At 40.4% G+C, this 57,671-nt stretch carries 45 protein-coding genes and 2 pseudogenes (2 of these 47 cut by a window edge); 17 read left to right on the top strand and 30 right to left on the bottom strand.

Features of this window, described 5'->3' with window-relative positions; genetic code table 11:
* The 23 genes and pseudogenes from V7L12_RS14590 to V7L12_RS14490 form a co-directional block, all read right to left on the bottom strand.
* Positions 1 to 1,611, bottom strand: partial view of an S-layer family protein gene (locus tag V7L12_RS14590; RefSeq protein ID WP_335085099.1) — the 5' portion only. The gene continues 861 nt to the left of window position 1, outside the view; 1,611 of the gene's 2,472 nt are visible here — the first part of the coding sequence; its start codon is at positions 1,609 to 1,611; its stop codon lies beyond the left edge, outside the window.
* Between the two features lie 86 nt (positions 1,612 to 1,697).
* Positions 1,698 to 2,097 (bottom strand): annotated as a pseudogene (locus tag V7L12_RS14585) (BamA/TamA family outer membrane protein); the annotation flags it as partial.
* A gap of 363 nt (positions 2,098 to 2,460) precedes the next feature.
* Positions 2,461 to 2,628, bottom strand: a complete 168-nt coding sequence (locus V7L12_RS33205; RefSeq protein ID WP_094348841.1) for a CopG family transcriptional regulator — start codon at positions 2,626 to 2,628, stop codon at positions 2,461 to 2,463.
* Between the two features lie 426 nt (positions 2,629 to 3,054).
* Entirely contained in the window at positions 3,055 to 4,395 is a 1,341-nt protein-coding gene (locus tag V7L12_RS14580; protein ID WP_335085095.1) for a DUF4910 domain-containing protein, read from the bottom strand.
* Positions 4,396 to 4,409: 14 nt separating this feature from the next.
* Positions 4,410 to 5,348, bottom strand: a complete 939-nt coding sequence (locus tag V7L12_RS14575; protein WP_335085093.1) for an NAD-dependent epimerase/dehydratase family protein — start codon at positions 5,346 to 5,348, stop codon at positions 4,410 to 4,412.
* Between the two features lie 40 nt (positions 5,349 to 5,388).
* Positions 5,389 to 6,273, bottom strand: a complete 885-nt coding sequence (locus V7L12_RS14570; RefSeq protein ID WP_335085091.1) for a hypothetical protein — start codon at positions 6,271 to 6,273, stop codon at positions 5,389 to 5,391.
* A 161-nt stretch (positions 6,274 to 6,434) separates the two neighbouring features.
* On the bottom strand, positions 6,435 to 6,992 hold the full coding sequence (gene rfbC, locus V7L12_RS14565; RefSeq protein ID WP_335085088.1) for a dTDP-4-dehydrorhamnose 3,5-epimerase: 558 nt from the start codon (positions 6,990 to 6,992) through the stop codon (positions 6,435 to 6,437).
* A gap of 38 nt (positions 6,993 to 7,030) precedes the next feature.
* Positions 7,031 to 7,684 (bottom strand): PIG-L deacetylase family protein, encoded by a 654-nt coding sequence (locus V7L12_RS14560; protein ID WP_335085086.1) that lies wholly within the window; start codon positions 7,682 to 7,684, stop codon positions 7,031 to 7,033.
* Positions 7,681 to 8,478 carry a sugar phosphate nucleotidyltransferase gene (locus V7L12_RS14555; protein ID WP_335085084.1) on the bottom strand — a complete coding sequence of 266 codons (798 nt, stop codon included), beginning with the start codon at positions 8,476 to 8,478 and terminating at the stop codon, positions 7,681 to 7,683. Before V7L12_RS14555 ends, V7L12_RS14560 begins: the two co-directional genes overlap by 4 nt.
* Before the next feature lie 39 nt (positions 8,479 to 8,517).
* A complete protein-coding gene (locus V7L12_RS14550; protein ID WP_335085082.1) occupies positions 8,518 to 9,783 on the bottom strand; it encodes a class I SAM-dependent methyltransferase in 1,266 nt (421 codons plus the stop codon).
* A 265-nt stretch (positions 9,784 to 10,048) separates the two neighbouring features.
* Complete coding sequence (locus V7L12_RS14545) at positions 10,049 to 11,077, bottom strand: NAD-dependent epimerase/dehydratase family protein (protein WP_335085080.1); 1,029 nt, start codon at positions 11,075 to 11,077, stop codon at positions 10,049 to 10,051.
* Positions 11,078 to 11,079: 2 nt separating this feature from the next.
* Complete coding sequence (locus V7L12_RS14540) at positions 11,080 to 13,065, bottom strand: tetratricopeptide repeat protein (RefSeq protein ID WP_335085078.1); 1,986 nt, start codon at positions 13,063 to 13,065, stop codon at positions 11,080 to 11,082.
* A gap of 266 nt (positions 13,066 to 13,331) precedes the next feature.
* Entirely contained in the window at positions 13,332 to 15,341 is a 2,010-nt protein-coding gene (locus V7L12_RS14535) for a tetratricopeptide repeat protein (protein WP_335085076.1), read from the bottom strand.
* Positions 15,342 to 15,907: 566 nt separating this feature from the next.
* Positions 15,908 to 17,170, bottom strand: coding sequence for a calcium-binding protein (locus V7L12_RS14530; protein ID WP_335085075.1), 1,263 nt, complete (start codon positions 17,168 to 17,170; stop codon positions 15,908 to 15,910).
* 108 nt (positions 17,171 to 17,278) lie between these two features.
* The gene (locus tag V7L12_RS14525) at positions 17,279 to 17,449 is read right to left on the bottom strand and encodes a hypothetical protein (RefSeq protein WP_335085073.1); all 171 of its coding nucleotides are present in this window, start codon (positions 17,447 to 17,449) and stop codon (positions 17,279 to 17,281) included.
* Positions 17,450 to 17,519: 70 nt separating this feature from the next.
* A pseudogene (locus tag V7L12_RS33200) lies at positions 17,520 to 17,651 on the bottom strand (heme biosynthesis protein); the annotation flags it as partial.
* Between the two features lie 93 nt (positions 17,652 to 17,744).
* Complete coding sequence (locus V7L12_RS14520) at positions 17,745 to 18,083, bottom strand: hypothetical protein (protein ID WP_335085071.1); 339 nt, start codon at positions 18,081 to 18,083, stop codon at positions 17,745 to 17,747.
* Between the two features lie 140 nt (positions 18,084 to 18,223).
* Entirely contained in the window at positions 18,224 to 18,391 is a 168-nt protein-coding gene (locus V7L12_RS14515) for a hypothetical protein (protein ID WP_335085069.1), read from the bottom strand.
* Between the two features lie 63 nt (positions 18,392 to 18,454).
* A complete protein-coding gene (locus V7L12_RS14510; protein ID WP_335085067.1) occupies positions 18,455 to 21,547 on the bottom strand; it encodes a tetratricopeptide repeat protein in 3,093 nt (1,030 codons plus the stop codon).
* A 633-nt stretch (positions 21,548 to 22,180) separates the two neighbouring features.
* The gene (locus V7L12_RS14505) at positions 22,181 to 22,417 is read right to left on the bottom strand and encodes a hypothetical protein (RefSeq protein ID WP_104905523.1); all 237 of its coding nucleotides are present in this window, start codon (positions 22,415 to 22,417) and stop codon (positions 22,181 to 22,183) included.
* A 436-nt stretch (positions 22,418 to 22,853) separates the two neighbouring features.
* Positions 22,854 to 23,642, bottom strand: coding sequence for a peptidylprolyl isomerase (locus tag V7L12_RS14500; protein WP_335085065.1), 789 nt, complete (start codon positions 23,640 to 23,642; stop codon positions 22,854 to 22,856).
* Between the two features lie 114 nt (positions 23,643 to 23,756).
* A complete protein-coding gene (locus V7L12_RS14495) occupies positions 23,757 to 25,304 on the bottom strand; it encodes an HlyD family efflux transporter periplasmic adaptor subunit (RefSeq protein WP_335085063.1) in 1,548 nt (515 codons plus the stop codon).
* A 122-nt stretch (positions 25,305 to 25,426) separates the two neighbouring features.
* Positions 25,427 to 28,537 carry a peptidase domain-containing ABC transporter gene (locus V7L12_RS14490; RefSeq protein WP_335085061.1) on the bottom strand — a complete coding sequence of 1,037 codons (3,111 nt, stop codon included), beginning with the start codon at positions 28,535 to 28,537 and terminating at the stop codon, positions 25,427 to 25,429.
* Positions 28,538 to 30,213: 1,676 nt separating this feature from the next.
* Here V7L12_RS14490 and V7L12_RS14485 point away from each other — a divergent pair.
* Positions 30,214 to 30,384 (top strand): hypothetical protein, encoded by a 171-nt coding sequence (locus V7L12_RS14485; protein ID WP_335085059.1) that lies wholly within the window; start codon positions 30,214 to 30,216, stop codon positions 30,382 to 30,384.
* A 705-nt stretch (positions 30,385 to 31,089) separates the two neighbouring features.
* A complete protein-coding gene (locus tag V7L12_RS14480; RefSeq protein ID WP_335085057.1) occupies positions 31,090 to 32,289 on the top strand; it encodes an acyl-CoA dehydrogenase family protein in 1,200 nt (399 codons plus the stop codon).
* Positions 32,290 to 32,705: 416 nt separating this feature from the next.
* Here V7L12_RS14480 and V7L12_RS14475 read toward each other — a convergent pair whose 3' ends face one another.
* The 6 genes from V7L12_RS14475 to ssuD form a co-directional block, all read right to left on the bottom strand.
* On the bottom strand, positions 32,706 to 32,900 hold the full coding sequence (locus V7L12_RS14475; protein ID WP_298905490.1) for a hypothetical protein: 195 nt from the start codon (positions 32,898 to 32,900) through the stop codon (positions 32,706 to 32,708).
* Positions 32,901 to 33,161: 261 nt separating this feature from the next.
* Positions 33,162 to 34,112 (bottom strand): D-2-hydroxyacid dehydrogenase, encoded by a 951-nt coding sequence (locus tag V7L12_RS14470; RefSeq protein WP_335085193.1) that lies wholly within the window; start codon positions 34,110 to 34,112, stop codon positions 33,162 to 33,164.
* Between the two features lie 160 nt (positions 34,113 to 34,272).
* Entirely contained in the window at positions 34,273 to 34,641 is a 369-nt protein-coding gene (locus tag V7L12_RS14465) for a GNAT family N-acetyltransferase (RefSeq protein ID WP_335085055.1), read from the bottom strand.
* Between the two features lie 276 nt (positions 34,642 to 34,917).
* Positions 34,918 to 35,688 (bottom strand): ATP-binding cassette domain-containing protein, encoded by a 771-nt coding sequence (locus V7L12_RS14460; protein ID WP_335085053.1) that lies wholly within the window; start codon positions 35,686 to 35,688, stop codon positions 34,918 to 34,920.
* A 139-nt stretch (positions 35,689 to 35,827) separates the two neighbouring features.
* Positions 35,828 to 36,655, bottom strand: coding sequence for an aliphatic sulfonate ABC transporter permease SsuC (gene ssuC, locus V7L12_RS14455; RefSeq protein WP_335085048.1), 828 nt, complete (start codon positions 36,653 to 36,655; stop codon positions 35,828 to 35,830).
* A gap of 98 nt (positions 36,656 to 36,753) precedes the next feature.
* Positions 36,754 to 37,902, bottom strand: coding sequence for an FMNH2-dependent alkanesulfonate monooxygenase (ssuD, locus tag V7L12_RS14450; protein WP_335085046.1), 1,149 nt, complete (start codon positions 37,900 to 37,902; stop codon positions 36,754 to 36,756).
* Positions 37,903 to 38,487: 585 nt separating this feature from the next.
* On the opposite strand from ssuD, the gene V7L12_RS14445 reads away from it, so the two are divergent.
* The 6 genes from V7L12_RS14445 to V7L12_RS14420 all read left to right on the top strand — a co-directional run bounded on the left by V7L12_RS14445 (position 38,488) and on the right by V7L12_RS14420 (position 46,943).
* Positions 38,488 to 39,198: a TVP38/TMEM64 family protein gene (locus V7L12_RS14445; RefSeq protein ID WP_335085044.1), complete on the top strand. Its 711-nt coding sequence runs from the start codon at positions 38,488 to 38,490 to the stop codon at positions 39,196 to 39,198.
* A 107-nt stretch (positions 39,199 to 39,305) separates the two neighbouring features.
* A complete protein-coding gene (locus V7L12_RS14440) occupies positions 39,306 to 40,313 on the top strand; it encodes a glycosyltransferase family 2 protein (RefSeq protein WP_335085042.1) in 1,008 nt (335 codons plus the stop codon).
* A gap of 817 nt (positions 40,314 to 41,130) precedes the next feature.
* Positions 41,131 to 42,945 carry an iron uptake porin gene (locus V7L12_RS14435; protein WP_335085040.1) on the top strand — a complete coding sequence of 605 codons (1,815 nt, stop codon included), beginning with the start codon at positions 41,131 to 41,133 and terminating at the stop codon, positions 42,943 to 42,945.
* 671 nt (positions 42,946 to 43,616) lie between these two features.
* Entirely contained in the window at positions 43,617 to 45,239 is a 1,623-nt protein-coding gene (locus V7L12_RS14430; RefSeq protein WP_335085039.1) for an FAD-binding protein, read from the top strand.
* A complete protein-coding gene (locus V7L12_RS14425) occupies positions 45,236 to 45,565 on the top strand; it encodes a ferredoxin family protein (RefSeq protein WP_335085037.1) in 330 nt (109 codons plus the stop codon). Before V7L12_RS14430 ends, V7L12_RS14425 begins: the two co-directional genes overlap by 4 nt.
* Positions 45,566 to 45,884: 319 nt before the next feature.
* Entirely contained in the window at positions 45,885 to 46,943 is a 1,059-nt protein-coding gene (locus V7L12_RS14420; protein WP_335085035.1) for an ABC transporter substrate-binding protein, read from the top strand.
* Here V7L12_RS14420 and V7L12_RS14415 read toward each other — a convergent pair.
* On the bottom strand, positions 46,940 to 47,323 hold the full coding sequence (locus tag V7L12_RS14415; protein ID WP_335085033.1) for a hypothetical protein: 384 nt from the start codon (positions 47,321 to 47,323) through the stop codon (positions 46,940 to 46,942). The two genes, V7L12_RS14420 and V7L12_RS14415, sit on opposite strands and share 4 nt — an antisense overlap.
* 74 nt (positions 47,324 to 47,397) lie before the next feature.
* Here V7L12_RS14415 and V7L12_RS14410 point away from each other — a divergent pair, with 74 nt between their 5' ends.
* From V7L12_RS14410 to V7L12_RS14370, 9 genes are all read left to right on the top strand, one after another.
* Entirely contained in the window at positions 47,398 to 48,888 is a 1,491-nt protein-coding gene (locus V7L12_RS14410; RefSeq protein WP_335085031.1) for an amidohydrolase family protein, read from the top strand.
* Between the two features lie 80 nt (positions 48,889 to 48,968).
* Complete coding sequence (locus tag V7L12_RS14405; protein ID WP_335085029.1) at positions 48,969 to 50,447, top strand: amidohydrolase family protein; 1,479 nt, start codon at positions 48,969 to 48,971, stop codon at positions 50,445 to 50,447.
* Between the two features lie 63 nt (positions 50,448 to 50,510).
* Positions 50,511 to 50,690 carry a hypothetical protein gene (locus V7L12_RS33195; protein ID WP_442947889.1) on the top strand — a complete coding sequence of 60 codons (180 nt, stop codon included), beginning with the start codon at positions 50,511 to 50,513 and terminating at the stop codon, positions 50,688 to 50,690.
* 87 nt (positions 50,691 to 50,777) lie between these two features.
* Entirely contained in the window at positions 50,778 to 51,599 is an 822-nt protein-coding gene (locus V7L12_RS14395) for a class I SAM-dependent methyltransferase (RefSeq protein WP_335085025.1), read from the top strand.
* Positions 51,600 to 51,911: 312 nt separating this feature from the next.
* Complete coding sequence (locus V7L12_RS14390; RefSeq protein WP_335085023.1) at positions 51,912 to 53,018, top strand: aliphatic sulfonate ABC transporter substrate-binding protein; 1,107 nt, start codon at positions 51,912 to 51,914, stop codon at positions 53,016 to 53,018.
* Positions 53,019 to 53,055: 37 nt separating this feature from the next.
* Positions 53,056 to 53,919 carry a TauD/TfdA dioxygenase family protein gene (locus V7L12_RS14385; protein ID WP_335085021.1) on the top strand — a complete coding sequence of 288 codons (864 nt, stop codon included), beginning with the start codon at positions 53,056 to 53,058 and terminating at the stop codon, positions 53,917 to 53,919.
* Between the two features lie 283 nt (positions 53,920 to 54,202).
* Positions 54,203 to 55,390 carry an aliphatic sulfonate ABC transporter substrate-binding protein gene (locus V7L12_RS14380; protein ID WP_335085019.1) on the top strand — a complete coding sequence of 396 codons (1,188 nt, stop codon included), beginning with the start codon at positions 54,203 to 54,205 and terminating at the stop codon, positions 55,388 to 55,390.
* Positions 55,391 to 55,480: 90 nt separating this feature from the next.
* A complete protein-coding gene (locus V7L12_RS14375; protein WP_335085017.1) occupies positions 55,481 to 56,569 on the top strand; it encodes a sulfonate ABC transporter substrate-binding protein in 1,089 nt (362 codons plus the stop codon).
* A 212-nt stretch (positions 56,570 to 56,781) separates the two neighbouring features.
* Positions 56,782 to 57,671 carry the 5' portion of an aliphatic sulfonate ABC transporter substrate-binding protein gene (locus V7L12_RS14370; protein WP_335085015.1) on the top strand. 148 nt of this gene lie beyond the right edge of the window, so 890 of the gene's 1,038 nt are visible here — the first part of the coding sequence; it begins with the start codon at positions 56,782 to 56,784; its stop codon lies beyond the right edge, outside the window.

The following is a 57,671-nucleotide window of genomic DNA, read 5'->3' as shown; positions in this document are numbered from 1 at the left end:
GGAGACTGGATCAAGGCGGAGTGCATAAGCCCCAATTCCAGTAGTCAACGTACTATTTGATGCCGCGCCGCTCACCTCAATAAAGTCTGAAGCGGTGATTTTTAGGCTTCCAGCATTCCCTATTCCCCCAGTTGAGGAGGTAACATTGGCTCCATCGCGTACGGTTAGCCGTGAAGTTTTAATAGTCACATTACCTGCATTGCCAGTACCAATCGTTGATGAACTCACATTACTCGGCAAAAGGTTGATATTATTGATCCCAGCAACATCAATGGAATCGGAGGCATTAATCTGAACATTGCTACTGTTGCCTTTTTGGAAGCTGGATGACGCAATGCCAGCACCATTAGTAACACTTAGTTTTTGGGTGGATAGCGTGATATTACCTGTATTTCCCGAACCATAAGAGAGCGTTAAAATCGCTGTATTTCCCCCCGAATTGGCAGGGTTAAACCCACTCATTTGAATGGACTCTAACGCATTCACTGTAATGTTACCACTTGCTGCTGGACCTAAAGTTTGAGTCAGAATATCTCCCCCATCCTGAAGCAAAAGTTGTCTTGCCGATATGACAATATCTCCACCCTGACCCAGATTGCTCGTGTTGCTGATCAATAGGCTGCTTCTGGTTCCATCCTGAGTTGTTCCGATAAGTTGAAATGTTTCAGTGGCATTGACTGCGATCCGATCCGATGACATGGCACCAAAATTATTAGTCGAAACAGTGGAACCATTTAAAAGACGAATATTTTTACCTTGCAATTGAATCGCACTGTTGCCAAACCCGCTTACATTTATCAGTGCTTGCTGACTCAACTGAATATCACTCAGTCTCTGAACATTGGAATAATCAAACGCCCAACCTTGATTTGTTGGACTGAGGCTAACTTGTCCTGACTGGATACTACCGAGTTCGATGGAGCCATTCACAGTTTTGAGAACGCCCCCTGCTATATCAATCCCATTTCCCAACAAGGCAAGGGTCTTTCCTGAACTCACTTGTAAACCTAGTGGATTTTGGGAGATGCCATTGATCGAGTTTTGTACTGCGATGCCTACGGCGGGCTGCGCCAACGCGCCTGAGTTTTGCCCAAACTGCAAGCCAACTGGCACATTGATCGTTAAGAGAGGGGGTGCTGTAGTGTTGCTAGCATTAAACTCCACCCCATCAGCAAACTTAATGCTATTTGCAGTTGTACTGACAAACGATCCACCAATATTCAGTTGGGCATTGGGGCCAAAGACAATGCCACTAGGATTGATCAAAAATAAGCTAACGGGGTTGTTGCTGTTGATGGTTTGAATCACGCCATCAATGTGAGAAATATTACCTCCTGTAACACGACTGAATATAGAGGATATATTAGGCGTGTTGATTAAATCAAAGATGGCTGAAGTGCCTGTGGGAACAGTAAACTGCCGGAAACTGTGAAAAAGGTTACTATTTGCAGCACTACCGTTAGTGATGATAAAGTTATTACTATTTTGGGAGACAGTGGTATTAACAGTGCCATCTGCGGTGATCTGGGCGTTGGCAAAGCCACACCAGAGGAACATTCCACCTGTCAACATTACATTGATCAAACCCCAGTAAACAGAGGCTGCTTTCATCGCTCGGTTTCCTTCAATACTTATAATACATAGGGTTCCCTAAATGGATTATCGCTTTAACACCATCAACTAGGCGATCGCTTCCCTCAAAACGGTGAATAGCGCACCGATAAGTACAGCCCATTTTCCTGGAGCGATCGCCTTTCACCGTCCACTAAGATCAGAGGAATGCCCCAATCTAGACGGGCCAAGAAGTCATCACTCTGTTTCCATAACAGCCCTAGCCCAGTACTAACAAGCTTACTCGGTGATGGATTTTCGCCCTTAGTATTCCAGCCTTTGCCCACATCAATGAAGGGTGTCAGTTGCAACACCCCGCCAATTTTGGCAGCGCAGACAATTGGTACTCGAAATTCCGCCGAAAATAACAGTCCATTATCTGTGAGTAATGCGTCTTGACGTCCGTACACTTAGCTGTCCACCAAGACCAAATTTCTCCAAAGGCACTAAGGAATCTGCTGCCAATTGGAAATCGCCCCTAGCTAAACATACTGGTTAAAGACAAGACACCCACAAAACTTGAAATTTGGTGGTTTACAAAACGCTTGCGGACTCGCTAACACTACGGGGAAGCAAGCTAGCAAGAGCATCTTGATGCTGAATTCTACCTTTTGTTCAATTAATTTGATATTTTTCATTATGCAAGTGTATCAAGATGATTGCACCATATTCAAAGCAAAAGTCAGAGCGAAGATTTCCTCGGCTCTGAACTTTGTAAGAGAGTATTCTTATTTAAATTCCCTAACTTTAGTTATGGGGATTCACTGTTAGCTGATAACTGTTAAGCAGCATATTTCACTGACAAATTAAGATGTACTTATCCTGATTTGATTTTTTTTGCAGTCTGATTCACGAGGTTTCAGAGGCTTTTTCATCTTTAGGATAAAGAGAGCGAATTAACTCCCGAATTACATCAGTTGCTGGTCTCCCCGTTGTTGAACAGTATTGTTCAAGCTTCTGTGCCTCACCTGATGTGAGATTGATTGTAAGTCGTTTAACAGCCCATTTTTTATTCATGTACTAGACAAGGTATGTTTTTAAACTACTTCTCTAATATCAATCATCTAAACTGCTCTTACAATGGTATAAGTAATGACATTTATTTCAAGTAATCATGAAGTTAAATAGGATATTTTTCCAAGCAATAGTGAAGAGGTGAAGTATATTCTAGATTATAAAGTTAAGCTACTTTCCGAGCAGTAATTATAAATAGAATGTAAAAATTACATTAAATTATCAATACAAAATAAGTATTCTCACAGAACCGTTGAGAATAATAATATAGAAAAAGTTAGCAGCCCTAACAAATAGAATTCGCGGCTACACACATCAAACCCGCCTCCAGGGGTTTAAAACCCCTGATTTTCTTTTAGATTACCTGGTGGGAAAGACTTGCCTACGTTTGTGTCGTAGCGAATTTTATTTTCCCAATATTTTCCAAACTTAGTTGGTTTTAATTGTTAATAAGTCATGTGTTGATAATATATCAGCAGCAGATTTAATCACATCAAATGACATTCCCGACCTTTCTGCAATATCTAATAGAGTATGCTGACCGTCAGATAAATTTAAAACCCACAGGATTGCCATTTCATTTAGCCCGCTATCTTTGTTACCACCAGCTGTCCGATATATTCCTCTTTTACCTAACTGTGGCTCACATTTGGGATTTTTGTTGTAGTAGGTTTCGTTATTGTTGAGGATATACAACATCGAATGACATTGAAAGAATGACTCGGCAAGATATTGGGGTTGAACGAAATTTAAATCATCTGCTGAGGTATGGTATTCAGGAAAACTACCATGAGGCGATCGCATGAAGCAACCTACAGCTAAATTAAATCCAGGTGAGCAATATTGTCGCTCATCATAGCCATAGGGAAAGAAATCTATAATTTTGTGATCTTGTTTTGAGTTTTTGAGTACATAAGCAGCAACTTTATCGATTTTAGTGTCACCTATACGGCTTTTTTTGTAGGTAAAGTTGCCTGAATCTCCTAAACAAGTTAATACCAAGCCATGTTTAATGTTATTGACTTTAGCTTCATTGAGAGCCAACCATGTAATTGAGCCAATGGTTCCGGGAATCCAGAGAAATCTATAGGAATATCTTGGTGTAGTTTGACTTAAATATTTAGCGATAAAAGTAGCGATCGCAATTCCCGAAAGATTATCATTACACAGTGAAGGATGACAGGCATGGCAAGAAATCAAGACTTCATCAGTACTGTCTCCTGGAATATAATACTCACCATAGCTCAGATGACCAGGTTCGAGGGAAGAATCAATAAATACTTCATATTCTTCATCATTTAGTTGCAAATATTGATTGTGACTTAGACAAAAACCCCAACTTTCCTTGTAATATGAAGTTCGGTAAGGAATCCAATTAGGGGATTCTGGAAGTGTAAATAGATGTGATTTAAGTTCTTGGAGAGATAATTTTTGATGTATGGGAATACTATAGTTAACAACGTGCAAATTTGAATTAGCAAAATCTACAATCTTTTCACCTTGAGAGTTTTTAATATAGGCATCTTTAATATTCCATTCATTAGGGACTGTCCAATCAAATACCTCTGTTCCTGTTGGCACTTCATGAACTGACAAAGGAATATACTGCTGGATAATTTTTAAAGTTTCTCTAAAACCATCACCTGTAATACTACGGCAAATGGGATATAAATCAGAAATTAGTTGGTAAATTTCTAGACTGATATCCTTGAGATTCAAAGAATTTTTTAGATCAACTAAATTAATATTCTGAAATCTATCTGCAACCATAAGTAGAATCCTTGTTAACTGGTGTATCCAATCTTTTGTTGATGTTTTGTATACCAATTTACAGTCAATTCCAAGCCTTTCTTTAGAGGAATTGAAGGTTGCCAACCCAGTTTATCGTATGTATAAGCCGTATCAGCTACTCTTATTCTTTCCATCGGTCGCTCAGGTAAAGCACCAAATAGAGGCTGGATTTGAGGGTTGACCAGATTAACAAGCTGGGACACAACTGCATGAATAGGTACTAGTTCTCCCGAACCTAAGTCGAATGTACAGCCCTCTACACTAGGAACTTGTGTTGCAGCGAGAAGTCCTGCAATCACGTCATCGATATAAATCCAATCAACTTGACGCTTTCCACTACTAAGTTTTGGAGCTTGCCCTTGCAACAAGGAAAGAATAACAGAAGGAACGATCTTATACACATTTTGCCCTGGCCCATAGGTCATAAAGGGTCTAACAAGAACAACAGGTGTCTGATAGAGTCGATGGAACATCCGACCATAAGTACTACTAGCAAATTTAGCAATAGCGTAAGGAGAAGAAGGAACTACTTCAGGACGATCTTGTTCTGGTTCCTCTAAAGAAGCTATTAACACAATGCGACTACAGCCAATTTCGGCAGCTATCGTCAATAAGTTAATAGTACTGGTCAGTAAACTGTGAAAGGTAGGCAATATGAATTCTAGATTAGGAACTGCTGTCACAAGACCGGATAAATGGAAGATTACGTCAGGTTTAATGCTGTGGAAAACATTTTGAACAAACTTAATGTCTTCCATGTCACCGTGCCACCATCGCAAGCAGCTGATATCAGAAGTATGAAAATTGCGAGAAACAGCATGTACTTCTGCACCATTGTGGCATAAATGACGGACTAAATGAGATCCTAGAAATCCGCTAGCACCTGTAATCAGTATTGTTTGTCCAGACAATTTTTCAACATAGTTCACCATTTATTGCTCACAGACTGGAGTTTGAAAAACAAAAGTTATTCTACAAGAGATTGTTTGTTGTAGACAATAACAATGTGTCAGTAATCGGGTAGAAGTCAGTGCCTCGTAAGAAGTCGCCTAAAGAAGTTCCTGTACAAGCTGAATCAATATTTGGCGCACCCTTTTGAGCTATGACATCATCAAAATGTACGGTTCTAAAGTCAATACTGAAACGGGTATAGCCTGATGTGTTGGGAATAGTGGAGTGCATCTGCGCTCCTGAAAAGAGAATCATGCCACCGACTTGTGTAATTAACTGCAATTGCGGCTCCATTTCTAAAGTTTCTTCCGCATGGGGTTGCTTGCGCGTATCTGTTTTAATGTGCTGTGCCGCATTTTTGCGACTTTCTTTAATCCACTGAGCGTAGTTATAATCTCTTGAGCTATTCTTAACTGGTTGACTCCAGTAGCGCGGATGGAATGCCATCGCATTCTCTGGGGTAATATCGTAGACAGGAATCCACCAGTTGATCTGGCACTGAGGAGCAGAGTACCAAGTGTCACGATGAGGATGGAAAGCGTAAGCAATACCAGCAGTCAGATAGCGATCGCTGGTTGCTGTTCTCAGGCGAGGTACATCGAAATAAGTTTTGCTCAAGTCACATCCACTTTCTTTCAAGATGCCTTGAATGAGTTGTTTAGATTCAGGATGATGGATAAAAGCTGGCTTGAGTTGTGCTAATATCTCAACGTATTTCTCTACAGGCAAACTATGTTGTGCTTCTCTCGGATCTAAAGGGGCAAATGCTTCTTCAACCATGCCACGAGCAAAATCACATAGAGCGATCGCACTGGCGCAAGGAGAAAAGACAAACACTTGTCCATTATAAAGATGCTTGCGTCTGATTTCATCACTAAAAATCGAATCAAAATAAATTGTATTCACTTCGCCCCTCATCTGCTGTAACAAAGCTTGAACACAGTGTTAAGTATGAAAATCAAAATTTAATTTTTCAAATTTTGATTTTCCGTGTCTCTGCGCCTCTGTGCGATCCTAATCCTATATTTACTCAGCAACTATATATTTTTAAATTGATCTTAAAAGTCTTACATCACCGTAGGCGTTACAATTTTTTTCGATTTAAATAAACTCCAAGCCCGATCTTTATCCGAAATTTCAGTCACAGATAGAGGCCATTCAATACCAAAAGCTGGGTCATCATAGCGATACCCGCCAGCATATTCTGGTGCATAAAAGTCACCCATTTGATACATCACCTCCGTCTCATCGTTCAGAGTTTGAAAACCGTGAGCACACCTATCTGGGATATAGAGAGCAAGACGATTTTCAGCAGTTAACTCTATACCAATATGAGATAAATAGCTAGGAGAATCTGGACGCAAATCGATGATTACATCATAAATAGCTCCTTTGATGCAACGCACCAATTTTGTTTCCTGAGAAGGAGGCATTTGATAATGCATACCCCGCAATGTTCCTTTTTTATAGTTAAAAGATAAATTGCATTGGGCAATAGTAGGTTTTAAACCATGATCTTGAAATTCCTGAGTACAGAAACTCCGAGCAAAAAAGCCGCGAATATCTCGGTGCAGTTCTAAATCAACAATAAATGCTTCTTTTATTTTAGTTTCAGTGAATATCATAAATTTACAAACCTGAGATTAAATTCAAATTCTAATTTTTAGAAAAATATTTTTCGACAGTAAAATGCTTCCGCATATTTACTCGGTGAATTTGATTCAATCCCTCGAATTCTGAGAATTGAACGAAAAGTCTCTTCTGTGAACCACTGCTTATTATTTTGGCTAGTAAATGCATCCAAAATATATTGAATTTTTCGACGGCAGAGTGTTTCATTTAAATGGACAAAGAAATTAGGAATACCCAAATCACCATCATATTTGGGTATTTCATATTCTAAAATTAAATGATTTCTAAAGGTATTCCAAGTCAAGTCAGAAATTAAGCGATGATCTTGATGGCGATCGTCTCGATGATGAGTAAAGATTATATCTGGTGAAAATTCTTGCTTCAACTGTTCAAAGCATTCCTTCACCTCTATCCCTTGAAAAGGTAGAAAGCCATCTCGAAAATTTTTAATGATAATTTTCTTGACTGGGATTTCTTTTAAGAAGAGACTAGCGCTTGTGGTTGCTTCCTCTGCTCTTTGCTCATTGGAAGAAAAAACAACCCAATAGATAACAACATGTTGGTAATTTTCTATCAGCTTTAAGATTGTGCCTCCACAACCAATCTCGATATCATCGCAATGAGAACCTAGACAAAGAATTTTGTACTCAGATTCTTCTGTCTTGTTCAAGCTAAGTTGGATCATATATGGCTGACTTCTAGTTGTTCATCTCCCCATACTTCCCAAGGTCTGTCGCCTTGAGCATACATATCATCTAACTGTTGCTTCTCTTTAAAGGTATCCATTACCCCGAAAAAGCCAGTATATTTATAGGCAAAAAGTTCTTTTTTGGTAATCAGTCTTTGAAAAGGCTCAAGAACAAGTTCTTCGCCACGATTAATATAGTTAAAAACCTCTTTTTTAAAGATAAAATATCCTCCATTAATCCAAATATCACGTTGTTTGACATCTTTGATATCTTTCACCAAGCCATCCTCATCCATGTCAACTAGGTGAAAACTTTGGCTAGGTCTAACACACAAAAAACTACCGATTTTATCACGCTGATAAAAATTATTAATATAGGTTGGTAAATGTAAGTCGGTCAAACCATCACTGTAATTAGCTAAAAATACTTCTTCTCCTTCTAGATATTTTTCTACCGCCTTGAATCTTTGACCAATGTTGGCAGTTAACCCTGTATCTACAAATGTGATATTCCAATCTTGAATATCTCGATTAAATAACTGAATTTGGCTACCGTTGGAAAGGCTAAAGTTATTAGAAAGCCATTCATTGTAATTCAAAAAATAGCTTTTAATTAGGTCAGCTTTGTAACCAAGACATAAGATAAAATCTTTGTGACCATAATGAGCATAGTATTTCATTACGTGCCATAATATTGGTCTATAACCAATATTCACCATTGGTTTAGGAATACTTTCTGAATACTCTCTCATTCTGGCTCCTAAACCACCGCAAAATAAAACTACTTTCACGTCACTTACCCCTTTTTGATTATAAAAAATATTAAATACTTAAGAGTAGATATTAACTTCCGGAATTGGTACAACAAATTGACCTCCCCAATCCCGAATGTAAGCTATTTGCGTCATAATTTCATTTTTCAGATTCCAGGGCAAAATTAGTATATAGTCAGGCTTGGTTTCGGCAATTTTGTCTGGATGAAAAATCGGAATATGAGTGCCTGGTAAAAATTGGCCCTGTTTGTAAGGGTTACGGTCTACTGTATAGTCAAGAAAATCTGTGCGGATACCACAATAGTTTAAGAGAGTATTTCCCTTACCTGGAGCACCGTAACCAACAATCGATTTTCCCTCCCGCTTAACTTTGATCAAGAAATCTAATAACTTACGTTTACTTTCTTTAACTTGTTCTCCAAAGGAAAAATAGTATTCTAATTGCGTAAAACCAGCCGCTTCTTCTCTATTTTTCAGTTCTGATACTCGGTCGCTAATAGGTTTAGAAGAGTCTTCATTGTGGCGCGCATAAATTCTCAAAGAACCACCATGAGTAGTTAATTCTTCTACATCAAAAATTGTCAAACCGTGAGCAGCAAAAATCTTGTCTACGGTAATAAAGGAAAAATAAGAGAAATGCTCATGGTAAATAGTATCAAATTGATTTTCCTCGATTAACCGCATCAAGTGGGGAAATTCCATAGTAATTACACCATGCGGTTTGAGGATAATTTTCATTCCTTTGACAAAATCATTGAGATATGGTGTGTGAGCAAGGACATTATTTCCGAGTAATAAATCTGCCTGTTTGCCCTTAGCAACCTGTTCTTTTGCTGTCTCCTGTCCAAAAAATTTGACAACTGTAGGAATATCTTTTTGAATTGCTACCTCAGCAACATTTGCTGCTGGCTCTATTCCCAGCGCCGGGATGTTTTTGGCAACAAAGTATTGCAGCAAGTAGCCATCATTACTAGCAATTTCTATTACCTGACTTTCCTGGTTTAATTGGAAACGTTCTACTACCAAATCAACATATTTTTTGGCGTGTTGTAACCAGCTATCAGAGTATGAAGAAAAATAAGCATAGTCACTAAAAATATTTTCTGGACTAATGTATTCTTGGAGTTGAACTAAAAAACACTCCTCACAAACATAGACATGCAGAGGATAAAATGGCTCTACTTCATTGAGTTGTTTGAGACTGCGATAACTTTCGCAGGGAGGAGACATACCTAAATCTACGAAGGTATGGTGTAAGCCTGTTCCACAGAATAGACAGTTACCAGTTATTAGCTGATTATCTGTTGGTTTTAGTAAATTCATAACTTATTCAATACCTTCGCCAATTTACGAGGCTGAGTTGATGTATTAACGTCCTGTTCTCAAAGGTTTGGCAAAAACAATAAGTTCTAAAAATTCCTTCAAGGTTTCTCGCAAGCATTTTTTAAGGTATTGCCAGCAGTATCAAGGGTTTGATCTGACAAGCTACCTTGTTAGCTAAACTCTTATATATGAGTCATTTTGCCGTTTTTGCCAAAAATTTTATAGGCTCTTATTTTGGCAAAGGTATTGTTATTATATGAAATTTTTAAACAGTCTGCCAGAAGAAATATTGATTGATTTGCTGAGTGCGAATGAGGTATTCTAGTTGTTTCAGGCGAGTAAAGCCTCTAGACTCAAATATTCCTCTATCCATATCAATTTGCTGGAAGACATTATATAGTTGTTGGGCACCACGCTGGGCATCCCATTCACATTTGAATCCTGGTAAATTTTGGTTAATTTTATGAAATAAAACTCGATAGCTACGGTTGTCAGGATCGTGTTTACCAAAGCTCAATTTACAATCTGTAAAAACTTCTGCAACTATTTGAGCAATTTGTTTGACTTGATAGTTGCTATTTGTATCGCCGACATTGAAAATTTGGTTGTGAATTACATCACGCGGAGCTTCTAAGGTACAGATAATTGCTTTGCAAATATCCAATAAATGCACTAGGGGACGCCAAGGTGTACCGTCGCTGTTCATCTTGATTTCTTTAGTTGTCCATGCCCAACCTGCTAGATTGTTTAAGACAATATCAAAGCGCATTCTCCCAGAAGCGCCATAGGCTGTAGCATTTCGGAGAAAGGTGGGAGAAAAGCTATCATCAGCAAGGAGTTTCACATCCTGTTCGACAAGTGCTTTGCATTTGGCATAAGCTGTTTGGGGATTGATGGTAGACTCTTCGCTAACGTAGTCTTCAGTGGCAAAACCATAGACGCTACATGACGAAGTGTAGACAAAGCGTTGGATTCCAGCTGCTTTCGCCAGTTTCGCTATATGTACTGAGCCTTTGTGGTTGATATCGTAGGTGATATCAGGGGCTAACTGACCTAAAGGGTCGTTAGAGAGTTCTGCCATATGAACTATTGCTTCCACGCCTTGCAGGTCTTCTGTTGTAATGTGGCGGATGTCTTTGTTGAGGGTTTTGGCAGTTAGCTTGGTGCCGTTATATAGCCAACCTACTTTATAAAAGCCAGTATCCAAACCAATAACTTCATGACCTTGTTGGATCAAGAGGGGAGCTAATAACGAGCCGATATAACCTTCAGTTCCAGTTACAAGTATTTTCATTTCTAGCGTGCGATCGCACTTTGTGGGGATTTTAATTCAATAGGAATATTGTCTGGAATATTTTCTCCAGGAATAGCAAGCAACTTGGCAGCAATCTCATTTCGTAAGGGAGCTGCTTCATCTTTAGTCAACCAAGCAAATAACTTTGCTACCGCTTCCGGAGACCGATCGATTTTTAAAGCCTCTTGGAGAATACGCAAAGCACCAGTCATATTACCAGACATCAGAGGAAAGATTACCCTGTTTTCTAGAAGATATTCAAAGTTATAGCTACGGGCGTTTGTTGTAATCTCTGTACAAAGATCGGCAGGAAGATAGCTCTCTGTAATCTCGATGGCACGGCGGAGAAATACTGCGTGATTTCCTGTCGCAAAAAGCTCATTCGACATTTTCTGAGCGTACAAACTTGTATCTAGGCGATAACAAGCCAAAATTTTCGGTTCATACCAACAATCATAAAAAGTAGCAATACGTTTACACAGTTCCCACCCGTTAAGATCGCTCAACTCAGAGCAATATCCCCCTATTTTTTCATAGGTTTGCCGATGAATAACTATTGCCGAGGGTCTCAACGGATTTGTCACTCCAATTTGCAACAGCCAATTTTGAATAATACCTCTGTCCTCTCCATACCAGTAAAAAATATCACCTTTGGAAAGAAACACCCCTTTTTCGTTAATATTATCAAAACCTGTGAAAGCTGCTCCAACAGAATCCGAACAATTCTCCAAACTCTCCTTGAGTTGGGAATAAAAACCAGGGAGAACATAATCATCATCGTGAAGTATGTGAATCCATTGCCCTCGACTGAGGATAATACCTGTATTATGGTTTCCCGCTAACCCAATATTTTGCGAATTGCGGTAGTAGCTGACTATACCTCTGCCAATAGCATTCACTAGATCGAAAAGTGGTGGCGTACTGGCATTGTCCATTACCAGAATTTCCATCTCCTCTTCTCCAGTCCATTGTGCCAAAACACTAGCCAGACATTCGAGAAGATAGTCAGTACGTTTATATGCAGGAATCACCACACTCCAAAATGGCCTCTTCTTTTCACTAGCCGCAACAGCTGGAATTTTGGGAAACTTATAGTTTCTCACAATTACTTCCTCTTGAGGAAGCTCTGGTGTAATCGGCACTTCCTCAGCTTTTTCGATTCCCGCATCAGCTACAAATGCTTTGAGATAGTGGGGATTGATGAGCTTTAACCCTTGTTGATAGGCAGATATTGCCTCTGATAATTTTTTTTGATCTTGGTAAATTTTGCCTAATTTGAGGTAAATTTCTCCGTTGTCAGGATTCAGTTGCAATACTTTTTGATAAGAGGCTAGTGCCTCTTCCAAATCACCTTGTTCTTGAAGTGCAACTCCCAAGTTATAGTGAGCATCGAGCAAATCAGGCTGTAAAGCGATCGCAGTTCGATAGCAAGCTACAGCATTCTTTAAATCTTTTGCTTGTTGCCGACTTCTGCCCAACTGATTGTTTAACGCTGCGTATTGAGCCTGTTGTTGGGAAGAGAGCTTTCCTTGGGCGTGCAATGCGTTACCCAAATTTGCGTCAGCTTCAGTACAGTTGGGCTGTAACTCTAAGGCTTTTTGATAGCAAGCAACTGCCTCTTCCCATTTGCCTTGTAGTTGCAAGGTATAACCAAGGTTATTATAAAGTGGCGCTGAATCTGTCTGTAGCGCTATAGCTTGCTGATATGCTTCCACCGCTGCTGGTAACTGACTTTGGGCTTGATGTAAGTTACCTAAACTGAACCAACCCTTGACGGAGTTAGGCTGAATTTGGAGGAGTGCATTCAACAACTGTTCAGCATTTTGAAACTTACCAACCTGCTGTGACAGTATGCCTAACCTATATAAAGCTTCTGGATGGTTAGGCTGTTTTTCCAGAATCTGACGGTACACTTGTTCAGCTTTGGTTAAATCATTGGCTCTATGATGTTTCGATGCTATTTGGAGAGATTCTGTAATTGTTGCCATTTTAATTATTTTATTATTAGTATTTACTCCCGGTTCGCTCATTTTCTAGGCAGTTATAAAAAAGACGTAACGCAAAAATAAGGGTTATAGCATTTGTCCCAGATTGCGATCGCTATTCTAGAGAATTAATCTTGGGTATTGGTTCACCACTCACCACCACCCAAAAACTTGATTTTTTCCAAACCCTTATTCCTACCTGATTTACCAATTTCTCTAACTTCAAAAAAATGGGCGAACCCCCAGGACTTAGTTAAGGTTTTGACTATCTAATTGTTTAGAGGCAAAGAGATCAACCTGAAGGCAATCTCATCCCTCAGAGGAGTGGCAATATCTGTTCTCAGCCAAGCAAATAACTGCGCTAGTGACTCAGCAGACCGATCGATTTTGAGAATCTCTTCAAGGGTACGAAAAGCGCCAGTCAAATGACCAGCCTCAAGAGGAATTTCTGTATCTGCTAAACAATTAATGAAGTAATGTTTACGTGATTGTGCTGTAATTTTTACACAAAGATCGGCTGGAAGATAGCTCTCAGAAATCTCAATAGAACGACAGATAGATGCTACCCGATCTCCAGATAAGGAAAGTTCAGTTCTCATACTTTGGGAATGCACGCGATAATGAACCAAAATTTCTGGCTCGTACCACCAATCATAGAAGGTGGCGATCCGTTTGTAGAGTTCCCAGTCGAGAGTAGAGGTTAATTCTGGATGATATCCACCTAGCCGTTCATAGGTTGTTCGACGAATCACAACGGCAGGTGGATTCAATGGGTTTGCGACACCAACATATAGCAATAAGTCTGAAACTATACCTTTATATGTGCCGTATAATTGTTGGCGGAAAGTAATTTCTCTTGTTTCACTGATATTTTCATAACCTGTAAAAGCTGCTCCAACGGAATCTGGACAACCTTCTAGACTCTGCTTGAGGCGAGTATAAAAACCTGGCAACACATAGTCATCATCATGAAGTAAATGAATCCACAATCCTCGACTATTACTAACTCCTGCATTCCAAGTTCCTTGCTGTCTGAGATTTTGCGGATTGCGGTAATAGCGTACTATTCCTCGCCCAATCGCATTTACTAGTTGATATAGAGGTGGTGTACTTGCATCATCAATCACAAGTATTTCCATTTCTTCAGTTCCTGACCATTGAGCTAGGACGCTGACCAAACACTCTAGCAGATAGTCAGTACGTTGATATGCAGGAATAACCACACTCCAAAAAGGTCGCTTGTCTCCTGTTTCGGATACTGGAGGGATTAGTGGGAAGTAATACTTACCTATTTGCACCTCCCCTTGAGGATACAGGTGAGTTACTGGTATTTCATCTGTGTTCTCAAGTGCTTGGGTAGCTGCTAATGCTTTGGCATAGTGGGGATTAATCAGCTTTAACCCTTGTTGATAAGCAGAAATCGCCTCTGTGAAATTGTTCTGCTGTTGGTAAATTTTGCCTAAGTTGAGGTAAGCTTCTCCATAGTTGGGATTAAGTTCTAAGGTTCGTTGATAGGATGCGATCGCCTCTTCTAATTCTCCTTGTTCTTGCAACGCCAACCCCAAGTTATAATGAGCTTCTAACAAATCTGGCTGTAGTGCGATCGCTTGCTTGTGACAAGTAATAGCATTTTTCAAATCAAGAGCTTTTTTCCGGGCAATACCCAATTGATTATTTAATTGTGCATAGTGCATTTTTTGATTGCTGGAGAGCTTACCTTGAGCGTGTAACGCATTGCCTAAACTAACCTCTGCTTCTATAAAGTCTGGCTTTAACTCTAGAGCTTTTTGATAATAGTTAATTGCTTCTTCAAATAATCCTTGTTGTTGCAGAGTATAGCCCAAGTTATTGTAAATTGGCAGTGAGTTAGGTAATAAAACTAAAGCTTGCCGATAAGCTTTCTCTGCTTCTGAAAACTGTTCCTGAGCTAAACGCAAATTACCTAAACTGAACCAAGTCTTAACAGAATCTGGTTGAACTTGCGAAGCTGCACTTAGCCACTGTTCAGCTGTTTGGGGTTGTCCCATCTGCTGCGCCAACATCCCTAAACCATATAAAGCTTCGGGGTTGTCAGGTTGTTTTTCCAGAATTTGAATATATAACAGTTCTGCTTCCACTAAAAGATTGTCTCGTTGCTGTTGAACTGCTAGTTCGAGGATTTCAGCTACTTCTGTTTTATCTAGCAATTCAGCTTCATCCTTTTGACCTGACTGATGCTTCTGTACTGCAATTTCAATAAGAGATTTAACTTTAGATTCGGAAATGTTTGTATTATCCATAATTATTTATTATCTATAACTATATTTAATTTGATATTAGATTCTTATAGATTACTATAACTTCAGAATGATAGGTGATAACTATTAATAATATATCTTACCTATTTTTGCCTGTAGAAGAAAACAAAATTATTAAATTAAGATAAAAGAAAGATTTTGTCAACACTATGGGCGAGAAATAGGGAGCATCTCAAATGTGCAAGTTTATTTTTATACGGTATTTGGACTTAGGCAGAGAATGAAATAACGAACCGCATTCGCGCAGCGTCTCGTTAGAAGGACGCAAATAAAAGAGGTTTGTACAGGTTTTTTGTACTAATCCTGTGTCTTTTGGCTTGCATTGGGATGCTCTTGAGAAATAAGCCTTAAATTAGTAATCAAAAATTACCAACTCAAGTAATTTCAATGCGTACACTATAGGGGTTACTGTTGGCAAAACCTCTCCCAGAAAAGGGATCGACATTTTTTTGTGCAATCAGATTTTTTACTCACCTAATTTTTTTTACTCAGATGCTTGGAAATCAGAGTCTGTTAGGGAATGAAACGAGCAATTAGCCTTAAGCAAATTATATTACCGAGCTGAGGTCACTGGCACTCAGGTTTGAAAATAGTATGCTTTGTTGAGGATTATTAATGAGAGACAAAGAATTAACGAGAGACAAAGAATTTAAGGTGAGAAGAGCGCCATCTTTGGTATCTTTTATATTATCTTGACTTCCCCAGCCATCTAATACAAGTTTATCAACACCAACCTGGAAATCTTGAATAACATCAAAGTCATTTTTCAACAAGGTATCGGTACGTTTGAAAGTAAATGTGTCATTACCATCGCCACCAACCAAGACATCATTACCACTACCACCGTTCAGAAGATCATTGCCTAAACCGCCATAGAGTGTATCATTGCCATCGCCACCATTTAGCGAATCATTACCTTGGCCTGCATCGAGGACATCATTACCTCTGTTTCCAAATAGCTTATCATTTCCCAAGCTGGCATAAAGTTTGTCCGCCCCGTTGGTTCCCGTCAGATTATCCTTGCGAATCGTGCCATAGATAACATCTTTACCCAGGTTGCCGATTAAAGTATCTCCTGCCAATTCAACAGAACTAGTATTAATTTTGACTATAGTTAGGTTAGTATTACGATTAAAATTCCGCTCATAAGTACCAACAGCACTACCATTCAAGAAGTCAGTACCATTGTCGTTATCAATATCAGAATCTTTATCACGACTGTCGATTGCGACATTGCGACTACGACCAAATGTTAGATTGCCGATTTGCTCGGAGGAGACTAATTTACCCTGGATGCCAAAATAATCTAAAACTTTAGCCTTGTTAGGATTTGTGGTATCTAACACCAAAAAAGTGCTTGTTGACTGACCCTTGTTATATTCAACATCAGGATTTTCAATTTCTTTGGCTGCCAGTTCTAAATCTGCTGAAAAATCAAAAGAGAAATCTTCATTACGGCCAACCGCAAAACTAGCAAGTACCTTTGCTTCGCTGTTGGAAGTACCTTCAAACTGACCATCTAATCCAACAACAGCAGCCTGAGTGAAAAGTGATGAAAAAGTTGGGTCAAAACTTGCTTGAGCCTCAGCAATAGCAGCACTAACGCCACCTGAAACTAATGCATCCGTCTGGGTAGCAGTTAAAACTCCTGAAGCACCTTCACTGTAGTTGGAAAAAGTAGCATCCCCTTCAGCGGTAACAAAATTAGGATTAGGATCGGGCTTGGGATCGGGCCTGTTATTGAGATTAACTCTACCATTGAAAGAAAGTAACTTTTGAGGTGTCAGTCTTAGACTTACTCTTGATGCCATAAAAAACCTGTGTTGATTTTGTTAGTTAACAAATTTGCGCGTAAATATTCGGGGAGTAATTCTCTCCTAATTTACGAGCTAAATCTCTCGATATCCCTAATGAACTTATCAGCTTTTATCTAGGACTTGCTTTGCTTTTAACAGCACTTTTAAATAGCTTAATTGACTATTCCAAACTGAACGTGGAAGCAGGGGGATTTTTTCTAATTCTGGAGATGGTAATGACTTAAGGTCAGTTTTGTTTTCTGAAATTGTGGTAATTTCTGAATTTTCTGCCAATAGATGCGCGGAAACTCTAGGGCTGACAGACGGTTAATTTGGGTCTTGCAACCAAAGGAAATACCTACTTCAGATCCAAAGCTTCCTCTGTAGAGAGTTCTTTGGTGCGCTCATGTCCGGCGCGGGAACCACAGTGACTACAAGCTAGATTGCACTTTCAGGTAATTTCCCAAACTGCATAGCTTTTGCGGTGATATGTCATGTTAACTCTCAATCTCGGTTTTAGAAATAAGTTTACTTTACTCAGTGGTGAACGCTGAGTAAAGTAGAAAATACTCGTGCAAAATGTCTGGTTTTAGAACCAATTAGTTGCAATTACAAAACCACTTGCAGTAGCACTGTTTTTAGAGAATTTGGATTTAATTCTCTTAATTACTAAAGAAGCATTACCCTTGGCTGTTACTTTAGCCGTAGTATGAGCGCCTACTGCCCTAGCGAATCCTGTACCCTTTGCTGTCAAACCATCACTTGTTGCTGTGGAACTACTACTTGCACTAGCATATTTTGACCCTGAAGCGAATGCCTTAGATGTCATGGTGACTCTAGCAGAACCTAAAATCGACTCGTCTTTCGTAACACTCTCTAAATAAGATAAATCACGGATATCCATAGTTAAATAAGCCTTTTTCAACATTACTAGGATCTTTGGAAAGTTATGAAATTAATTAGAAAACCTCTTTATTATGGCAGAGAAGTTTTTACTATGTGGGTTTCATAACTTATCACTATTGTAGGGTGCATTAGGGACGTAATGCATTCTACGTCTTCATCGTTTTATCGGGTTATTGTACTTCTGGTTGGACAACTGCTCCGTATAACGCCTTCTTCCATAACTTTGATCACTTCGTCGATTTGATCGCTGATTAATTGAGTGCGAAAAGCTTCGTCTTTGACGAGTCTGATAATGAATCTTTTGACTTTTTCTAAAATTTCTAGAGACATATTCTTGTTTTATCCTTAAAGATGATTCTTTTTGTCCATCATAAAAAGTTTTGAGACGACCATTTAACCACAAATTTTTAGTGAGTCAAATTGTGTAACTTCTTGGTGCTGGATTTGGTAAATCTGTACTAAATTAATGTTGGCTTCCTGGTGTTGAGCATTGAACTTCAAAGCTTTTTGATAGCAAGCGATCGCTTCTTCTATCTCTCCTTGTTGTTGCAGTACCACCCCCAAGTTATAATGAGCTTCTACTAAATCAGGCTTGAGTGCGATCGCAGTTCGATAGTAAACAACAGCAGTTTGCCAATCAGCTGCTTGTTTGCGGGTCATGCCCATTTGATGATTCAATTCTGCATAATAGGCTTGTTTCTCTGTTGAAAGCCTCCCTTGAGCAAAAAGCGCATTTCCTAAATTGATTTCCGCTTCTGTGCAGTTGGGCTGAAATTCCAGAGCTTTTTGATAAGATGCGATCGCTTCTTCCCACTTACCTTGTTGTTGCAAGGTGTAGCCCAAATTGTTGTAAATTGTCCCTGCATCTGGTCGCAAAACAATAGCTTTTTGGTAAGCTGCTTCAGCTTCTGGTAACTGTCCTTGGGCTTGCAGCAAATTGCCTAAACTAAACCAAATTTTCACAGAGTTAGGCTGAACTTGCGAAGCTGCACTCAAATGCTTTTGGGCTTCCTGTAACGCACCTTTCTGCTGTGCCAACATTCCTAAACCGTATAATGCTTCTGAATAGTCTGGTTGTTTTTCTATCACCTGACGATATAGCTGTTCGGCTACATCTAGGCGATTAGCTCGATGATGTTGAAGTGCAAGTTGAAAGAGTTCAACAACATCTTTAGCGTCAAATTGCCTTGGTTTATTAACCAGTTGCAAAAGAAAATCTTCCAGCGCTTTGACTGGCTTTAAATCGCCATATAATTTATGTTTATTTTCTGCAACTTGTTGGGAGATATGTTGCCGATATTTAGCATCTTTCCCCAGACGGATAGCGATTTGTACGTATTCTGCTTGATTTGAAGCGATCGTCTCTTCTATACCCATCATCTGCAAAATTGCCAAAGAATGCCGTCCCCGCATCAGCTCTCCTGGTAAAGTGACAACCGGAATATTATGAGCAATAGATTCGAGGGTGGAGTTACATCCAGACCAACCAATACTATCTAAGAAAACATCTGCTAAGGCTGTAGTCCCAGCAAACTTCCTATTATTTAGTGTAGACAAAAATAAACAATGATTTTGATAATCCAACCCTAATGCTGCAAAAGCATGGTTTAAGCGCTGGCGAAATACTTCTGTAGTCTCTTCACTTGAGTTTTTAATAAATACAAACTTAGCATTTTTTAACTCTTTAGCAATAGAGGGAAAAACATCATCATGATTAGGCAAATATTTATATAATGACTGACAACACCAAAAGAAAATATCATCCTCTTTTAAACCTATATCTGGTTTCTTAATTCCCTCGGGTTGAATTGCTAAAGGTATGTAATAAATAGATAGATTGGGTAATCTAACTAATTTTTCTGTATAATGTTCTTGAGCATTTTCTGGTTCCATTAAGTCACTGCTCAAGTAATAATCAATTGTCGGGAGTCCACTCGTTTCAGGGTGTCCCCAAGATGTCATTTGAATTGGCGCTAATCTCAGACAACCCAGTTGTAATGCCATTGGATCCATCCCAAATTCTGGGAAAATCAAGATATGTAATTTATCTTTTGTTATTACCTCACACCATTCTTCAACTGAACGATCACCTTGAACCAATTTATCAAAAGCCTTGGCGGCACTAACTGTTGAATTATCTGTTTTGTCCCCAGTGTAATAACCAAATAATTCAAACTCACTTCGATCTATATTTTCTACCCAACCTTTAATAGGGATTTTCCAATTAGAATGACTAGATAAAAACCCAGAGACAATACCAATACGAACCTTTTGATTTTTATCTAAATTAGGCAGAACAAGTGGCTGGCAATTTTGGGGATAGCGACTCGACATAATCTGGAAAATCATTTCTCCATAAGTTCGCTGTAAATCTCGGTCATTTAAGCCTTGATATGCCAAATAAAAAGGCTGAAATGTTCCCACAGCTTCAGATGCTTTTGCCCGTTCTTCCTGATTAGTTAATTCATAATATTTAGCTAAATTTTGTAAATGCTGTTGATACTGATTTCGCCTGAATGAAATTTCCTCAACACTAGAATAGATAATTGGCAGTTGGCTCATACAAACACCAAATTTAGCCATATCATAGTTTGGCGTTAACTTGACGGCTTGCTCGAATGCCTGGACTGCCGCTTCTGTTTTGTTAATATCTCTAAATACTAGTCCTAGGTTGCAATAGATGTAATCAATATCAGGTTTAATTTTAATAGCTTGTTGAAAGGATTCTATGGCAGCATCAAATCTATTCTGTTGCCTCAGAATATATCCCAAATTGTTATAGGTGATTGCAAAATCAGGTTGAATGCTTAAAGCTTTTTCGTAAGCTTCTATTGCTTCTTCAAATTTTCCTTTTTCCTCGAAAAGACACCCTAAGTTGTGATAGACTTGATGATAGTCTGGTTTAATTTTTATTGCTTGTTGGTAAGAATTGATGGCATCATTTAATCGCCCTTGCTTTTGGAGTACTTCTCCTAAATGAGTATGAGATGATACAAAATCTGGCTGTAATACAATAGCTTGCCGATAATATAACTCTGCTATCTTGAAATCGCCTGCCTGTTGCCTACTTAAAGCAAACTGCTCATTCAACTCTGCGTAGTGGACTTGTTCTTCTGGTGACAGGTTTCCTTGAATGTGGAGAATATTATTAATATTGATTTGCACTTCTATGCTGTCAGGGAGAATTTCCAGTGCTTTTTTATAACAGGCGATCGCTTCTTCTATTTTACCCTGTTGTTGCAGAGTAAACCCCAAGCTGTTATGTATTTCCCCTACTTCTGGCTGTAATTGCAGAGCTGCTTGAAAAAATTGTTCTGCATTTTGATATTGTCCCCGCTGCTGTGCCAGCAGACCTAATCCATATAATGCCTCTGACTGCTTGGGATCTACGTCTATAATTTGATGATAAATCTCTTCAGCTTGGGTGAAGCGCTTGGCTTGGTGATATTGACCAGCGAGTTGGAGAGCCTCAGGAATTGTGGTCACGTCGCTTTGCTCCAAATTCAAAATTAACAATCCCCATAAATAAACTTAGGAGCTTGCCTCCTTTTATTTACGGGTCATAATTTATACAATTATTTTTATTTAATATGTCTTTTGTTCCTATATTTGCAAGGAACTCAAGTTTTGAAACTTATAACTGAATTTGCTTAAAATCGATTCATATAATGTCTGCTTGATTACTTACTAAACTCTTTACCTTTCGAGGAGCTATGAAAAGCTTAAAATCTACGGTAAAGTGTCTCACTTATGACTATTAGGCATCATGTAAAAATAAGTTGTACAACAAAGTTTATTTGAAATAGCTTGCTAAATCTAGCTTTCACATACTTTCACATAAAAATTGTTTAGGTTATTTTTACAAAAATCCTTAGCCCAGAGTTTTAATTCAGGGGGGGCAAACAGAACAGACTGTAAAATAGGTTGAGGACTAAAATATTGTAAAATTTTATTGCGAAAACAGTTTTTTGAGATCAATCAAAGGATGTATTTTTGGTAAAAACCGAAGGCTCAAATGAGCTAAGAGCCTTCGGCGATTTATCAATATACCAGGCTTGTGAGGCTAACTCTACTTGCAGAAGTTAATACTTATTGTGAGTAGAGTTTAATTATTACTACTTATGAAGAAGTTTGAGCAGCACTGGCAGATGAAGAAGTAGCACTATTCTTAGTGGTGGTTGTTTCAGTAACGGTTGAAGTTAGATTGACGAGGCCGCCCGATGCAGAAGAATCTGCAAATGCTTCTGCAAAGTTGAAGTACTTCTTGGGTTTAGGTGGTTTGTTGGGGACTGTGTTACCACCACCAATAATTTCTTCTGAGGTATTTTCTAAGTAGTTAAGATCAGAAATGATCATTTGAGTTCTCCTAAATTTTGTAACTGTTGTTGGGAATATTTGGTCTAACCAACTTGTTTCGTTTGGCTATACATCTAATATACTTTATTCCTCAAAAAAGTCAATCCTTTTTTGAGGAACTTATGATTAAAAAAACTGATGTATTTATGTTTAAAAATCATTATATGTAGTCATATTTAAAGTTAAAAAAAGTTGTATGACAAATTTAAGCAAAAATTGCAATTATTGCTGCATAGCAAGAGTTATAACGATTAAATTTAATTTTTAAACAACACAAAATAGCACTTTGTCGATATATTCACAAAACACTAAAAAAGAAAAGCTATTAAGTTTTGAAGTAAATAAAACCTGTATCTGCAACATTTTTGAAGACTAGAGAAATCTCCCCTAATTTAAGGTAGATATTTAGCAACAAAAACATTTGAAAATTCCTAAATTATTTAGTCTTGGTGAATAACATATCTATTAATTCCTCTTGTGAACCGTCTGAGTCTATTTGAGTAACTATTTTCATCGTGGTGATTTGTTGCTTTAACCACTCAGAAAAGGATTCTGTAATGATTTTTTGGCGCAACTGTTCATCTAATTGGGGTTGAATGACTTCTTCCACCCAAATTAAATACACTCCCTTGGGAGTCATTATCGGTTTGAGAGCTTCTGGTGGTGCAGCAGCAAAGACAGCGGCTGCAATCTCTGGACGAAAATCTTTGCGGTATCGGAGTCCTTTGTATCCATAAGCACGACGGGCTTCTGGTTCTGAGATATATAGACGAGCAATATCTGGAAAATTGATTTCGCCTTCTTCTAGGGCATAAAAAAGCTCTAAAGCCAAGTCTCGATCCTCGAAGACAACTTCGTAGGTAACGGCGGCGATATAATCTAGCTGATGTTCGTAAAAATGCTTTTCCAGTTGATTGGAAAATAGATGATTCGCTAACTTTTGCGAAAGGATGTTGTTGTAAGCTAATTCTTCAAACTGATCCACAGAGAGGTGGTGTTTTTCTAGCCATGACCAAGTGTCTTTAGCTTTGACAAGCTTCTTGGCGAACCTTAAGTTATCTCCTTCTTGCTGTAGTTCTTCTGGCGTGACTGTAATTCCTGCCGCTTGAGCTGCTTCGGCAATAATACTTTGCGATGCGATCGCTTCCACAACAGCAGGTATCTGACAGGAGAGTTTCAGACTGTGAATGATATCTGAAGTGGAAATGTTCAGATTGTGGGTCATAACACGATATCTCCAATAATTAAGTGGATTGGGAATTGGGCATCGGGCACGGGGCATTGATTATTCCTCCAGCCTGGCTTGTCCTATTTCCTGATTCCAGTGCGATACCTTTAACTACATCTCCAAACCGCCCTTTTTCAGTTTCTTGAACGGATCTAGAACAAAGTCAATTACTCGCCGTTGACGAATGATCACTTCAGCATTTGCTGTCTGACCCGCACCTAATGGAATACGTTTGTTGCCACTTTGGACATACTGCTGGTCTAAGGTGATTTCTAATTCATAGGTTTCGATGTTGCCTTGCGGTGTTTGGCTAACTTTCGAGTCAGGCGAGATCCAAGTAACTTTTCCTTGCACGATGCCATACTCTTGGAAAGGATAGGCATCAAACTTAACTTTTACTGGCATTCCTAACTTCAAGAAACCGCTATCCTGATTAGGCATATTTGCTCTGAGTACGAAGTCTGTTTTCGTGGGTGCAATTTGGGCAATCCTTTGACCGACTTGTACCACCGCTCCTGGCTTAGTGGTGGGTAATTCAAAAATCACCCCATTAATTGGCGATCGCACCACGCGCTGCTGAATTTGCAATCTTGTAGATATAAGCTGGCTTTTAGTCTGAGCGATTTCTGATTGCGTTGCTGTTATTTGTGCCTGTATATCTTTTAGCTGCTCCTGATTTTTCATTACAGCTAGTTCTCCGGCTTGCGTGGCACTTTTATAGCTACTTTGTTCTTCTTGTAATCGGAGTTTTGCTTGTTTGATATCAGACTCCAACGTTTTGATAGTTACTTGATAACTATTTAGCTCTTGGGCTAAACGCAATTGAGCTTGTTTAATATCTGATAAAGACTTTTTATAAAGTCGTTTGCTTTCTTGCTCTTGTTTTTTGATTTCATCAAATTGGGTTGGAGCAACTACCTTATTGTCAACGAGTTTGCTAAAACGTTCAGCTTGCGTAGAATCTATACGTAAACGAGCTTCAGCCGATTCCCGGTCATCTTGATTGGTTAAAATTTGCTCCTCTGCTTGTTTAACTAATGATTGTTTTTCTAACTTTTGGAGGTTATAGCTACTCAGTTTGGCATCCAGGTTTTGCTGCACCTGGTTAAGTTGAGCCATTTTTTCTAATTCTTGGGATTTATTTTGTTGTTCTAAAAGACTCGTTGACATTAAGAGTTGATTTTTCAGCAGTTCCAGTTGGGATTGCCGATTTTGTAGCCCTTGCAATTTGCTCTGGACTTGTTGGAGTTCAGTTTGTAGTAAATCAGCATCCAATTCCAGTAAAACCTGGCCGGCTCTAACTGTATCTCCTTCTTTAACCGTAACTGCTTTAACACTCCCACCAGCTTGAGCGTCTAATTTTTGAGTTGCGCCTTTAGGTTCTATACGCCCTCTGGCGCTACCAGTTTCATCTACTTTCGAGAGAGTTGCCCAAGGTAAGAATAGACCAGCAAAGCCGATGAGCGCATACAACAAACCACGAGTCCAAATTTGAGGTAAGGCATCGAGTAGTTTTTCTGTACCGTAGTACAAATCTTGACTTTCATTTTCTGCCTCTGTCTGCTCGTCAAACTCTACTGATTCCTCTTGCTGTTTGTAACCTTGATATTTATCTTGCTCATCTTGGGGAAGTGGGGACGATCTATTGGGATGTGGCATGGTTTTATTTCCGATAACAGTAGATGGGGAGTGCAGGAGAAATCAATTCAAAATTGTACCCTTATAGGGAAGCAACTACGCGCAGAGTCTCGTCGAGAATAAAAAGACTGCCCAATGCCCCATCAACTAACTTGAGACATCTGTTGTTGATTCAGGTAATAATAATGACCTTTTTTAGCGATTAATTCGTCGTGGGTACCGCTTTCTACCAAAATACCTTGATCCAAAACCAGGATTAAGTCCGCGTTGCGGACTGTAGAGAGGCGATGGGCAATAATTACACTTGTGCGTCCTTTAAGAATTGTTTTGAGGTTGTTTTGAATAATTCTTTCTGATTCTGAATCTAGGTGACTAGTGGCTTCATCAAACAGTAATAACCGAGGATTTCCGAGCAAAGCACGAGCAATAGCTAGGCGTTGGCGCTGCCCACCAGAAAGCATTCCGCCGCTTTCACCAATTTCTGATTCGTAACCCATCGGTAATTTTTGAATAAATTCATCGGCTCCAGCATATTTTGCTGCTTGGATAATTTCTTCTGAAGAAGCATTTGGATTAGCGATCGCAATGTTTTCCCGAACAGTCCCACCAAACAGAAAAGTATCTTGGTCTACAACGCCGATTTGGGAACGGAGCGATCGCATAGATACACTGGTAATATCGTTACCATCAATGAGTATTTTGCCATCTGTTGGTGGGTATAAACCCAAAATTAATTTACTGAGAGTTGTTTTTCCAGAACCGCTGCGCCCTACGACTGCAACCATCTGTTCTGGCTGAATTTCAAAGTTGAGATTTTCTAATACGTTAGTGTCACTTTCTGAATGATAACGAAAGGTAACATTCTGAAAACAAATGTTACCGCGGAGTTTACCCAACGACTTGCGGGGTTTTGTCGCTAAGTCTTCTTCTGGTTCCGCCTCCAACACATCATTAATGCGTTCAGTGGAAATCACAATTTCCTGTAATTCATTCCACAGTAAAGCCAGTCGCTGGAAAGGACTCAAGACGTTACCCACCAACATATTGAAAGCAACTAATTGTCCAATAGTTAGTTCGCCATTAATTACCTGGGTCGCTCCATACCACAGTAATGAAGTATTTACAAAGGTGTGGATGACGCCACTGATAATTTGCAAGCGATTATCAATTATTTGAGCATTAAAGTCTTTTTTGATTAAATCATTTAGCAGTTCCTCCCAACGCCAACGCACTGTCTGTTCAATTGCTAATGAGCGGACGGTACGAATTCCGCTTAGGGATTCTATGAGATAGCTTTGTTCTTTGTTAGCTGCATTAAAAATATCTCTGGAGATGCGGCGCAAAATACTTGTGCTGGCCAGCGCCAAGATAAAAAATGGCGGTACAGTACACAGCACGAATAATGCCATCCGCCAGCTATAGGAGAACATCAAAGCCAGATAAACCACTAATGTCAGCATATCCAACACAATCGAGAGTGTCTGACCAGTTAGGAAGTGCTGAATTTTCTGGTTTTCTTGGATGCGCGAGATTATATCTCCAACGAAACGCGACTCGAAATAAGCAAGGGGTAAACGGAAGGTATGTTTGATGAAGCCTACGAGTAAGGCGATACTAATGCGGTTAGCAGTGTGAAATAAGAGATATTGCCGTACACCGTTGACAGCAACACCAAACAACCCAAAAACAATCATTCCCAAACCAATGGCGTTTAAGGTTGGAACACTACGTTGCACAAGTACTCTGTCGAGCAACAACTGGGTAAATACTGGCGTTACTAACCCAAATAATTGAATTACTACCGAAGCTATGAAAATTTCTACCAGTGTTCGATAGTGAGGTTTGACTAACTCAAAAAATTTCCAGAAGCTTCTACTTTCGTCCTTAGCACTTTTTAGTAGAGCTGTAGGTTGCAGTAACAATGCATAACCAGTCCAACCTGCTTGAAATTCAGCTTTTGTCAGGCTGCGTTGACCAAGAGCCGGGTCACATACAATCACCCGCTTTTTGGTGATTTCATAGACAACAATAAAGTGTTTACCTTCCCAGTGAGCAATTGCGGGTAAAGGTTGTTCTGCTAATTTATCAAGAGTAGCTTTCACTGGACGGGTGGCAAAACCCAAGTATTCTGCTGTTGCTGCCATCGCCTTTAGGGATGCACCGTTACGAGTTACATTGGTCATATCCCGTAGGCGATTGATACTAAAATGTTTGCCCCAATAGTTACCAATCATCACCAAGCAAGCAGAGCCACAATCAGCTGCACTTTGTTGGGCATAGAAGGGATAGCTTTTGGTGATACGTTTCCACCAATGCCCCATTTGTACTTTCGGACTGGGAAAGTAAAAACGTGATTTTTTTGTTGGCTGATGTTGTGACTGATTCTCTCTTTGGGGAAAAGGAATAATTTTAGATTTTGGAGATTGGGAAGTTTTTTCTCTAGTACCCAGTCCCCAGCGATGCACTGAGCCGATCGTTGTGTCCTCAGTTTCCGATTCCGTTCCGCTGACGTTCATGGCAAAAGCCCACTCCCCCAACTCTGGGAAGTATTCTAGTGCTGTTTGCATCTGGTCGTTTTTCAGAATGTAAGCAATCGTTGGTTGCGTTGTTTGCCAATCTCCTTGTTTTGGTTGAGCAAAGATTGTACCTGGTGTCAAAGAATGGCCTTCAGAATGCCGCAGTTGACCTTTGTACAATAGCCACAACTGTGAATCTTGGGATATTTGTGGACTTACAGAGCCAGTTTCTAACTGGTGTCGCTCAAACAAAGATAAGGCTTTGAGCATTCCTGAAACTTGTGATGTATGGCGTGGAAATTGTGATACTTGGCGACATAACAACAACAAATCCCAAAGTTCTGCACGGGCGAATAGGCGATCGCGAATGTTAGGATACTTGTCTATCAACCTTTGCAATGCTTCTTGCCTGAAATAGCCAAGTTTTAAGCTTGTCGAAGCTCTAACTACATAAGGACTAAAGTTAGCTTCGGGAAACAAGGTCAATTCACCAAAAACAGACCATGCACCAAAGGTAGTAATTAAATTCTCAGAGCTATCTAATAGTCGGACTTTACCTGTAAGAATAATGTATATACCAGGATTCGTGTGTGCAGATTGCCAGAATTGCTTTGCTGATGGTGGCTCCACAATCTCCATTTCTGCCAAAAAGTTCTCTAATTCTTTTTCTGAAAGTTTTGTACCCAAGGTGTATAAAAGTCTTTCACCCACATGTTGCTCAGAAAGCACTGGTGGCATTTTCTTATCTCCACAAAAAAATTTAGTTATCAGTCTGAATCCAATTCAAAAGTTCATTAAAAATATTATTTAATCCCGTATTTTCACCGAGGAAACTCTCAGCTTTATTAGAGTAAAGTTAGAGAAATAGGATGGTAGCAAAGCATCTATCTTTTACATCCAAGGTATTTTTATTGGGTGGACAACCCACTTGTTGCAGCCAGTTATTGATGTGGCAATAACTAGTGTAAATGTCAAAATATCGAGCTATAGCTTTGTTTACTTACATTTAGCTTCAAGAGCAACTAACTGCGTTAACATACTCCACACAAATATGGATAGCTTATTTTGGCAATCAGCGGCAGTTGTAAGTGATGATTAAGAGGAATTATTTTCGGAGCATAATTTGCTATATGCAGCAATAGCTATACAAAGTATTTCCTTTCTCAATCACAAACTCTTGAAGTTTTTTCTAGTTCTGGACAATGTTCTGGCTGAAAGTTAGCTTTCATGCTCTTGAACAAGACCTGACTCGGAAGAATTCTTAAAAGAATGTTTTCGGACATTCCTAACTTTTTAACAGCCTTGTCTTGACTTAAATGGTGTGACATAATTGTAGTTAGAAATTGCATTGAGTCGTAAATTATGGGAAAACGTAATTCATTGCAGTTGTGTGATCAAAGCCTGACAGCAAAAAAACCATAAGTACAAATCTGACTAACCTTGTAGTGTTAATCAGAAATTTACACATTTGCAATTAGCGCCCAGCATATTCCCCTAGTGCTTTGCAAGTCTTGAGGATAGTCTCCGGGATAGCTTCATTTTTATCGTGCAACCTAGAACAAAAGAGGATTTTGAGTAGGTTACAGGAAACAGAAGACTATAAAAACTATAAAGCTATAAAAGCACATTGTAATTTTTGTTTGAGTAGTATTTTACCAATTAAGCAAAACTCCACTTAAACAAATATTGCTTCAGCTTGCTTGGAGATTCCAGAATGGATCTTTTCCCAGCACTGCCTAGTATCTTTAAGTGAGCATCTAGCAAGTTATTTAACGTTTGTATTATACCTCCTATAGTGTAATAAATGCAAGTGACTAAAAGAGACTTGCGAACATCATATTTACATACAAACATGATATTTACATAATTAGTTTACACTCCTTAGCTGTGGAATTTAGATATTTTAGGAGTTTCTTAATGTAAATTTTATAACAAGTCACCTAATAGATGATTTTTAACAAAAAAAATATATTTCACAACCATTTATACATTAAATCTTTAAATAGCTAGGCGGCATAACATGATGCTAGTCATAACGGCGACTATTGTTTGCTTAAAGGTGATATTTAAGTTGTTTGAATTAGCTGTGAGGTAAAACACATTAATGTTGTGATCAAGCACACACACTAGTTAACTACCGTAATCTTAGCATTTTTCCCGTCAAGGGTATAGCAGCAATACATATTACAGCTTGATAGAAGTTGAGAAATAACCATCATGTTTAAATGAGCCGATAGTTCAAAAAATGACAATAAGTCGCAAATTCGTCTTTTAAAACCTAAGATTGCGATCCGATCAAGTAAAGTAATAAATGGATAAATTTAATGGTGGTTATGGAGCCAGTACCCTGACGAAAGTGTGACACCATAGATTTGGTTAAATATAGGAAATCACCCATAGCGGTTCTCAATCAGATGAGGTACATCCTCAAACTTAAAAAATTTATATATGAAGTCCAGTTATACCTCATTAGCAGAGGAACCGCTATAAAAGCAACCAATATCAGCTTGGTTGCGATCGCAATGCTGTTGCTGCATATTTATCCACTAGAAAATCTACTTGATGAGAAAATTATCCCTCTGTGATGTCGGGATCTTTATATTACTCTCACCAGAGAATATTTAAACGCTTGTTTCTCCGTGCTTGGTTGCAAACAAGGATTTTTTAGCTTTGCCGATTGAGCAGGGCTTTGAAAAAGACTCAAGGTCAGCATCTTAGTTTTCTCTCCTCAATAAACATCAGCCGATGCGCTTTTACAGCAATTTTCAGGGATAGGGATTTAGATTACAAGTGAGATGGGGTAGGGAGTAGGGAGTAGTGTAGTTCAATTACTTGAAAAGTGCTGTAAGTTGCATAGTTCAAATCGCTAGAAAGACGCAAGAATGCGGAGATTTAATTTGGATGACGATTAGCTTAAAAGACCAGTAGGGAATTCAGTTCCTAAGTTGTGGGGCGATCGCTCAATTCTCTGCTTGGCTTGCTCTATGAAAGTAGTTTGTGTCATACTTAGAGAAATCACCAATTACTAAATCCCGACCGACTTTAAGTAGTATTTTCGGGATCACTGTAAGTAATACAGTTAGGCCAATGAGGATTGGAGATTGAGGGGAGACTGCCATCGTGCGAAAAATTGATGTTTCTGCAAACTAGTGGTCCACCACATCAACTTTGGTGGGTGAATAAGTTCGTAGTAAGGACTCCGCAAAGTTACCTTGGCAGACTAATAGAGATGCTTCCATATTGAAAAACATCTCTTGTTTTGTAGTACAGTGAATTGCAAAGGAGTATTTATGTCACAGTTGGAGCAAGCAGTGCCAGACACCTTTGTAGCCAAAGGCTTAGAAACTCTCCCCAATATTTTCGACCGAGTTGAGGCTTTGTCCAAAGATTTTGCCACCCGTGCAGGGGCACACGATAGAGATGCTTCCTTTCCCTTCGAGAATTTTACAGCTTTGCATGAGGCAGGATTGCTCAACCTCACCATTCCACGTGAATTCGGTGGCCAGGATTTGGGGTTGGCAACTATCTGCCGGGTGATTGAAGGGATAGCGCGTGGCGATGCTTCGACCGCATTAGTACTGACAATGCACTATCTTCAACATGCTCATGCAGCCCGTAGCCGTCGCTGGCATCCAGAAGTCTATAAGCGGCTGTGTCATGAATCAATTGAAGGCATTGCCCTGCTGAATGCTGCCCGTGTTGAACCAGAGTTAGGAACGCCAGCTAGAGGCGGATTGCCTGCGACAATTGCTGAACGAACAACAGAGGGCTGGCGTTTAACAGGACATAAGCAATACACCACAGGCAGTCCCATCCTCAGCTATTTTGTTGTTTGGGCACGGACAACTGAAGATGAACCACAAGTTGGGAATTTTCTAGTTCCGCGCGATTTGCCAGGTTTGCGAATTGTCGAAACCTGGGATCACTTGGGGATGAGAGCTACAGGCAGCCACGATCTCATTTTAGAGAATGTATTAATTCCCTCAGAGTATGCTCTAAATATCAATCCCATATCTGCTGCGCCATCTTTTGATCCGCTAATTTCCACTTGGGGCAGTTTGACAGTGAGTGCCTTATATCTCGGAGTTGCTAGTAGTGCGCGAGACTGGCTTGCTAAATATCTTTGGGAGCGATCGCCTTCTAATCTCCAAGAGCCACTGGCAACTCTGCCACGCTTCCAAACTGCCGTGGGTGAGATAGAAGCGCTGCTATTTGCTAATAATAGATTGATTTATAGTTTGGCTCAAGATATTGACAAGGGCGAATATAAGCCTAAGGTAGGATTACAGGCACAGGCTGTTAAATATCTCACTACAACCAGCTCGATTCGTGCTGTGGAGATTGCCCTAGAACTAACTGGTAATCCTGGTTTATTAAAAAGGAATCCTTTAGAGCGTCACTACCGTGACGTTCTATGTAGCCGTATACATACACCGCAGAATGATGTTATTTGCCAGTCATTAGGGAAATCTGTACTGAAAGTCAAGTGATTAAAGACTAAGGATTAGGGACGAATGTCACTAAGATAAGGCAGTTCTTGCTGGAGGCAGAAGGGAATATTCTAAAATGCACTCTAAAGCTTGTGGTCAAAGGATTTTATAACTCCAGCAAGGCAGCCCTCTGCCTCCTGCCTCACCTTACAGCTATTTTCAGGTAAATAGACCACGCGGTAGGGGCGCAAGACCTTGCGCCCCTACAACAGATGTAGTTCAAATACATGAAAACTGCTGTAATAAAGAGCTAAACTTAGTGCCATTCGGATTAGGAACAAAGAGCAGTGAGCAGGAGAAAGGAATCTTTCCCCATACTCAATGCTCAGTTCCCTTAAAATAATCAGGACTTTGTTGAGTTGAGTTACTAATTAGAGCCGACGTAGTTAAACCTTGACTGGTTGTCGGAGTCAGCTTTACTCCTGATCAATTTTTTCGATATCATCAGGTGTACCAGTGGCAGAAATTTTTGATGTGCCAGATTTGCCTGCACCTGAGTTGCCGCCAGAAGCGCCAGCACCCCCTGAGTGTTTAGAATCTGTGTTGCCTTGTTCTTCTTGAAGCTGTTCAATCCGGTTTTTTTCTTGAGCTTTATCTTTTTGGTCAGCCATATCTTATTTACATTTTTCGCATAGCGATCGCTATATACTCTAGCATTTATCTTTATTCAAGCGACATAACGAGGCAAATGCTTTTAATTGAAGCTTCTGGACTACGTTGCTGGCAATAGCTCACTCCCTTTAAAACTAGCTTGTGGATTTTTGGGTTATGAGATTGCCCAAATCCCTTTGTACACATCGTACTACCTCAATATTTAGGTGCTATCGCATCGTTATAGGAGCAATAATTAATTTTTTGGAATTTTGAATTGCTCAGTATCCTGCTTGTTTGTCTACGACATTCCGCAAGGGCTGACCAGTTTGGTAGCGTTTGAGATTGTCGATAAACAGTTGTGCTATGCGCTCTCTCAGGGGTGGCGACAAGGCTGAACAATGGGGTGTGATAAAAGCGTTCGGTAGCGACCATAAGGGACTTTCTGGCGGCAGAGGTTCGGTTGCAACCGTATCTAATCCAGCACCAGCAATCCAGCCCTCACGTAGTGCGGTAAGTAATGCGGCTTCATCTATGATCGCACCACGAGCAATGTTAATTAGGTAAGCAGATTGACGCATAGAGCGCAATGCAGCTTCATCGATCGAGCCTTTAGTTTCTGGAGTAAGTGGTGTAGCAATAACTACATAGTCTGTGGCTGGGAGGAGCGATCGCCACTCATCAGCACCCACAACTTTGTCAAAATTCGGTAGGGGTTCGGGATGGCGGCGACTACCCCAAACTGTAACTCCAAAGGCTTTGGCACGAGATGCGATCGCTTGACCGATATTTCCTGTACCGAGAATTAATAAAGTCGCGTCTGCCAACTCTTCGAGAAACACTCCTCTTACCCAAGTGTGTTCATTCTGCAAAGTTTGCAATTTCCGCAGATTCTTGGCGTGATAGAGCATAAATGCCAGTACAAATTCCGAAATTGGAATTGCATGAACCCCTGCGCCATTAGTGAGGATAATGTCCTTTTGCAAAAAAGTTGGCGTGAGGATGTGATTCACGCCAGCACTTGGTGACTGTTGCCAACGCAGCGCGGGTGCTGCTGTCAGTACTTTGTCAAGAGTAGAGGTTTTTAGGTAAAATCCATTGACATAAATCTCTGCATCACTGGCATCACCATCAAGATTACCTTCACTATCCACCTCTACTACATCTATATTAGATGGTAGGCGTGGCTCTATATCTGCAATGAGATGATCGGGTAAAATTAATTTCACAATTTGCTACTCCCTAATTCCATTTTGGATTTGGATTTTGGATTGTGCAACCCAATTGGCAGCACCTCTTCATTTTTAATCGTTTAGTATCCTGCTTTTTTATCTACTACATTTCGTAACGGCTGACCAGCTTGGTAACGCTTTAGATTGTCGATAAATAGAGCTATTGAACGCTGTTTTCTACCTCATTAATAGCTTTTGCTCTTTCAATTAATTCATTTAGTAATAATTTACCTATGCCTTTTCCTCGATATTCTTGTTCAACATCCATACTACTAATATATGCTTTATGCCTGAGTTTTATTCTTAATTCTTGGTGAAATGCGACTATTCCAATTAAATTTTTATCCTCAAAACATCCCAAAATAAAGTTATCGTTATCTACTGGAATTCTATCCCGAAATTGTTCTATCGTCTTAATTACTTCTTCTTGATATATTGTGCCAAATGAATCGGGATTTTTATCTAAAGCTTCTAATCTAATCTGTCTATAATCTTCTGCATCATACTTTGTTAATTTTTTGATGATCATTAGATTAAATATAAATAATAGATATTTGCGTATTATTTATTTTCAATAAAGCAATATAGATTAAAATTATTATATTTTAGTTTATCTATATCGTGAATATAGAAAAAATCACCCAGATTAGCAGAGAGGAGAGTTGAGAGGTATTTTTAGTATTCATAAATATTTTTTTTATTGCTATAGATAGCTGCTTTTTAAAAGTAAGTTTTAATCTCGAAGTAGCATATTTACCGCAGCTACCTCAAGTTTAATATTGATTGACTACAAAAAGCTTAAATTTCAACTACTTAGCTGTAATAACTGGTTGTTTACCTGAGTATTCTCATTGCTCATTACTCGTTCTAAAACTGCTTCTCTGATATTGATAAACACTTCACTACTTCGATCTCGTGGGCGTGAAAGTCTTACAGGCAGATCGACAGAAATTTGCCCTTGATCAATTATTATCACTCGGTCTGCCAACGCCACAGCCTCTTCCACATCATGAGTAACCAAAAACGCAGTAAATCTTCGCTCTTGCCATAAGTTTTCAATCAAATGCTGCATCTCTAGGCGAGTTAGAGCATCCAATGCTCCCAAAGGTTCATCTAGCAACAACAAACGGGGCTGACTGACTAACGCTCTGGCCAATGATACCCGTTGCCGTTGTCCTCCAGACAAAACATAAGGCCACTCATCAGCCCGATCTTTGAGTCCGACTTTATCGAGTGCCCACAAAGCTTTTTCACGCCAATTACCTTCTAAGCCCAATCCCACATTCTGAACAACGCGCTTCCACGGCAGCAAGCGTGAGTCTTGAAACATCACTGTTACAGAACGGCTGAGTCTACGCAGTGGTTCTCCATCCAGTAGTATTCCACCTGAAGTTGCTCTATCTAATCCTGACACAAGACGTAATAAGGTACTCTTACCACAACCACTTCGTCCGACAATAGCAACAAACTCACCTGCTTCAACTTCTAAATTCAGCGACTTTAAAACAGTTTTCTTTCCAAAACCTTTCGTCAAATCCAAAATACTTAGTTTTATACCCTGTACATTTGAACTCACTTGCAAAACCTCCTTTTTGAAAAAAACTGAAATTTAATTATTTGATGAGACGTCAAGAACGCAAATCACACTCAAAATTAATAGAACTCAAAAGTTAAAATCAGGAATTTTTAACTTTTGATTCTGGTGAATATAGCATTTATGACTTTTGATAATTAGGGTTCCAAGCCAAAAATTTTGTTTCTAATCCTCTGGCAACAGAATCTGCTAATTTACCCAGCAGTGCATAGATTACAATACTCAAAACCACAACATCTGTTTGCATAAACTCACGGGCATTCATTGCCATATAACCAAGACCAGAATCTGCTGCGATCGTTTCTGCCACAATTAGTGTCAGCCACATAATCCCCAAGGAAAAACGGACACCAACGAGAATCGAAGACAAAGCTCCTGGAAAAATAATTTGCCACAGAAGTTGTGGTGTTTTTAATCCATAGACTTTTCCCATTTCAATCAGTCCAGGGTCAACACTGCGGATACCATGAAATGTATTGAGATATAACGGAAAAAATACCCCCATAGATACTAGAAATAATCTGGCTTGATCGCCAATCCCAAACCAGAGAATCACTAGCGGAATTAATGCCAAATTAGGGATAGTACGGAGCATTTGCAGGGAACTATCCAATAACTTTTCTGCTACACGGGAAAAGCCATTAAGTAATCCTAAACCGAACCCAATACTGCCACCAATTATAAAACCAGATATCGCCCGCCCAGCACTAATTCCTATATGTTGGAACAGTTCTCCAGTTGAGCCTAGTTTAATCGCTGTAGCGATTACACCACTAGGGGCTGGTAAAATCCTGGTTGAAAGTAGTCCAGTTTTAGAAGCAAGTTCCCAAAGAATTAATATGGTAATAGGCACAATCCAAGGAACTATTTTCTCAATTTGAGGGTTGTCTAACACCTCGATCAGGGATATCTTGTTTTTGCTTTTGGTGCTTTTAAAGGTAATAGTCATGGAATTTGGGATTTTAGATTGTTCCAAAGGATGAATCTAGAAGCATCACCAACATAATTAGTAATTTGCTCTTTAATTACAAATTACTAATTATTAAGTCATGAAGCACTTGTGAGTTGTTTCGCAAATTTTTCATTGGCGACGATTTCGCCAACAGAATTCAAGACTGGTGGCGTTAAAGGTGCAGGTTCATTCTGCAAAGGTAGGCGGGGAAATAATAATTCAGCCGTGCGATACGCTTCTTCTAAATGGGGATATCCAGAGAAAACGAATGTTTCTATGCCCAAATTGTGATATTCCAGCATCCTAGCGGCAACGGTGTCAGGATCTCCAACTAAGGCCGTACCAGCACCACCCCGCACCAATCCAATTCCTGTCCACAGGTTGGGGCTAATCTCTAAGGCTTCTCGACTACCACTATGTAATTGACTCATGCGCCGCTGTCCTTCAGAATCAGAATGAGCTAAGTCTTTCTGAGCTTTTGCGATCGCATCCTCATCGACATACTTAATTAGCTCATTGGCAGCATCCCAAGCAGCTGACTCGGTTTCTCGCACAATTACATGTAAGCGAATCCCAAAACGGACTGTTCTACCTTGTTCAGCCGCCAATTTCCTAACTTCGGCAATCTTTTGGGCAACTTGTTGTGGAGGTTCACCCCAAGTCAGGTAAACATCTATATGTTTAGCAGCAACCCGCTTGGCAGCAGCTGATGAGCCACCAAACCACAAAGGCGGATAGGGTTTTTGAACTGGTGGGAATAAGAGCTTACCACCTTTAATATCCAGGTAGTTTCCTTTAAAATCGACTGTTTCTCCACTGACGATACCCCGCCAAACTCTGAGAAATTCATCGGTTAAATCATAGCGATCGTCATGACTAAGATGCAAGCCATCCCCAGCTAGTTGCACAGGATCTCCACCTGTCACTACATTAATTAACAATCTTCCTTTAGAAATTCGGTCAAATGTTGCTGCCATCCGTGCAGCAACACCTGGGGAAGTAATTCCTGGGCGAATTGCTACAAGAAATTTCATCTGCTTAGTGACAGATATGAAAGCGGCGGCAGTTATCCAAGCATCTTCACAAGAACTCCCTGTGGGTAACAATGCGCCCGTGTAGCCTAAACTATCGACAGCTTGGGCAATTTGTTGTAAATAATCAGGTGTGACAACACGAGAGCCAATATCTGTGCCTAAATAGCGTCCGTCATGAGATCCAGTAGGAATAAACCAGAGAATTTGCATTTGTATCAGGCAGGGTACAAGGATATCTTATACGGTAGATCGATCAAATTGCCGTAGTTTATAGTCAGCATTTGACAGGAAATTATTTAAAACGCCAGTATAGATTAACGATTCATAAAGAAAACTGCCCACAAAATTGACGTTATCACGCACAATCCCGATAATCATGACACTTTTTTTGCAACAATGACTGTCGTGAAGAATACAAGTTTTGTGTCAATTACCCACATTGTTGCGACTTTGAAGTGTTGACTTCTGGTTTCATCGACACAAGCCTTGCTAGCTTGCACTTTCTAGGTCTGTGTTTGGATAAAGGTTATGATTGCTGATGACTGGACTCCTTTAATACATAACAGCAGTGTGGTAACACTACGAATTTATCAAAATTACAACAATTTTCATGTATTTGAACCACATCTATCGTAAGGGCACAGCATTGCTGTGCCCCTACCGCGTGGTCTATTTACTTGAAAATAGCTGTAATGTGTCGGAGTATTAGCTTCCAGAACCAAAGTTTTCAAGAATTAATTAAAGGGGAAGTTTAAGAAAGATGGGTTGGGTTACAAAAAAAGTAGGAGTATTCTGGTGTGGAATTTGAAAGCTGGTATCTTGCTACTCACACTGAGTTGCATCATTGCAACTGGTATAGCAGTATATCTTCTTGGCGGCATTGAACCAGCACAAATCCAAGCTTTGCTGAAATCTTCTGGTATTTGGGCACCTGTTATTTATATTGCTTTGTACGTTGTGGCAACTATGTTAGTTTTGCCCTCAACGGTGCTTAATTTGACTGGAGGTGCAATTTTCGGCCCTTGGCTGGGTACTGTCTGGACTAGTGTGGCAGCAGTGATTGCAGCAATAATTGCCTTTGTTTTTACTCGGACTATTGGACGCCAAACAGTTGCAAAACGATTAGCTGGACGCTGGCAAGCTATGGATGTTGAGGTGCGTCGTGGAGGGCTTTTTTATATGTTTGCCATCCGATTAGTACCGATCATGCCCTACGGCTTGGTCAACTTTGTCGCGGGACTGACTTCGATCAGTTTTAAAGATTATGTTTTCGGTACAACACTTGGTACTGTTCCTAGTGTCTTACCTTTTGTACTACTAGGTAGTTCTGGTCTGAAGGCAGTGAATACAGGCGATTTTTTGCCGCTAATACTTGCATTAGGCTTAACTGGAATGCTGGTAGCAGGGTCTACTTGGTACCGCCATCGTCGGACTTTTCCCAAAAAAGCTGTAGAAAGTCTTAAAGAATCAGACTCTTCAGATTACATCAATCCGAAGAATAAATAAATTATGGTAATGAGACTTGAGCCTTGCTAGGTATACTGTGAAGCAAACCTTTACGATCGCAAGCAGTCTGTTAGCTTGGCTGTTCAAAAATTAAACCATATTTCTAGATGCTACCAAAGTATTCATTCATTGTTCCAATTTATAACGAAGAAGAAATTATTCCAGAACTATACCGCAGACTGAGTGCAGTAATGAATCGGATGGATGGGCTTGTCGAATTAATTTTAATCAATGATGGTAGCCGCGATCGCTCCCTACAATTACTGCGAGACTTTCATCAAAAAGATCCACGCATCTGCTATCTGAGTTTTGCTCGTAACTTTGGTCATCAAATTGCAGTTACTGCTGGTCTCAATTTTGTCCGAGGTCAAGTTATCGTTATCCTTGATGCCGATCTACAAGATCCACCAGAACTAATTCCCGACATGGTTGAAAAATGGCGACAGGGCTATCAGGTTGTCTACGCTCAACGCACTCAACGCCTTAAAGAAGGATGGTTTAAGCGTTTTACTGCCTATTTCTTTTATCGCATCCTTAAGAAGCTGGCAGATGTAGAGATTCCTACTGATACTGGTGATTTTTGTCTAATAGATCGGCAGATTGTAGATATTCTCAATTCTATGCCAGAACGCACCCGCTACATTCGTGGTTTGCGTTCTTGGGTTGGCTTTCAGCAAACAGCGATTCGGTTTGAGCGCAACCCCCGCTTTGCTGGGGAAGTTAAATACACTTTTAGTAAATCTTTAGCCCTTGCTATTAATGGTCTAGTGTCCTTTTCAATAGTGCCACTGCGGTTATCAACTTACTTAGGGTTAGTAGCGGCGGCGGCGGCCATCTTCATGGCTTTATTAGTCTTGTATTGGCGTCTTTTTGTCCCCCATTCGCCTTTAACCGGGTTTACGATTATTTTGATGGCAATTTTCTTTCTCGGATCTGTGCAGTTAGTCAGTGTTGGCATCTTAGGCGAATATATAGGGCGGATCTACGAAGAAGTTAAAGCCAGGCCCCTCTATACTTTGGCAGAAGTAGGTGGTTTTTATCACAAATCCTCTAACTCAACGAGCAATTCCGACAAACTAGATAATTTAGAAGATCCTAAAAAGCCCTTACCCTAAATCCCTCTCCCAAGCTTGGGAGAGGGACTTTGAAATTGGCTCCCCTTCTCCCAATTTTGGGAGAAAGGGTTGGGGGATGTAGCAAGATCCCGCAGGGTGGGCGAATTTTGCATTTGTACAAGAGGTCTATTCATTTTTAGCGACTGACTATTTCCGGCGATGTCTACGACGGGCTACGCCTACGCAGTTGCTGGAATTGACTTAACCAAGAACTTTGACATATTTTCGCCTCATGGAAAAGTACTAGGTCTTGCATTGTACCAAGCTCTATGCAAAAATAATTCTACTAAAGTACGGTAAATCGATAGAACTATCGTACTTAAATCACAATTGATGCTGTCAATATATAGCTGATTACAAAATAGTGTTTTCAACTAATGTTAATTGGCAAATAATCACTTGAATCGAAATCAAGCTTTCGTCAATGTCAGTAGCCATTGATGAACTTTGTACAGCATAACTAAAAAAACGGACTTTAGGATGTCTCAGAAGTATCAGTTCATATAGTGTGTGGTTGAGTGTCCCTTAAAAGTAGAGAAGTCTTTGCTAAGGCAGTTATTGTCTCATCCCAGACGTTTTTAGGATTATTTCAAGCGCTATAATTCCTAGCTTACTGCGAATTTGGGATTGTACATTCAACTACTTAGTACTGGTTTCGACGTTTATCAGAATTTTGTGCTTTTTTCAGCAGCTAAAGCTTAGATAAATCTATGTTCTAATCGGTTTTTTAGAAATATTGTAACAATGATTTGTCTTGGTTTTTGTGTCCAATTAAGAGCTAATTTATTCATCTTTAAGGTTGAGGAGTTAAGGAGTCATGTCTAATTTTCGCTGGAATTATAGATCCATTGTGTTCCTGGTTTCGTTGCTAAATATTCTAGCTATCCTGGTTTTTTATCCAGCCAAAAGTCAGGCTGAACTACCTAAATCTGATCTATCTCCGATTGAAGTAGAACAAAACAAAGCTCCAGAAGCAGTTGTCAATCAAACAGTAAACACTTCAATTGCACCAGTCACTCGTAAAAAAGCTCCAAACGAGCTTCAAGATCGAGTGACACCTGTCTCACAATTGTTGCAAGTTGCACCGCCAACTAATAAAAAAGCTCCAAATAATGCAGCAGGGCAAACAACATCCGTCTCGCAACTATCAGATATTAAGCCGACAGATTGGGCATTTCAAGCATTACAGTCTCTAGTTGAGCGCTACGGTGTAATTGCAGGATATACAGATGGTACATTTAAAGGCGATCGCTCCTTAACGCGTTATGAATTTGCAGCTGGGTTGAATGCAGCTTTAGATCGCCTCAATGAACTAATAGCGACTTCGACAACGGATTTAGTCAAACGCGAAGACTTGGATACCATTAAAAAACTACAAGAACAATTTTCTCCAGAACTCGCTCAACTTCGGGGACGCTTAGATGGCTTGGAAGTACGAAATGCGAAGTTAGAATCAACTCAGTTTACGACCACAACCAAACTTATAGGTCGATCTCAGATTGTTCTTGGCGATCTTATAGCAGGCAATAACGTCGTCAGAAAGACACCAGCACCTCACAATCCCACACTTCAAGGCGTAACTTCTTTACGGTTAAACACCAGTTTTAACGGAAAAGATTCACTAGGTATAACAATAGGAGGTGGAAATCTTGAATCATTGGGACAAACAAGAGCTGGATTATTAGGAACTTATGAGGGGAGAACTGCTGATAACTCCAGTATTACTTTTCCACGCAATACTATTATTGTTAGTGGTATTCGCTATCGGTTTCTACCTTTTCCAAATACCCAAGTCAACATTTATCCCTTGTCTGACGGAGCTAGTGAGATAGGTCTTTCTGGTCCAGTTAACCCATATTTTGAATCGTCTTCTGTGACTGGTGCTAATGGGATTTCACGATTTTCACGGCGGTCTTTGGTCTATAACTATGGAGATAGCGGCCCCGGAATTGCCATACTCCAGGGATTAGGCAAACAGCTTCAATTCGGGATAGCGTACAGCGCACCAAACGGTGGTAATCCCACAACTAATAACGGCTTATTTACAGGCAGATATTTAGCTTTAGCACAGTTAATATACTACTCCGGTAATAGGAATTTTCGGGTAGCTGCAACTTATGTTAATACCTATAGCCCACCAAATACCATAGGTTTTAGCGGAACAAATTTCGGCCCAGCAGTCGGGAGTAACCTGGTAAACAGCACCGTGCCTGGAGTAGCAACTCTAGGCAACCTTTATGGTTTACAGGCGTTCTATCAAGTTAGTTCCAAGTTGGCAATCAATGCCTGGGTAAGTTATGGGGTACACCGTTATTTGGGGCGCGGAGATGCTGAAGCTATGGATTGGGCCGTAGGACTTGCATTCCCGGATCTTTTTAGTGAAGGTGCTCTAGGGGGGATTTTAGTTGGTATGGAGCCGAAACTCACCAGTCTTAGTAATAATGTAAATTTGGGAAAAGGTCTAGGACAAGCGGACAGAGATACTTCTCTGCACGTTGAGGCATTCTACCAATATAAAATCGGAGATCATATTGAGGTTACGCCAGGTTTGATCTGGATTACTGCACCTGATTCGGATGCCAGCAATCCTGATAGTTTATTTGCTTGGATTCGTACTGTCTTTAGATTTTAACCGAATGGCACTCCCCGGACTGAATAAAAATTTTTACATTTGTTTAATTAAAAGTCCGGGGATTCTTGAGTCTTAAGGGAGCGATCGCTCTTAACCCACGAACAGACACATTAGCGCCGCAAGACAAAACCCAATCCAATTTCACGTCTGTACTATCCAGACAAAACCGTTTAGAAAAATTTATTAAACTACGGGAAAATTATCGAAATTAAGTCCTGTTATGAATAAAAATTTGATGAACGCACAAACTATGGTAAAAAACAAGTTTATTGAGAGATAACTAGGACTTACGGATTGACAAGAAATACCAAATATGGGGAAGTTTAAAAACTACATCTTTCGTAAGGGCAGAGCATGATCTATTTACTATCAACGGATAATTAAGAAAAGCCTGAAACAACCTATTTCCGTTGATGCACATCACAATTAATTTGTACAGTGCGTAAGTCCGAATAACTTCGTTAATTTTACAAAAATTTACATTTTAATTAGTTTGGTAAAATGCTTGCTTTTTGTCGAAAACTGTGAAAAGCTTTGTTAGGTTATAAACTACGGTTTGCCGATCGGTTAAAAGTATTTGTAATGCCAATCTAGTGAGAACCTGTATTAAGGGGTCACAATTTCTAGATTTTTAAATATTTATTTTGCCGCATGGATGGGGTGAAGACTTGATGCTGAAGACGTTAACAAACGATTTTGAACTCGACTTAGAAGCAGATGTGCTTGTGATTGGAGGTGGGCCAGCTGGAACTTGGGCAGCTTGGAGTGCTGCATCAAGTGGAGCTAGAGTTGTCCTGGTAGACAAAGGATACTGTGGTACGACTGGATGCGCTGCTGCATCTGGAAATGGTGTGTGGTATGTGCCACCCGATGCAGAAGCACGGGAAACAGCGAAGGCGAGTCGGGAATCGTTGGGTGGGTTTTTAGCCGATCGCAACTGGATGGATCGGGTACTGAATCAGACTTATATCAACGTCAATCAGCTAGCAGAGTGGGGTTATCCCTTTCCCACCGACGATGAAGGCAAACCCTACCGGCGATCGCTGCAAGGGCCGGAGTATATGCGGCTGATGCGGCGGCAAATTCAACGCGCTGGAGTCAAGATTTTAGATAACAGTCCCGCCTTAGAACTGCTGGTTGATGACGATGGTGCTGTTGGTGGTGCAACAGGTGTGAACCGTCAGACTGGTGAGAAATGGATAGTGCGATCGCATTCCACGATCATTGCTACAGGCGGTTGTGCGTTTCTCAGTAAAGCGTTAGGGTGCAACGTCCTCACAGGGGATGGTTACTTAATGGCGGCAGAAGCAGGAGCCGAGATGTCGGGTATGGAATTTTCCAACGCTTATGGCATCTCCCCCGCCTTTTCTTCAGTTACCAAAACCCTGTTTTATAATTGGGCAACCTTTACCTACGAAGACGGTACTGTGATTCCGGGGGCAAGTTCTCATAGACGTTCAGTAATTGCCCAGACATTACTGCAACAGCCAGTTTACGCCATCATAGACAAAGCGGCGGAATCGATGCGGCCATCTATGCGTTTAGCACAGCCTAATTTCTTTTTACCCTTTGACCGTGCAGGTATCGATCCATTTACTCAACGTTTCCCTGTCACCTTGCGCCTAGAAGGAACTGTGCGCGGTACGGGGGGAATTCGGATTGTAGATGAGAGTTGTGCCAGTTCTGTGCGGGGACTTTACGCGGCTGGAGATGCCGCTACACGCGAATTAATTTGTGGCGGATTTACTGGCGGTGGTAGTCATAATGCGGCTTGGGCAATATCTTCTGGCTATTGGTCGGGGAAATCGGCTGCTGAATATAGCCGCAGCTTAGGGGAAAATAAAACTCAACGCCGAGTTAAGGGTGTCGGAGAGGTAGGATTACAGAGTGGGAGCGATCGCTCTCAAACTTTGGCAACTGATGAAATTATTCAAGCAGTCCAAGCCGAAGTATTCCCTTACGAAAAGAACTATTTCCGTACAGAACAAGGCTTAACTGAGTCTTTGGGTAAGCTAAATCATCTCTGGCAAGAACTCCGCAGTAGCCAGGTAAAATCAGATAAAGAGCTAATCCGGGCGCGAGAAGCTGCGGCAATGGTAGCCACAGCGCGATGGATGTACAGCAGTGCCATTGAACGTAAAGAAACTCGTGGTATGCACAAACATCAAGACTATCCAGAACAAGATGCTAACCAGCAACATCACTTGATTAGTGGCGGATTAGACCAGGTTTGGGTGAAGAGTCAGCCGTTAAGTACAGAAAAGCCTTTATCTAAAATAGGAGCAGCAGTGTGATTGAGTTGGTCAGCGAATCGCGGTGTATAAAATGTAATATCTGCGTGAATATTTGTCCAACCAACGTGTTTGACCGTGTACCGAATGCGCCGCCAACCATTGCTCGACAGAGTGACTGCCAAACCTGTTATATGTGCGAATTGTATTGTCCAGTTGATGCTCTTTATGTGGCACCAGAAAGCGATGTGACGACTTCAGTCAACGAGGCAGAATTGGCAGAAGTTGGGCTACTGGGTAGTTATCGGGAAAACATCGGTTGGGGACACAAACGTACATCAACAGCAAAAGCCGATGAAACATTCCAAATTTTGAAGCAGATGAAATAGTAATGCGATGTGCAACTTATCCTTAGAACCCCACTTCCATTCCTCTCCCCCACAGGGCTATGGTGTACACACAAGTCCTTCTGACCCCCTCTAACTCCCCCTTGGAAAGGGGGAGAACCCGATATTTCCCCCCAATGCATCGGGGGGATTAAGGGGGGTAAATCGAGGGTCTGGGCTTCATTACCAAGATGTGTGTACACCGTAGCCCCACAGGGAGAGAGGCTTTGATTCTTGCTCCCCTTGCCTTGTAGGGAAGGGGTTGGGGGTTAGGTCAAAGAGAAAGTTGCACACGGCGTATAGTACGGCGGAGAAAAAAGTCATGCTGTCGTTTTCAGTAGTAACAGGTTCTATCAGTAAAAATAAACTTACTTGCAGATTATCAACCTCAGTGGCTTGTGTTCTACTGCTACTAACTACAGCATGTAGCCAAGGCGAAACTAAATCTGCTCAATCTATTGAGGCTGTTAATGTCAATAACGCTGTTGCTGTATCCAATAACATTGCTACCCTACGAATAGGTTATGTAGGTAGTTCAGAACCGACAGGGCCACTTGGTTGGGCAAAGAAAAAGGGAATTTTAGATCGTCAGTTGCAAAAAGCGGGATTTAAAAACATTACTTTTGTAAGGTTTCCTAACGGGCCGGATCTAAATGAGGCGCTTGTTGCAGGGCAATTAGATGTTGGCTCTTTAGGGGATACACCAGCCATAGTTTTGAGAGCAAGGGGTCAGGAAACACGACTGCTGCGGATTACTCAATTTAATACAACCGCCTGGTTAGTGGCGAAAAAGAATGGACCGCGATCGCTTGCTGAACTTAAGGGTCAGAAAATAGCTACCCAAAAAGGTTCTTATATGCATCGATACCTGCTGGGTCTGTTAGCTGAAGCTAAAATTGCCAAAGATGTAAAAGTTGTTCATTTGATGACTACTGAGGCAAAAGCGGCTTTAGAACGTGGTGATGTAGCAGCTTATGCAACCTCAAGCGATTTGGGGCCTTATTTGAAATCACAAGGGTTTCCAGTGATTGATTCTTCGGCGAATCATAAAGGTCTGTCAGGGACATCATTAGTTGTCGCAACTGAAAGCTTTTTGGCGAAACAGCCTGATTTTCCCCAGAAATTTAATGCAATTCTCACAGAAGCAGCCAAGGATTTAAAAGCCAATTCTGAAGAATATTATCAGTACCATGCCCAAACTACTAAATATCCCATTGAGATCATCAAAGTATCGTTACCACTTAAACAGATATCAGAAGAACCATTACCAGCCGAAGGTGTGAAACTTTTAGAGGGAACAAAGAAATTTTTAGTCTCGCAGGGTTTAGCAAAGTCGGACTTTAAATTAACAGATTGGGTTGTGAACGAACAACAGCGTTAATTTCTATCAGCCATTCCAAATGCGGGAGTAGAAGAAGCAAAGAGAGCAGGGGAGGTAGGAATCAGTAACTTTTCTGAGCAAGAAAAACAAATTTTTGTAATTAAGTCTTTCAAAGGTGCAACTTCCAGGCTCAAAGGCTCAACTTCCAGGCTCAAAGGTGCAACTTCCAGGTTCAAAGGTGCAACTTCCAAGCTCAAAGGCTCAACTTTCAAGCTCAAAGGCTCAACTTCCAGGCTCAAAGGCTCAACTTCCAAGCTCAAAGGCTCAACTTCCAGGTTCAAAGGCTCAATTTCCAGGTTCAAAGGCTCAACTTCCAGGTTCAAAGGCTCAACCTCCAGGCTCAAAGGCTCAACTTCCAAGCTCAAAGGCTCAACCGTCATCTTTCAAAAGCTTTCTGCATCCCTCCTAGCTTCTGCCTCTTGACCAATCTATTTGAAAATTCAGGTAAAATGCTATGACTATTGCACTAGACCGTCCACAGAAAACCAAGTCTGCTCAAATTCGGGAAAAACTGGGTTATCCGATCATTGACACCGATGTACATACCCAAGAATTTCCCCCAGCATTCTTGGACTATTTAGAGCAAGTTGCTGGAACTGCGATCGCACAGCGTTTTCAAGAACACTTACCCGGTGCATCTCGCTCTAAATGGTTTAAGCAATCTTGGGATGAACGCCGCGCTAACCGCACCGCCCGCCCTCCCTTCTGGACTCGTCCCACCAATGATCCCCTAAATTTAGCCACCGTTAGTTTGCCAAAGTTGCTGCACGAACGCTTGCAAGAAGCAGGTACAGACTTTGCCGTTGTATACCCCAACTTGGCAACAATGGCACCACACATCGGTCATGAAGAAATGCGGCGGGCTGTTTGTCGTGCAGCTAACACTTACCACGCTGATATTTTTCGCCCTTATAGCGATCGCTTAACACCCATTGCTGCCATTCCCATGAATACGCCCGAAGAGGCGATCGCAGAATTGGAATATGCGGTGAAGATTCTGGGACTCAAAGCAATTCAAATCCCCGGACATATCCGCCGCCCGATTCCCGCCTTTGAGAAGTATGGCGAAGAAGTAGCTAACGAAGCCATTTGGATTGATACCTTTGGCTTGGATAGTAAATATGATTACGATCCCTTCTGGGCGAAATGCGTAGAACTGAAAGTCGTACCCACCACCCACTCTTCCGGTATGGGCTGGATAAATCGGCGTTCCATTAGCAATTACCAATACAACCATATTGGTCACTTTGCATCGGCTGCGGAAGCATTATGTAAATCTTTATTCTTTGGTGGTGTAACTCACCGCTTCCCCACACTCAAGTTTGCCTTCTTAGAAGGAGGTTCCGCTTGGGGTGCTAGTTTGTACACCGATTTGATTTGGCACTGGGATACCCGCAATAAAGATCATTTGGTAGAAAATAACAATCCCGCTAATATTGATCGCGAAGAATTGCTAGAACTATATACTCGCTATGGTGGTGAACTAGTAGATGGTCGTTTGGATCAGCTAGGTAGTGGTTTAGGTTTCCACGCTGAGTTATTATCTCCCCTAGAACCAGGTGATTTGGATGAATTCGCCGTTGCAGGAGTTACCAAGCCAGAAGATATCCGCGATCGCTTCTTGAATCACTTCTACTTCGGCACAGAATCAGATGATACCCGTGTAGCTCAAGCCTTTAACCGCAAAGCTAATCCTTATGGCGACCGTGTTAAAGCCTTCTTGGGTTCCGATTCTGGTCACTGGGATGTACCTGATATTACTGCGATCGCTGCTAATACCTATTCAATGGTAGAACGCAAGATTATCACCGAAGAAGATTTGCAATATTTCCTGTCAATTCATCCCTTGGAGTTGTACACCAGCCTGAATCGTGACTTCTTTAAAGGTACGGCTGTTGAGAAAACAGCAGATGAATTTTTGGCTGCGAAAGGGATTAGGGAGTAGACAATACGGTTCGGTTTAAGAGACGGCGATTTATCGCGTCTTTGCCAATGCCTATAAACATTTGATGAGGGTAAATTATCATGACGATCGCTCTAGACCGCCCACAAAAAACTAGGTCTGCTCAAATTCGGGAAAAACTTGGTTATCCGATCGTTGACACCGATGTACATACCCAAGAATTTGAACCAGCAGTCTTGGATTATTTAGAGCAAATTGGTGGAACTGCACTTGTCGAACGTTTCAAAGAGAATTTACCAGGATCTTCCCGTTTTAAGTGGTACAAGCAAAGTTGGGAAGAACGTTTTGCTTATCGCACCAATCGCCCTAACTGGTGGGGTCGTCCCACAAAAAATACTTTGAATTTGGCTACCATTAGCTTACCCAAGTTGCTGCATGAGCGCTTGCAAGAAGCAGGTACAGACTTTGCCGTTGTCTACCCCAACTTGGCAACAATGGCCCCGAATATCGGCAACGAAGAAATGCGGCGGGCTGTTTGTCGGGCAGTTAACACCTATCATGCTGATATTTTCCACCCTTATAGCGATCGCCTCACACCCATTGCCGCGATTCCCCTGCACACTCCCGAAGAAGGGATTGAAGAGTTGGAATATGCGGTGAATGTTCTGGGACTCAAGGCAATTCAAATTCCTGGTTACGTCCGTCGTCCAATTCCTGCCTTTGAAAAATACGGCAAAGAAGTCGCTAACGAAGTGGTTTGGATTGATAACTTTGGTTTAGATAGCCAGTATGATTACGATCCATTCTGGGCTAAGTGCGTAGAACTGAAAGTTGTACCGACAACTCACGCTTCTAGCCAAGGTTGGACAACTCAGCGTTCTGTCACCAACGCCCAATACAATCACATTAATCACTTTGCCTTTGCAGCAGAAGCTTTATGCAAATCGCTGTTCTTTGGTGGAGTTACCCGCCGCTTCCCGCAATTAAAGTTTGCCTTTTTAGAAGGTGGTTCAGCTTGGGGTGCTAGTCTCTACGCTGATATTATTTGGCACTGGGAAACGCGCAACAAACAACATTTGTTGTCAAATAACAATCCTGCGATTATCGATAAGGAAGCATTAGTAGAGTTGTACACCCGCTACGGTGGCGAACTGGTAGATGGGCGCTTAGATAAAATTGGTGACGGTTTAGGATTCCACCATCAACTATTGGCTCCAGAAGATCCAGGCGAACTCGACGAATTTGAACTAGCAGGAATAGAGAAGGCAGAAGATGTGCGCGATCGCTTCTTGAATCATTTCTACTTCGGTACAGAATCAGATGATACCCGTGTATCTCAAGCATTTAATCGGGCAGCTAATCCCTTTGGCGACCGAGTTAAAGCCTTCTTAGGTTCAGATTCCGGTCACTGGGATGTGCCTGATATCACCGCCGTTACTGCCAACGCCTACTCAATGGCAGAACACGAAATCATTACCGAAGAAGACCTCCGCTACTTCCTCTCAATCCATCCCTTGGAGTTGTATACCAGTCTCAATCAAGACTTCTTCAAGGGTACAGGTGTTGAGAAAGCCGCAAAGGAATATCTAGCTGGGAAATAGCGAATGGGGAAAGAATGACTATACCCCGTTCCCAATGCTCAATGCCCATCTTTACAACGTTCCATTACCAACCGCATCTTTGAAGTTACCGGAACTCGCGCCACAGCAACTAAATATGGATTTGACCGTTATTGGCGAGATTTGCGAACCTTTACCCTCCACGATCCTGTGGACTACAAATTGCGTGCGATCGGCGATTGGGTACTCAACAAGCAGCTACCCGTCATCACTCAATATTCTTAGGGCATTGGTTATTTCTCTCTCCACCTTTATCCCCAAAGAAGCGATGAATCGCGTCTCTACTCACCAATTCTAAAATCCAAAATTGATATGACTCAACTCAAAACACTTCCTACCTACGACCCAAGTTTATTTGAGGGAGCTGCTGAAGGCTATGCTCAATATAGAACCAAATACCCACCGATTGTATTCGACAAACTAGCGGAAATATTTCATCTCAATGGTCAAGGACGACTCCTTGATTTAGGTACTGGCCCAGGATTAATTTCAATTGGTCTGCGAACCAGATTTGAGGAAGTTGTGGCGATCGATCCCGATCCCGACATGATTGCAGAAGCTAAACGGCAAGCAGCAGCAGTCGGAGCAAATAATATCACTTGGTTACAACAAGGAGCAGAGTTAATCGACTCTAGTTTAGGGACATTTAAGTTAGCCACTATTGGTAGAGCGTTTCACTGGATGGAACGCGAACTAGTGCTTAAACGCCTTGATGAATTGCTTACTGATGATGGTGGGTTAGCACTGCTTCAGACTAATGATAATCCTTGGGAAAGCAATTTACCTTGGAAACAAGCTGCTGTTGGAGTAGTAAAGAAATGGTTAGGTGAAGAACGCCGAACTGGACAACGAGGACAAGGGACTCGTAAGCCAGTCGATCCTCCCCATGAAGTTGTAATTGCCAATTCGGCTTTTGCTCGTCAAGAAACCTATGAAGTGCCATTTGAAAAATCTTGGACTGTCGATAGCTATCTTGGCTACTTATACACTACAGCCTTCTCTCTGAAAATTTTCTATGGCGATAAGGCCCCAGCATTTGAAAAGGATCTTAGAGAAGCGCTACTAGCAGTTGAGCCGTCTGGACATTTTACAGAAGAACTCAAATCTACAATTTTAGTCGCTTGGAAGCACTAGCAAAATTGAACATGAACAAGACCGAGTTTCACTCCCAAGTTTCAATCTTCCACTAGCACGACACTGGAGTGGTATCTTCTCACTCCACTTACTAAATTTTCCCTCCTAACTATTAAATTTTCAGTTCATCAAGTCGTTGCAGGGTGGGTAATACCCACTCTCTTCCCTAATTTGATTGATAAAGCTTTTAAATGTAGAAAAAATATTTATTGCCGTTTGGAAATAACTTAATAAAAAAGATTTTTTGTTTGTTTACATTGCAATTAATCATCATTTTTCTAACCACTTAGAGGGAAATCAATAAAATAACCCATGTCAGCTTTAAAAGGAAAGTTTGAATTCAGAAAAAGCCAGAGAATAACACGTCGTTCCTTGTTGTTTGCTCTGGGCTACTGCTTAATGCTGTCAACAGCCCTATCGAGTTGTAGTGAAGCAAAAAATAACACTCAACAGTCGGCAACTTCGTCTGAATCGGTGGTTTCATCCAGCACTACAGAGAAGTCAACAGAAAAGCAAGTAGTACGGATTGTACGTTCAAAACAACTTACCGCTTTAGCAGTTTTAGAAAAGCAAGGTTCCTTAGAGAAGCGATTAGAGCCTCTGGGTTTTAAAGTACAGTGGACTGAGTTTGCGGCTGGGCCACAACAGCTAGAAGCCTTGAATGCAAATGGATTGGATATTGCATCTACAGCCGAATCGCCTCCTGTATTTTCCCAAGCAGCAGGAGTGCCCCTTGTTTATCTAGCTACTACACGCCCTAGTGGTAAAGCTATTTCACTTCTAGTTCCTGTAAACTCTCCGATTAAAACTGTTAGCGATTTGAAGGGGAAAAAAGTGGCTTTTCAGAAAGCTTCTATTGGTCACTACCTATTAGTTAAAGCGTTAGAAGATGCAGGGTTGAAACTGAGCGATGTTCAATCAGTTTTTTTACCTCCAGCAGATGCAAATGCAGCATTCAGTCAGAATAAAGTGGATGCTTGGTATATTTGGGAGCCATTCGGTACAAGAAATGTACAAAATAAAATCGCTCGTGTTTTAGCAGATGGTGGTAAGTTGCGGGATACTGGCAACTTTTACTCAACCTCACGCCAATTTTATCAGGCTCATCCTGATGTAATCAAAGTGTTTTTAGAGGAGCTAGAAAAGAAAGAAATCTGGACTAAGGATCATCCTAAAGAAGTAGCACAACTGCTTGCTCCTGTAACTCAGCTAGATCCACCGACTCTAGAAATAATGCATAAGAAATATGATTATGGGCTAGTACCAATTACCGAGAAAACTATTATCAAGCAACAGGAAGTTGCAGATAAGTGGTACAGCCTCGGACTTATCCCCAAGAAGGTAAATGTTAGAGATGGCTTTTTAACGCCTGAAGAGTACGCCAAAATTACTCCCTCAGACGTGTTAGCGAATAAATAGTTATCTCCAAGAATAAATTAAAACACAGGAGAATATTATGCCTACTTCAACTTTGACAGAAGTTAAAATTAGGTCTATTGATGCCCCTTTGGGAGCGATAGTTACCGATCTTGATGCCAGTCAAGCGATCGCACCTGAAGTCATATTACAACTTAAGCAAGCTCTGCGCGATCGCCACATCTTAATCTTCAAAGACCAAAAGCTCTCCGATCAACAACTTTTGAACTTTTCTCTATACTTTGGCGCACTCTTTGTACCATCTGACGAAACTCCAGTATTGGCTTCTAAACCAGGAGAAACTCCGGTAGTGATTCCGATTTCCAACCTCGATGGTGGCTATACCGGTACTGGAGAATTAACTTTCCATTCTGATCACAAATGGACTCCTACGCCATCTAGTGGTTCACTTCTTTATGCGTTAGAAATACCTTCTCAAGGTGGAGATACTTATTGGTTAAATACCAATTTGGCCTATGAGGCATTAGATGAAGCCACCAAAGAAAGGATTGCAGATTTGCAGTTAATTACCTACAACCCATTTTTGCAAGATCGGAATGCACCCCGCTCTTTGTATCGTTTAGACAAGAATATTCCTTTAATCAGTCCAATCTTTCCCCATCCTTTAGTTAGAACACATCCAGAGAGTGGTAAAAAGCATCTTTACTTGGATGCTGCTACAGAAGTGGAAATTGTCGGGTTAGAGCCAGAAGAAGGATCTAAACTGATTGAACAGTTGAGACAACATCTAAATCAACCGAAATTCTACTACCAACACAAATGGTCTGTAGGCGATATTGTCTACTGGGATAATCAAGCTACCTTACATTATCGCCAAGCATTCAATCCGAATGAGCGACGAGTATTAAAACGGGTTAGCCTTGCAGATAGTCGTCCCTTTTAGGATTTATAGCTCAGAAGATTAAGCTAATGGGCGGTTAAATATACATTTTATTGGTTAAGAGTCAAGAGTTATTCTAGATTTTTGACCAATAAAACTTGTCTAAGTATTAAACTCTATGCTTGGAAATCAAAATAGTAAAAAAATCTTTTTTGTTTAAAAACAAGTGTTAATGAATACTTTCTTTTCAAACCAAACTTGATACACTCTAAACTGAAATTGATAGTTGTTAGCAGCTCATTAAAACACTACAACGAAAATTATTAAACTTAAATAGAAAAATATTATGGGGCTTTTCAAATCTTTGCAAAGGCTAAATTTGTCTAGTAATAAACCACTGCAATCAAAAATCAAAAATATTAGGATGGTATGTGAGTATAGCCTAAATACTAAACCTATAGAAGTCAAATATAAAATTGAGCCTAAATATATATCTTTATTAATCGCTGCTTGCACTTTCACTATACCAATGAGCATAGTTGGTTGTAGCCAAGAAACTAAAACTACTCAAAACGAACTATCCCCAATTAGTACACAATCTCAAAGTCAAACAGTTTCTAATACTCCCCAAAAACAAGAGCTACGAGTTGTTTCTTCTAAGCTTGGTTCTCTTGCAGTGATGAGAAAGCAAGGAACTCTAGAAAAAAGTTTGGCAGCAAAGAATTTTACTGTAAAGTGGCTAGAGTTTGCTGCTGGGCCGCAAGCTTTAGAAGCATTAAATGCTGGTTCCCTTGACATCGCAGCTACAGCTGAATCACCACCTATATTTGCTCAAGCCGCAGGTACACCTCTTGTGTATATTGCAACAACTCGATTTAATGGTAGAGCAGTTTATTTTTTAGTACCAAAAAACTCTCCGATTAAAAGTGTTGCTGACTTTAAGGGCAAAAAAATCTCCTTTCAAAAAGCCTCTATTGCCCACTATGTCTTGCTAAAAGCGTTGCAAAAAGAGGGACTAAAATTAAGTGATGTAAAATCTCTTTTTCTCCCACCTCCAGATGCAAATGTGGCTTTTAGTCAAGGAGGAATTGATGTTTGGGTAATTTGGGAACCTTACATTACTAGAAATGTTCAAGGAAATCTTGGTCGTGTATTAATGGATGGACAAGGGCTTCAGGATCTTGGTGTCTTTTATACTACCTCACGTAAATTTGCCAAAGAGCATCCTGAGATTATCAAAGTTTTTCTAGAGGAGTTTATCAAAGCTGAAGATTGGTCGCAGAAAAATATTGATAAGTTAGCAGAACTTGAGACTGGTGACGTTGGTATTGATGTACCTACTCTCAAAACAATTCATAGTAAAGCAGTATATGGTTTGCTACCAATCACCGATGAAGTTATTAAAAAACAACAAATAGCTGATTTGTGGTATGCACAAGGACTTCTACCAAAAAAAGTTAATGTCAAAGATGGAGTACTTACTCCAGAAGAATATGCAGCATTCACACCTGATTCAATTAAATCTAATAAGTAAATCATTGTAATTAACTTTAAAAAATTGAAGAGTTTCATTTATAAAATGATGGTTTTATACCAGTATTTCATCAGAAATTGAGGTGCAAAAATGTTTAAAAATTTCGTGAAATCTAAGACAACAGTCATCAGTAAATTTGCCTTGTTTACAATACCTGGTTTTCTAGCTTTATCTACTACTTTAATCAGCTGTACGTCAACTGTATCTAACACAAATACAGGAACTGAGCCGAAAGCAGAACCAGCAGGGGCTAAAACTATAACTTTTAAAACAAAGTTACTGCGAATAGGGTATCAAAGTTCTGGTGATTTAGTTAGAGTCAGAGGAGTTTTAGAAAAACGTTTGGAGCCTTTGGGCTTGAAAGTAGAGTGGTCACAATTTGCTCAAGGGCCACAACTTATGGAAGCAATGAATGTAGGTAAAATTGATATTGGCTCAGTTGGAGAAACGCCTCCGATTTTTGCCCAAGCTGCAGGTGCAAAAATCATCTATTTGGCTGGTAGAAGACTTGGACCTGATTCAGGTAAAGGTAGTGCGATCGCAGTTCCTAAAGGTTCTCCAATTAAAACTTTAGCTCAAATTAAAGGTCAAAAAGTAGTCTTTCAAAAAGGCTCGGCTTCTCACTATTTTATTATCAAAGCCTTAGAAGAGGTGAATCTAAAATATAGTGATATTAAAGTCTTGAGTATGCCCAATGTTGAAGCACGTGGTGCATTTATTCAGGGAACTATTCCAGTTTGGGTAACTGGCGATCCTCATTTAGCTTTGGTAGAAAAACTCCACGGTGCGCGTGTGCTCAGAGATGCAACCAATATTGGTACTCCAGGCGGATACTATGTAGGAACACGAGAATTTGCTAAGGGAAATCCCGAATTAGTTCGCATCATCTTAGAAGAAATTGATAAAAATGGTCAATGGGCAGAAGCGAATCGTAAAGAAGTAGCCAAACTTATAGCACCAGTACTCAAAATTGATTTACCTATTCAGGAAGTAATTTCTAGCCGTGCTACTTATCGCTTAAGAGGAATTACTCCAGAACTAATGCAAGCCCAGCAAAGTGTTGCTGATTTGTTCTATAACGAAAAAATCTTACCCAAAAAGATTGATGTTAAAGAAGCATTGCTCACACCTCAAGAATATGCAGCTATTACTCCACCAACACTGATAAGTGAAAAGTAGAGAATAATCAAATATAAAGTTTGTTTTTTAAACAAACTTGAATACCAATTTACTAAAGGCAAAAGGAGATTTTTTGAATTAGCAGAATCTCAACTTTTCATCATAAATTGGTGTTCTAGGAGGTTTAAATAACAACTTCCTATGATCTTACTTGCTTTTGAAAGTAAGACCTACAACGTAAAAGCTAAAACTTACAAGGAAAATCACAACTGATGAACAAGTCATTTCAACCACAACGCCGTACAGTCTTAAAGCGTATTGTCCAATATTCAGCATTGGGACTGTTTACTTTATTATCTCCCTTAGCTGGTAGCCTTGTGCAAAGCACTCAAGCGGTGCCTGCCAAAGTAATTAACTTGGCATATCAAAGTTCTGGTGATATTGTCAAGTCCAAAAAAGCTGTTGAGCCACGTTTTAAAGCATTGGGTGTAACTGTGAATTGGGTTGGGCCATTTGCAGCAGGGCCGCAATTGATAAAAGCGCTGAATGAAGGTAAGGTGGATATCGGTACTGTCGGAGAGACACCTCCAATATTTGACCAAGCCGCACGCCCAGGCCTCATCCCTGAAGTTGTCTATCTTACTGGACGCACGCCCACCGATGGTACAAACCAAGGTATTGTGGTGAAAGCTAATTCTCCCATTAAGAAAGTAGCGGATCTTAAAGGTAAGAAAATTGCTTTTCAGGTAGGGTCGAATGCACAGTATTTACTAACAAAAGCGTTGAAAGAGGTAGGGTTAAAAATTAGCGATATTCAAATCGTTGCTTTGACTCCAACTGAAGCCCGAGACGCTTTTATTCAAGACAAGGCTGACGCCTGGGTGGGTGGCGATCCTCTTTTAGCTGCTGTGGAAAAGACTACCCCAATTCGGAATCTGAGAAATGCAGCAGGAATTAACACTCTCAACGGGTTTTATATTGGCAGGCGTGCATTTGTCACCCAAAATCCGCAATTGGTGCGAGTGTTTTTAGAGGAAGCAGAGAAGGTAGGAGAACAGGCTGAAAAAAACCCAAGCGATTATGCCAAAATTTTAGCTGATGAACAGAAATTAGATCCAGCAGTTGCACTAAAGGTGGCAAGCCGTCGTACTTATAAATTGAG

Origin of the sequence: Nostoc sp. (genome assembly GCF_036918245.1) — a bacterium.
Taxonomy (GTDB): domain Bacteria; phylum Cyanobacteriota; class Cyanobacteriia; order Cyanobacteriales; family Nostocaceae; genus Nostoc.
The sequence above is the reverse complement of the archived record's forward strand: the minus strand, read 5'-3'. Positions and strand labels throughout refer to the sequence as shown.

What these genes read in the sequence shown, in the direction of transcription:
- V7L12_RS14545 (WP_335085080.1), bottom strand. Translation starts at nt 11,077, where the DNA reads ATGAAAATACTTGTAACTGGAACTGAAGGTTATATCGGCTCGTTATTA.
- V7L12_RS14420 (WP_335085035.1), top strand. Translation starts at nt 45,885, where the DNA reads ATGCTGTCGTTTTCAGTAGTAACAGGTTCTATCAGTAAAAATAAACTT.
- V7L12_RS14515 (WP_335085069.1), bottom strand. Translation starts at nt 18,391, where the DNA reads ATGTCTCTAGAAATTTTAGAAAAAGTCAAAAGATTCATTATCAGACTC.
- V7L12_RS14520 (WP_335085071.1), bottom strand. Translation starts at nt 18,083, where the DNA reads ATGTTGAAAAAGGCTTATTTAACTATGGATATCCGTGATTTATCTTAT.
- V7L12_RS14475 (WP_298905490.1), bottom strand. Translation starts at nt 32,900, where the DNA reads ATGGCTGACCAAAAAGATAAAGCTCAAGAAAAAAACCGGATTGAACAG.
- V7L12_RS14540 (WP_335085078.1), bottom strand. Translation starts at nt 13,065, where the DNA reads ATGGCAACAATTACAGAATCTCTCCAAATAGCATCGAAACATCATAGA.
- V7L12_RS14390 (WP_335085023.1), top strand. Translation starts at nt 51,912, where the DNA reads ATGTCAGCTTTAAAAGGAAAGTTTGAATTCAGAAAAAGCCAGAGAATA.
- V7L12_RS14435 (WP_335085040.1), top strand. Translation starts at nt 41,131, where the DNA reads ATGTCTAATTTTCGCTGGAATTATAGATCCATTGTGTTCCTGGTTTCG.
- V7L12_RS14480 (WP_335085057.1), top strand. Translation starts at nt 31,090, where the DNA reads ATGTCACAGTTGGAGCAAGCAGTGCCAGACACCTTTGTAGCCAAAGGC.
- V7L12_RS14465 (WP_335085055.1), bottom strand. Translation starts at nt 34,641, where the DNA reads ATGATCATCAAAAAATTAACAAAGTATGATGCAGAAGATTATAGACAG.
- V7L12_RS14560 (WP_335085086.1), bottom strand. Translation starts at nt 7,684, where the DNA reads ATGATCCAACTTAGCTTGAACAAGACAGAAGAATCTGAGTACAAAATT.
- rfbC (WP_335085088.1), bottom strand. Translation starts at nt 6,992, where the DNA reads ATGATATTCACTGAAACTAAAATAAAAGAAGCATTTATTGTTGATTTA.
- V7L12_RS14375 (WP_335085017.1), top strand. Translation starts at nt 55,481, where the DNA reads ATGTTTAAAAATTTCGTGAAATCTAAGACAACAGTCATCAGTAAATTT.
- V7L12_RS33205 (WP_094348841.1), bottom strand. Translation starts at nt 2,628, where the DNA reads ATGAATAAAAAATGGGCTGTTAAACGACTTACAATCAATCTCACATCA.
- V7L12_RS14405 (WP_335085029.1), top strand. Translation starts at nt 48,969, where the DNA reads ATGACGATCGCTCTAGACCGCCCACAAAAAACTAGGTCTGCTCAAATT.
- V7L12_RS14535 (WP_335085076.1), bottom strand. Translation starts at nt 15,341, where the DNA reads ATGGATAATACAAACATTTCCGAATCTAAAGTTAAATCTCTTATTGAA.
- V7L12_RS14380 (WP_335085019.1), top strand. Translation starts at nt 54,203, where the DNA reads ATGGGGCTTTTCAAATCTTTGCAAAGGCTAAATTTGTCTAGTAATAAA.
- V7L12_RS14495 (WP_335085063.1), bottom strand. Translation starts at nt 25,304, where the DNA reads ATGCCACATCCCAATAGATCGTCCCCACTTCCCCAAGATGAGCAAGAT.
- V7L12_RS14410 (WP_335085031.1), top strand. Translation starts at nt 47,398, where the DNA reads ATGACTATTGCACTAGACCGTCCACAGAAAACCAAGTCTGCTCAAATT.
- V7L12_RS14575 (WP_335085093.1), bottom strand. Translation starts at nt 5,348, where the DNA reads ATGGTGAACTATGTTGAAAAATTGTCTGGACAAACAATACTGATTACA.
- V7L12_RS14485 (WP_335085059.1), top strand. Translation starts at nt 30,214, where the DNA reads ATGAGGTACATCCTCAAACTTAAAAAATTTATATATGAAGTCCAGTTA.
- V7L12_RS14440 (WP_335085042.1), top strand. Translation starts at nt 39,306, where the DNA reads ATGCTACCAAAGTATTCATTCATTGTTCCAATTTATAACGAAGAAGAA.
- V7L12_RS14550 (WP_335085082.1), bottom strand. Translation starts at nt 9,783, where the DNA reads ATGAATTTACTAAAACCAACAGATAATCAGCTAATAACTGGTAACTGT.
- V7L12_RS14530 (WP_335085075.1), bottom strand. Translation starts at nt 17,170, where the DNA reads ATGGCATCAAGAGTAAGTCTAAGACTGACACCTCAAAAGTTACTTTCT.
- ssuC (WP_335085048.1), bottom strand. Translation starts at nt 36,655, where the DNA reads ATGACTATTACCTTTAAAAGCACCAAAAGCAAAAACAAGATATCCCTG.
- V7L12_RS14385 (WP_335085021.1), top strand. Translation starts at nt 53,056, where the DNA reads ATGCCTACTTCAACTTTGACAGAAGTTAAAATTAGGTCTATTGATGCC.
- V7L12_RS14580 (WP_335085095.1), bottom strand. Translation starts at nt 4,395, where the DNA reads ATGGTTGCAGATAGATTTCAGAATATTAATTTAGTTGATCTAAAAAAT.
- V7L12_RS14395 (WP_335085025.1), top strand. Translation starts at nt 50,778, where the DNA reads ATGACTCAACTCAAAACACTTCCTACCTACGACCCAAGTTTATTTGAG.
- V7L12_RS14430 (WP_335085039.1), top strand. Translation starts at nt 43,617, where the DNA reads ATGCTGAAGACGTTAACAAACGATTTTGAACTCGACTTAGAAGCAGAT.
- V7L12_RS14500 (WP_335085065.1), bottom strand. Translation starts at nt 23,642, where the DNA reads ATGACCCACAATCTGAACATTTCCACTTCAGATATCATTCACAGTCTG.
- V7L12_RS14490 (WP_335085061.1), bottom strand. Translation starts at nt 28,537, where the DNA reads ATGCCACCAGTGCTTTCTGAGCAACATGTGGGTGAAAGACTTTTATAC.
- ssuD (WP_335085046.1), bottom strand. Translation starts at nt 37,902, where the DNA reads ATGCAAATTCTCTGGTTTATTCCTACTGGATCTCATGACGGACGCTAT.
- V7L12_RS14505 (WP_104905523.1), bottom strand. Translation starts at nt 22,417, where the DNA reads ATGATCATTTCTGATCTTAACTACTTAGAAAATACCTCAGAAGAAATT.
- V7L12_RS14415 (WP_335085033.1), bottom strand. Translation starts at nt 47,323, where the DNA reads ATGACGGTTGAGCCTTTGAGCTTGGAAGTTGAGCCTTTGAGCCTGGAG.